Source organism: Streptomyces sp. HB132, assembly GCF_016909575.1.
Lineage (GTDB): Bacteria > Actinomycetota > Actinomycetes > Streptomycetales > Streptomycetaceae > Streptomyces.
Genome location: NZ_JAFBGA010000001.1, coordinates 1 through 55,836 on the forward strand (window position 1 = coordinate 1; position 55,836 = coordinate 55,836).

The 55,836-nt window shown below is 69.4% G+C and carries 56 protein-coding genes and 1 rRNA gene (1 of these 57 only partly in view); 20 read left to right on the forward strand and 37 right to left on the reverse strand.

Annotated features, from left to right (window positions below):
- The first annotated feature begins 152 nt into the window (after positions 1-152).
- From rrf to JOC24_RS00015, 3 genes are all read left to right on the forward strand, one after another.
- Positions 153-269 (forward strand): 5S ribosomal RNA (gene rrf, locus JOC24_RS00005).
- Between the two features lie 409 nt (positions 270-678).
- Positions 679-1,743, forward strand: coding sequence for a C40 family peptidase (locus tag JOC24_RS00010; protein ID WP_205017990.1), 1,065 nt, complete (start codon positions 679-681; stop codon positions 1,741-1,743).
- A gap of 185 nt (positions 1,744-1,928) precedes the next feature.
- Entirely contained in the window at positions 1,929-2,477 is a 549-nt protein-coding gene (locus JOC24_RS00015) for a GNAT family N-acetyltransferase (protein ID WP_205017991.1), read from the forward strand.
- A gap of 32 nt (positions 2,478-2,509) precedes the next feature.
- On the opposite strand, the gene JOC24_RS00020 is transcribed toward JOC24_RS00015, so the two are convergent.
- The 10 genes from JOC24_RS00020 to JOC24_RS00065 all read right to left on the reverse strand — a co-directional run bounded on the left by JOC24_RS00020 (position 2,510) and on the right by JOC24_RS00065 (position 15,003).
- A complete protein-coding gene (locus JOC24_RS00020; RefSeq protein ID WP_205017992.1) occupies positions 2,510-4,042 on the reverse strand; it encodes a type IV secretory system conjugative DNA transfer family protein in 1,533 nt (510 codons plus the stop codon).
- Position 4,043: 1 nt separating this feature from the next.
- A complete protein-coding gene (locus JOC24_RS00025; RefSeq protein WP_205017993.1) occupies positions 4,044-5,462 on the reverse strand; it encodes an ATP-binding protein in 1,419 nt (472 codons plus the stop codon).
- A gap of 18 nt (positions 5,463-5,480) precedes the next feature.
- Positions 5,481-7,031 (reverse strand): SCO6880 family protein, encoded by a 1,551-nt coding sequence (locus tag JOC24_RS00030; RefSeq protein ID WP_205017994.1) that lies wholly within the window; start codon positions 7,029-7,031, stop codon positions 5,481-5,483.
- Entirely contained in the window at positions 7,028-8,308 is a 1,281-nt protein-coding gene (locus tag JOC24_RS00035) for a hypothetical protein (RefSeq protein WP_374104471.1), read from the reverse strand. Before JOC24_RS00035 ends, JOC24_RS00030 begins: the two co-directional genes overlap by 4 nt.
- 43 nt (positions 8,309-8,351) lie before the next feature.
- Positions 8,352-9,221 (reverse strand): hypothetical protein, encoded by an 870-nt coding sequence (locus JOC24_RS00040; RefSeq protein WP_205017996.1) that lies wholly within the window; start codon positions 9,219-9,221, stop codon positions 8,352-8,354.
- A 185-nt stretch (positions 9,222-9,406) separates the two neighbouring features.
- Complete coding sequence (locus JOC24_RS00045) at positions 9,407-9,715, reverse strand: hypothetical protein (protein WP_015610155.1); 309 nt, start codon at positions 9,713-9,715, stop codon at positions 9,407-9,409.
- A gap of 371 nt (positions 9,716-10,086) precedes the next feature.
- The gene (locus JOC24_RS00050; RefSeq protein WP_239579318.1) at positions 10,087-10,746 is read right to left on the reverse strand and encodes a ribonuclease FAU-1 family protein; all 660 of its coding nucleotides are present in this window, start codon (positions 10,744-10,746) and stop codon (positions 10,087-10,089) included.
- Positions 10,743-11,645: an aldo/keto reductase gene (locus tag JOC24_RS00055; protein WP_205017997.1), complete on the reverse strand. Its 903-nt coding sequence runs from the start codon at positions 11,643-11,645 to the stop codon at positions 10,743-10,745. The genes JOC24_RS00050 and JOC24_RS00055 overlap by 4 nt, the downstream gene beginning before the upstream one ends.
- Before the next feature lie 151 nt (positions 11,646-11,796).
- Positions 11,797-12,372 (reverse strand): GNAT family N-acetyltransferase, encoded by a 576-nt coding sequence (locus JOC24_RS00060; protein WP_205017998.1) that lies wholly within the window; start codon positions 12,370-12,372, stop codon positions 11,797-11,799.
- 60 nt (positions 12,373-12,432) lie between these two features.
- On the reverse strand, positions 12,433-15,003 hold the full coding sequence (locus JOC24_RS00065; protein ID WP_205018729.1) for a polysaccharide lyase family 8 super-sandwich domain-containing protein: 2,571 nt from the start codon (positions 15,001-15,003) through the stop codon (positions 12,433-12,435).
- A gap of 203 nt (positions 15,004-15,206) precedes the next feature.
- On the opposite strand from JOC24_RS00065, the gene JOC24_RS00070 reads away from it, so the two are divergent.
- From JOC24_RS00070 to JOC24_RS00080, 3 genes are all read left to right on the forward strand, one after another.
- Positions 15,207-15,935, forward strand: a complete 729-nt coding sequence (locus JOC24_RS00070) for a DUF6333 family protein (protein WP_205017999.1) — start codon at positions 15,207-15,209, stop codon at positions 15,933-15,935.
- Between the two features lie 183 nt (positions 15,936-16,118).
- Positions 16,119-16,532 carry a hypothetical protein gene (locus JOC24_RS00075; RefSeq protein WP_205018000.1) on the forward strand — a complete coding sequence of 138 codons (414 nt, stop codon included), beginning with the start codon at positions 16,119-16,121 and terminating at the stop codon, positions 16,530-16,532.
- Positions 16,533-16,608: 76 nt separating this feature from the next.
- The gene (locus JOC24_RS00080) at positions 16,609-17,223 is read left to right on the forward strand and encodes a hypothetical protein (RefSeq protein ID WP_205018001.1); all 615 of its coding nucleotides are present in this window, start codon (positions 16,609-16,611) and stop codon (positions 17,221-17,223) included.
- A 21-nt stretch (positions 17,224-17,244) separates the two neighbouring features.
- Here the strand turns inward: JOC24_RS00080 and JOC24_RS00085 are convergent, their stop codons facing one another.
- From JOC24_RS00085 to JOC24_RS00095, 3 genes are read right to left on the reverse strand one after another with little or no spacing between them, the layout of a single operon-like run.
- A complete protein-coding gene (locus JOC24_RS00085; protein WP_205018002.1) occupies positions 17,245-17,484 on the reverse strand; it encodes a DUF397 domain-containing protein in 240 nt (79 codons plus the stop codon).
- Positions 17,477-17,665 carry a DUF397 domain-containing protein gene (locus tag JOC24_RS00090; RefSeq protein ID WP_205018003.1) on the reverse strand — a complete coding sequence of 63 codons (189 nt, stop codon included), beginning with the start codon at positions 17,663-17,665 and terminating at the stop codon, positions 17,477-17,479. The genes JOC24_RS00085 and JOC24_RS00090 overlap by 8 nt, the downstream gene beginning before the upstream one ends.
- A gap of 10 nt (positions 17,666-17,675) precedes the next feature.
- Positions 17,676-18,521 carry a helix-turn-helix domain-containing protein gene (locus JOC24_RS00095; protein ID WP_205018004.1) on the reverse strand — a complete coding sequence of 282 codons (846 nt, stop codon included), beginning with the start codon at positions 18,519-18,521 and terminating at the stop codon, positions 17,676-17,678.
- A gap of 201 nt (positions 18,522-18,722) precedes the next feature.
- On the opposite strand from JOC24_RS00095, the gene JOC24_RS00100 reads away from it, so the two are divergent.
- Positions 18,723-19,184, forward strand: coding sequence for an ATP-binding protein (locus tag JOC24_RS00100; RefSeq protein WP_205018005.1), 462 nt, complete (start codon positions 18,723-18,725; stop codon positions 19,182-19,184).
- Positions 19,185-19,267: 83 nt separating this feature from the next.
- On the opposite strand, the gene JOC24_RS00105 is transcribed toward JOC24_RS00100, so the two are convergent.
- On the reverse strand, positions 19,268-20,845 hold the full coding sequence (locus JOC24_RS00105) for an adenosine deaminase family protein (protein WP_205018006.1): 1,578 nt from the start codon (positions 20,843-20,845) through the stop codon (positions 19,268-19,270).
- 230 nt (positions 20,846-21,075) lie between these two features.
- Here JOC24_RS00105 and JOC24_RS00110 point away from each other — a divergent pair, with 230 nt between their 5' ends.
- From JOC24_RS00110 to JOC24_RS00130, 5 genes are all read left to right on the forward strand, one after another.
- Positions 21,076-21,453, forward strand: a complete 378-nt coding sequence (locus JOC24_RS00110) for a hypothetical protein (protein WP_205018007.1) — start codon at positions 21,076-21,078, stop codon at positions 21,451-21,453.
- Positions 21,454-21,575: 122 nt separating this feature from the next.
- Entirely contained in the window at positions 21,576-23,228 is a 1,653-nt protein-coding gene (locus JOC24_RS00115) for an alpha/beta hydrolase (RefSeq protein ID WP_239579319.1), read from the forward strand.
- A 296-nt stretch (positions 23,229-23,524) separates the two neighbouring features.
- Entirely contained in the window at positions 23,525-23,758 is a 234-nt protein-coding gene (locus tag JOC24_RS33935) for a hypothetical protein (RefSeq protein ID WP_307792605.1), read from the forward strand.
- A 115-nt stretch (positions 23,759-23,873) separates the two neighbouring features.
- Positions 23,874-24,863: a C40 family peptidase gene (locus JOC24_RS00125; RefSeq protein ID WP_307792624.1), complete on the forward strand. Its 990-nt coding sequence runs from the start codon at positions 23,874-23,876 to the stop codon at positions 24,861-24,863.
- A gap of 301 nt (positions 24,864-25,164) precedes the next feature.
- A complete protein-coding gene (locus JOC24_RS00130) occupies positions 25,165-25,896 on the forward strand; it encodes a phosphatase PAP2 family protein (protein WP_205018011.1) in 732 nt (243 codons plus the stop codon).
- Between the two features lie 169 nt (positions 25,897-26,065).
- Here the strand turns inward: JOC24_RS00130 and JOC24_RS00135 are convergent, their stop codons facing one another.
- Positions 26,066-26,248 (reverse strand): hypothetical protein, encoded by a 183-nt coding sequence (locus JOC24_RS00135; RefSeq protein ID WP_205018012.1) that lies wholly within the window; start codon positions 26,246-26,248, stop codon positions 26,066-26,068.
- 153 nt (positions 26,249-26,401) lie between these two features.
- Here JOC24_RS00135 and JOC24_RS00140 point away from each other — a divergent pair, with 153 nt between their 5' ends.
- Together JOC24_RS00140 and JOC24_RS00145 are read left to right on the forward strand one after the other, a co-directional pair.
- Positions 26,402-27,301, forward strand: a complete 900-nt coding sequence (locus JOC24_RS00140) for an SCO4651 family lipoprotein (RefSeq protein ID WP_205018013.1) — start codon at positions 26,402-26,404, stop codon at positions 27,299-27,301.
- A 99-nt stretch (positions 27,302-27,400) separates the two neighbouring features.
- On the forward strand, positions 27,401-27,610 hold the full coding sequence (locus JOC24_RS00145) for a hypothetical protein (protein ID WP_205018014.1): 210 nt from the start codon (positions 27,401-27,403) through the stop codon (positions 27,608-27,610).
- Positions 27,611-27,688: 78 nt separating this feature from the next.
- Here the strand turns inward: JOC24_RS00145 and JOC24_RS00150 are convergent, their stop codons facing one another.
- A complete protein-coding gene (locus tag JOC24_RS00150) occupies positions 27,689-28,036 on the reverse strand; it encodes a metal-sensitive transcriptional regulator (RefSeq protein ID WP_239579321.1) in 348 nt (115 codons plus the stop codon).
- Between the two features lie 221 nt (positions 28,037-28,257).
- Here JOC24_RS00150 and JOC24_RS00155 point away from each other — a divergent pair, with 221 nt between their 5' ends.
- A complete protein-coding gene (locus JOC24_RS00155) occupies positions 28,258-28,878 on the forward strand; it encodes a DUF47 domain-containing protein (RefSeq protein WP_205018015.1) in 621 nt (206 codons plus the stop codon).
- 5 nt (positions 28,879-28,883) lie between these two features.
- A complete protein-coding gene (locus JOC24_RS00160) occupies positions 28,884-29,882 on the forward strand; it encodes an inorganic phosphate transporter (RefSeq protein ID WP_205018016.1) in 999 nt (332 codons plus the stop codon).
- A gap of 243 nt (positions 29,883-30,125) precedes the next feature.
- Here JOC24_RS00160 and pstB read toward each other — a convergent pair whose 3' ends face one another.
- The 12 genes from pstB to JOC24_RS00220 all read right to left on the reverse strand — a co-directional run bounded on the left by pstB (position 30,126) and on the right by JOC24_RS00220 (position 42,922).
- On the reverse strand, positions 30,126-30,902 hold the full coding sequence (pstB, locus tag JOC24_RS00165) for a phosphate ABC transporter ATP-binding protein PstB (protein WP_031093589.1): 777 nt from the start codon (positions 30,900-30,902) through the stop codon (positions 30,126-30,128).
- Between the two features lie 27 nt (positions 30,903-30,929).
- A complete protein-coding gene (gene pstA / locus JOC24_RS00170) occupies positions 30,930-32,018 on the reverse strand; it encodes a phosphate ABC transporter permease PstA (protein WP_205018017.1) in 1,089 nt (362 codons plus the stop codon).
- On the reverse strand, positions 32,015-33,007 hold the full coding sequence (gene pstC, locus JOC24_RS00175) for a phosphate ABC transporter permease subunit PstC (RefSeq protein ID WP_205018018.1): 993 nt from the start codon (positions 33,005-33,007) through the stop codon (positions 32,015-32,017). Before pstC ends, pstA begins: the two co-directional genes overlap by 4 nt.
- 129 nt (positions 33,008-33,136) lie before the next feature.
- The gene (gene pstS / locus JOC24_RS00180; protein ID WP_205018019.1) at positions 33,137-34,270 is read right to left on the reverse strand and encodes a phosphate ABC transporter substrate-binding protein PstS; all 1,134 of its coding nucleotides are present in this window, start codon (positions 34,268-34,270) and stop codon (positions 33,137-33,139) included.
- 272 nt (positions 34,271-34,542) lie between these two features.
- Positions 34,543-34,971, reverse strand: coding sequence for an NUDIX hydrolase (locus JOC24_RS00185; protein WP_205018020.1), 429 nt, complete (start codon positions 34,969-34,971; stop codon positions 34,543-34,545).
- Positions 34,968-35,957, reverse strand: coding sequence for a CHAD domain-containing protein (locus JOC24_RS00190; protein ID WP_205018021.1), 990 nt, complete (start codon positions 35,955-35,957; stop codon positions 34,968-34,970). Before JOC24_RS00190 ends, JOC24_RS00185 begins: the two co-directional genes overlap by 4 nt.
- Complete coding sequence (locus tag JOC24_RS00195; RefSeq protein ID WP_205018022.1) at positions 35,944-38,190, reverse strand: RNA degradosome polyphosphate kinase; 2,247 nt, start codon at positions 38,188-38,190, stop codon at positions 35,944-35,946. Before JOC24_RS00195 ends, JOC24_RS00190 begins: the two co-directional genes overlap by 14 nt.
- A gap of 279 nt (positions 38,191-38,469) precedes the next feature.
- Positions 38,470-39,453, reverse strand: coding sequence for a hypothetical protein (locus JOC24_RS00200; RefSeq protein ID WP_205018023.1), 984 nt, complete (start codon positions 39,451-39,453; stop codon positions 38,470-38,472).
- Positions 39,450-40,343, reverse strand: coding sequence for an ABC transporter ATP-binding protein (locus tag JOC24_RS00205; protein WP_205018024.1), 894 nt, complete (start codon positions 40,341-40,343; stop codon positions 39,450-39,452). The genes JOC24_RS00200 and JOC24_RS00205 overlap by 4 nt, the downstream gene beginning before the upstream one ends.
- The gene (locus tag JOC24_RS00210; RefSeq protein WP_205018025.1) at positions 40,340-40,750 is read right to left on the reverse strand and encodes a GntR family transcriptional regulator; all 411 of its coding nucleotides are present in this window, start codon (positions 40,748-40,750) and stop codon (positions 40,340-40,342) included. Before JOC24_RS00210 ends, JOC24_RS00205 begins: the two co-directional genes overlap by 4 nt.
- A gap of 92 nt (positions 40,751-40,842) precedes the next feature.
- The gene (gene mshD / locus JOC24_RS00215) at positions 40,843-41,766 is read right to left on the reverse strand and encodes a mycothiol synthase (RefSeq protein ID WP_205018026.1); all 924 of its coding nucleotides are present in this window, start codon (positions 41,764-41,766) and stop codon (positions 40,843-40,845) included.
- An 85-nt stretch (positions 41,767-41,851) separates the two neighbouring features.
- Entirely contained in the window at positions 41,852-42,922 is a 1,071-nt protein-coding gene (locus JOC24_RS00220) for a PDDEXK nuclease domain-containing protein (RefSeq protein ID WP_205018027.1), read from the reverse strand.
- Positions 42,923-43,103: 181 nt separating this feature from the next.
- Between JOC24_RS00220 and JOC24_RS00225 the strand changes: the two genes are divergently transcribed.
- Positions 43,104-44,909, forward strand: a complete 1,806-nt coding sequence (locus tag JOC24_RS00225) for a bifunctional metallophosphatase/5'-nucleotidase (RefSeq protein WP_205018028.1) — start codon at positions 43,104-43,106, stop codon at positions 44,907-44,909.
- Between the two features lie 425 nt (positions 44,910-45,334).
- Here JOC24_RS00225 and JOC24_RS00230 read toward each other — a convergent pair whose 3' ends face one another.
- The gene (locus tag JOC24_RS00230; RefSeq protein ID WP_307792606.1) at positions 45,335-45,619 is read right to left on the reverse strand and encodes an AbrB/MazE/SpoVT family DNA-binding domain-containing protein; all 285 of its coding nucleotides are present in this window, start codon (positions 45,617-45,619) and stop codon (positions 45,335-45,337) included.
- A gap of 258 nt (positions 45,620-45,877) precedes the next feature.
- Here JOC24_RS00230 and JOC24_RS00235 point away from each other — a divergent pair, with 258 nt between their 5' ends.
- Positions 45,878-46,771 (forward strand): phosphatidylinositol-specific phospholipase C, encoded by an 894-nt coding sequence (locus JOC24_RS00235; protein WP_205018030.1) that lies wholly within the window; start codon positions 45,878-45,880, stop codon positions 46,769-46,771.
- A 4-nt stretch (positions 46,772-46,775) separates the two neighbouring features.
- Here JOC24_RS00235 and JOC24_RS00240 read toward each other — a convergent pair whose 3' ends face one another.
- Together JOC24_RS00240 and JOC24_RS00245 are read right to left on the reverse strand one after the other, a co-directional pair.
- Entirely contained in the window at positions 46,776-47,861 is a 1,086-nt protein-coding gene (locus JOC24_RS00240; protein ID WP_205018031.1) for a cell wall protein, read from the reverse strand.
- 201 nt (positions 47,862-48,062) lie between these two features.
- On the reverse strand, positions 48,063-48,575 hold the full coding sequence (locus JOC24_RS00245; protein ID WP_205018032.1) for an ATP-binding protein: 513 nt from the start codon (positions 48,573-48,575) through the stop codon (positions 48,063-48,065).
- A gap of 245 nt (positions 48,576-48,820) precedes the next feature.
- Here JOC24_RS00245 and JOC24_RS00250 point away from each other — a divergent pair, with 245 nt between their 5' ends.
- Both JOC24_RS00250 and JOC24_RS00255 read left to right on the forward strand, forming a co-directional pair.
- Positions 48,821-49,678 carry a helix-turn-helix domain-containing protein gene (locus JOC24_RS00250; RefSeq protein ID WP_205018033.1) on the forward strand — a complete coding sequence of 286 codons (858 nt, stop codon included), beginning with the start codon at positions 48,821-48,823 and terminating at the stop codon, positions 49,676-49,678.
- A 5-nt stretch (positions 49,679-49,683) separates the two neighbouring features.
- A complete protein-coding gene (locus JOC24_RS00255) occupies positions 49,684-49,878 on the forward strand; it encodes a DUF397 domain-containing protein (protein WP_205018034.1) in 195 nt (64 codons plus the stop codon).
- Positions 49,879-50,051: 173 nt separating this feature from the next.
- Here JOC24_RS00255 and JOC24_RS00260 read toward each other — a convergent pair whose 3' ends face one another.
- The 6 genes from JOC24_RS00260 to JOC24_RS00285 all read right to left on the reverse strand — a co-directional run.
- Complete coding sequence (locus JOC24_RS00260; RefSeq protein WP_205018035.1) at positions 50,052-51,107, reverse strand: FUSC family protein; 1,056 nt, start codon at positions 51,105-51,107, stop codon at positions 50,052-50,054.
- An 81-nt stretch (positions 51,108-51,188) separates the two neighbouring features.
- On the reverse strand, positions 51,189-52,598 hold the full coding sequence (locus JOC24_RS00265; protein WP_205018036.1) for a sensor histidine kinase: 1,410 nt from the start codon (positions 52,596-52,598) through the stop codon (positions 51,189-51,191).
- Positions 52,595-53,326, reverse strand: coding sequence for a response regulator transcription factor (locus JOC24_RS00270; RefSeq protein WP_033297079.1), 732 nt, complete (start codon positions 53,324-53,326; stop codon positions 52,595-52,597). The genes JOC24_RS00265 and JOC24_RS00270 overlap by 4 nt, the downstream gene beginning before the upstream one ends.
- 47 nt (positions 53,327-53,373) lie before the next feature.
- Complete coding sequence (locus tag JOC24_RS00275; RefSeq protein ID WP_205018037.1) at positions 53,374-53,559, reverse strand: hypothetical protein; 186 nt, start codon at positions 53,557-53,559, stop codon at positions 53,374-53,376.
- Between the two features lie 13 nt (positions 53,560-53,572).
- Positions 53,573-54,733 (reverse strand): S1C family serine protease, encoded by a 1,161-nt coding sequence (locus JOC24_RS00280; protein ID WP_205018038.1) that lies wholly within the window; start codon positions 54,731-54,733, stop codon positions 53,573-53,575.
- A 94-nt stretch (positions 54,734-54,827) separates the two neighbouring features.
- Positions 54,828-55,836: the 3' portion of a LacI family DNA-binding transcriptional regulator gene (locus tag JOC24_RS00285; protein WP_205018039.1), read on the reverse strand. The gene runs 35 nt beyond the window's last position; 1,009 of the gene's 1,044 nt are visible here — the last part of the coding sequence; its start codon lies beyond the right edge, outside the window; the stop codon is at positions 54,828-54,830.

Genomic DNA, 55,836 nt, shown 5'->3' on the forward strand with positions numbered 1-55,836 from the left:
GTTGATAGGCCAGATGTGGAAGCCCGGTAACGGGTGGAGCTGACTGGTACTAATAGGCCGAGGGCTTGTCCTCAGTTGCTCGCGTCCACTGTGTTAGTTCTGAAATAACGAACGGCCGTGTTTTGTTCCGGTGTTGGTTAATTTCATAGTGTTTCGGTGGTCATTGCGTTAGGGAAACGCCCGGTTACATTCCGAACCCGGAAGCTAAGCCTTTCAGCGCCGATGGTACTGCAGGGGGGACCCTGTGGGAGAGTAGGACGCCGCCGAACAATTATTCCGGGAAAGCCCCGTGCCCTTGTGGCACGGGGCTTTTCTGCGTTCACGGCACGACCGACCGGCCGGCCGCGCAAGTCCGAACAGGTTGCGTCTCCAGGTGCAGGGCAGTGTCGCCGGCTCGGTGATAGGGCAGGCCCTCGCACGTGCCGACAGACCGTCAGATCCCCGCTACGCGCCGTGTGTCGTGAGTAAAAGAAGTGTCTTGTGTGTCGACATTCATCCTGTGAAGATTGAACTCTTCACAGGATGGTCACTAGGGTCGGCCTTCGAACCTTCGCGCGATAGTTCACTCATCAGGGGTGGCAGCGAAGGAACCGCCGAGTCCGTGACATGCACGGAGCCGGGGATCGGTTCATGTCTCCCGACCCGGTAGGCGGTTCGAGGAAGAAGGAGCTTTCCTTCGTGGCGTCCCACCGTCGTCCCAAGCAGCCGAGCCGTGCCCGCGTGACCGTGCTCACCGCGACCGCCGCCGCAGCCGTGGCCCTGACCTCCCAGGCCGCCCATGCCGACCCCAAGCCGACCAAGAGCGAGGTCAAGGCGAAGGTCGACAAGCTCTACCACGAGGCCGAGGTCGCCACGGAGAAGTACAACGGGGCCAAGGAGCAGCAGGACAAGCTCAAGAAGCAGGCCGACGCGCTCCAGGACAAGGTGGCCCGCGGTCAGGACGAGCTCAACACCCTGCGCGGCGAGCTCGGTTCGCTCGCCACCGCGCAGTACCGCTCCGGCGGACTCGACCCCTCCGTCCAGCTGCTGCTCTCCTCGGACCCGGACAGCTTCCTCGACCAGGCGTCCGCGCTCGACCAGCTGACGGCCAAGCAGTCCGAGTCGCTGCAGAAGATCCAGGCGAAGCAGCGCACCCTCGCACAGCAGCGCAAGGAGGCGCAGGGCAAGCTCAGCGACCTCGATGAGGTACGTAGGACGCTCGGCACGAACAAGCAGAAGTTCCAGGGCAGGCTCGCCGAAGCCCAGAAGCTGCTGAACACCCTCACTGCCGCCGAGCGGGCCAAGATGGCTGAGGAGGAGGAGCAGCGCGCCACCCGCGGCGCCGGTGACCGGGTGGAGCTCAGCAACGGTTCCGGTGGGAACGAGGCCGTGGACCTGGGCAAGGAGGTCCCCGCGTCCGCCCTGGGTGCCGCGGCTCTCCAGGCCGCCCACACACGGGTGGGCAAGCCCTATGTCCGAACCGCCACGGGTCCCGACTCCTTCGACTGTTCAGGGCTGACCATGTGGGCCTACGCCCAGGCCGGTGCCGACATCACCCGCACCACGTTCACCCAGATAAACCAGGGCACCCGCATCGCCCGCAGCCAGCTGAAGCCGGGAGACCTCGTCTTCTTCAGCAACACCTCGCACGTGGGTCTCTATGCGGGCAACAACACCGTGCTGCACGCCCCGTATCCGGGCACCAACGTCCGCTACGAGTCGATGAGCACCATCGGCAGCTACCAGGCCGCGGTGCGCATCTGATCACACCCCCGAATCGCCGGCCCCGTGGCTTCGTCGCTCCGGATCAATCCCCGGCGGCCGAGGATCCCGGTGGTCCCGCCGTCGAGGCATCCGATCGAGCACACCGAGAACGCTCTGCGGCTGGACGGCTGACAGCGCGGGGAATCTCGTTTGCCGCGGTGGAGGCGGCAGGGCACGATCGGCGGATGGACTACGTCGTGCGTGCGGTGCGGGCCGAGGAGTGGCGGCGGGCCAGGGAGATCCGGTTGGTGGCCCTGCGGGACCCGGTTGCCTCGATCGCCTTCCTCGAGACGTACGAGCACGCGCTGACCAAGCCGGACGTGTTCTGGCAGGAGCGGACGGCGGGCGCCGCGGCGGGGGAACACAGCCGCCAGTTCATCGCGGAGACGGCTGACGGCCGATGGGCGGGAACGGTGACGGTGCTCGTGGAGCGGCGTGGCGGAGAGCCGGGTTTCGGGGAGGCCGCCGAGGCCGATCAGGCCCATCTGGTGGGGGTGTTCGTCAGACCGGGCCACCGGGGGCGCGGGGTGGTGGACGCGCTGTTCCGTGAAGCGATCGACTGGTCCTGGTCGTTGGCCGGGCCGCCATTGCGGCGGGTACGGCTCTACGTCCACGAGAGGAACGGGCGGGCCGCGGCCTCGTACCGCAGGATCGGCTTCGTCCCGACCGGGAGAACGTTGCCGATGGAGGGTGATCCGAGCGCCTTGGAGCTCGAGTTCGAGATCCGCCGTTAGGGAGTCGAAGCGGACAGGCCCAAGGCGCGCGGTCAGGTCGCGAGCAGGCTTTCCTGCCAACGTGCGCGGGCCTGTTCCTCGGAGCGGAGCAGGACCAGGGTGGTCATCCCCTGCTCCTGGCCGGCGGAGAGCAGGCGGGGGAGCTCGGGAAGTGGTGCGACCGCTGCGACGTCGTCGAGGACGAGAGTCATTGGTGGGTCGAGCCGACCGTCGGTTGACCGTACGGCCATGCGGCGGCCGTGCTCGACCACGTGCGAGGCGAGTGCGGTGAGCAGGGGCATCGCACCGGGGTGGTGGCGGGGATCCTCGATGGGTTCACCGACCACATAGAGCGTTCCCCCTTCACGTGCAAAAGAATCCAGTACGAGCGCATCGGCTCGGTTGGGTGTGCACGCTTCGCGGATGTGGACCGAGGAGAGGGCCGCGAAGGCCCGTACGGTCAGTTCCTGTGCCATTTCCCGGCGTTCGGGATAGGCGGTGAGCGCGGACTCCAGCAGTCCGGCGTGCCCGGAGGCCGCCTTGGGGTGGGTCCGGAGCAGGCGCACCGGTTCGTGCCCGCCGGCGCCGGAGGCCCAGCGGTGGACCTGGCGGAAGGGGCGGCCGTCCACGGCGGCGGCGTGGAGCCAGCACTGGAGCAGGGTCTGTGCGGTGTCGGCGACGGCGGCGTCGATCCTGGCCCGGGGGCGCACGGGCGTCAGGAGCGCGGTTGCCCGGGAGGCCGCGGTGGCCGGGTCCTCGCAGCCCGCGACGGGCGACCAGTGAAGGCGGGCCGGGGTGTCGCACAGGTGACCCGGGTCGTAGACGAGGACCGGGCCGAGCTTGCTGCGGGCGTCTTTCGTCTCGGCCCAGACAGTGGGGTCCGAGGTGACGACGAGGGCGGAGCCCTCCGCCTCGCGGATGGCCTGGACCACCGCCGGCCGGCGGGTGGCCGAGGCGCCGAAGAGAACGCGCGGGGTGCGAGGGGTGGGGACCAGCGGTGAGGTCTCCTGCGTGTACGCGGCAAGGGGCGCGGGACCGGCCTGCTGCGCGTACGGGGCGGCGGAGGCCAGGGGCTGTGCTGCCTCGACGGGTGCCGGAGCGGGTGCCCGGGGGGCTTCGGCGGGCAGCGCTTCGCGCGCGGGTGGCCCGGCCGCCGTGCGGGAGCGTGGAGGGTGCTGCTCCGACTCGTACGGCCCCGGGGCGTCACCCCGCTGCTTCCTGACCAGCCGCCAGCGGGCCACCACACCCACCGCGAAGACCGTCAGGACCAGCAGCACCATCAGTTCGCCGATGAACAGGCCCCAGAACAGCCCGTATCCGGAGAGGTCTCCTGGCGGGGTGTCCGGCCAGGCGGCCGGGAGGTCCGCCGGCTCGACGGCCAGGGCGCGCAGGGCCAGCGGCGTCCGCATGAACGTGACGCCGTCGGGCCAGCCCCCGTGCGCGAGGAGTCCGGCGAGGCCCGTCGCAGTCCAGGCCAGGACCGTCAGCCCGAAGAGGAAGGACAGGAGGCCGATCAGCAGGCCGTCGGGGATGCCGCCCTGCCCCTCGCCACCGCGCCCCGGTCCTGATGGTGCCTGGCGTGCCATGTCATGCCACCGTTGACTCGGACGACTCGTTCAGGCGTTGCTGGTGCTCGATCCGCGCCGCCCGCTGCTCCGCCTCCAGCTCCGCGGCCCGTACGTCCTCGGGGAGCAGATCCGCCGCCGAGCCCTCGGTCATCGCGCGGTCGGTGAAGACCAAGGGGCGTTCGGCTTCGGTGATCAGGTGCTTGACGACCTGGACGTTGCCGTTGACGTCCCACACCGCGATGCCCGGGGTCAGCGTGGGGATGATCTCCACCGCCCATCTGGGCAGGCCGATGACCTTGCCCGTCGCTCTGGCCTCGTCGGCCTTCTGGGCGTAGATCGTGCGGGTGGACGCCATCTTCAGGATGGCCGCCGCCTCCTTCGCCGCAGCTCCGTCGACGACGTCGCTGAGGTGGTGGACGACCGCCACGAAGGACAGCCCGAGGCGCCGTCCGAATTTCAGCAGGCGCTGGAAGAGCTGGGCGACGAACGGCGAGTTGATGATGTGCCAGGCCTCCTCGACGAGGAAGATGCGTTTCTTCCGGTCGGGCCTGATCCAGGTGTGCTCCAGCCACACGCCGACGATCGCCATGAGGATCGGCATGGCGATGGAGTTCCGGTCGATGTGTGAGAGGTCGAAAACGATCAGCGGTGCGTCGAGGTCGATGCCGATCGTGGTCGGGCCGTCGAACATGCCGCGCAGGTCACCGTCGACGAGCCGGTCCAGGACGAGGGCGACGTCCAGGCCCCAGGCCCGTACGTCGTCTATGTCGACGTTCATCGCCTCGGCGGACTCGGGCTTGGGGTGCCGCAGTTGCTCCACGATGTCCATCAGGACCGGCTGGCGCTCGGTGATGGTGTCGTTGACGAATGCGTGTGCGACCTTGAGGGCGAAGCCGGACCGCTCGTCGAGGCCATGGCCCATGGCGACCTCGATGATCGTGCGGAGCAGGGCGAGCTGGCCCGTCGTCGTGATCGACGGGTCGAGGGGGTTGAGCCGGATCCCGTCGTTCAGTGCGGCGGTCGGGTCCAGCCGGATGGGCGTGATGCCCAGCTCCTCGGCGATGAGGTTCCACTCGCCGACGCCGTCCTCGCCCTGGGCGTCCAGGACGACGACCTGGCGGTCGCGGAAGCGGAGCTGGCGCAGCACATACGTCTTCTCCAGGGCTGACTTGCCGTTCCCTGACTCGCCGAGCACCAGCCAGTGCGGGGCGGGGAGCTGCTGCCCGTACAGCTGGAACGGGTCGTAGATGTAGCCCTTGCCCGAGTACACCTCACGCCCGATGATCACGCCGGAGTCGCCGAGGCCGGGCGCGGCGGTCGGCAGGTAGACGGCCTGGGCCTGCCCCGTCGAGGTGCGCACCGGGAGCCGGGTGGTCTCCACGTTTCCGAAGAGGAAGCCGGTGAAGGCATCCGACAACGCGGACAGCGGATCTCGCATGGCGTGACTGCCCTCTCGTTAGCGACGGATGCCGGTGGCGAACGGCAAGGTGTTCACAAAGGCGCGGTGGTGCTCCCGGTCGCACCACTCCAGCTTGAGGTACGACTTGCCGGCCGACGCGCGGATCGTCCGCTTGTCGCGGGCGAGCGCCTCGGGGGACCGGGACGACACGGTGATGTACCCCACGAGATTCACGCCGGCCGCGCCGCTCGCCAGATCTTCACCCCGCTGGTCGAGCCTGCCGTGGGCCGCGATGTCGCGCGGGTCGACCGTACGGTTCATCTTGGCCTGGCGGCTCGCCTCGGCGTCGTCGTTGGTCTTCTCCGTCAGCATCCGCTCGATGGCGATCTCGGTGGGTTCGAGGTCCATGCATACCGCGACCGTGCGGATCACGTCGGGCGTGTGGACGAGGAGAGGGGCCAGGAAGTTGACGCCGACGGGGGTCATCGGCCATTCCTTCACCCAGGCCGTGGAGTGGCACCAGGGGGCGCGCGTCGTCGACTCGCGGGTCTTGGCCTGGAGGAACGTCGGCTCGACCGCGTCCAGTTCGGCCGGCCAGGCGTTGCGCTTCGTCATCGCCTGGATGTGGTCGATGGGGTGGTCCGGGTCGTACATGGAGTGCACGAGTGATGCGAGCCGGCTCTGGCCGAGCGGCTGGCGGACCCGGATGTCGGCCTCGGCGAGCCGGGCGCAGATGTCGGTCAGCTCGCGCGCCATGACGACGGCGAGCCCCGCGTCCCGGTCGACCCTGCGGCCGCCCTGGGGGCGCATGGCCCGGGCCATGGCGTTGGCCTCGGCGGCCAGGTCGCGGCTGTAGTGCATGCAGGCGACGAGGTAGGCCCGGTGCTGCTCGCTGGAGGTGGAGACCATCGACTGGAGCTGGTCGTAGGAGTCCTGGAGCCAGCCGGGCGCGGACCTGTCACCGCGCTGGGCGACGTCCTTGGCGTGTGCGTCCGGGTCGGCGGGCAGTGTGCGGGCCAGCATCTGCAGGCGCGTCACGAAGCCGTCGCCGTTGGCCACGTGCTTGAGCAGCGTGCCGAAGCGGTCGACCAGGGCTTCCTGGTCCTCGCTGTCGCGCAGGCCGACCCCGGGGCCCTCGATCTCGATGGCGGCGGTGACCGTACGCCGGTCGGCGTGCAGCAGTACGGCGATCTCGTCGGGGCCGAACGGCGCGGCCAGCCAGCTGATCCGGCCGATGCCGGGCGGCGGCCCGATCTCCACCTCGCGCCCGTCGGCGCTGACGCCGGCTTCGACGGCGGCGGAGCGGTAGGCCGTGCCCCGGCGCAGGGTGCGCTTGAAGCTGCGGTTGATCTCGAACCACTTGTAGAAGGTGCGGCCCTTGTAGGGGACGTACACGACGGCCAGGGCCAGCATGGGGAAGCCCATGAGCGTCACGATCCGCAGGGAGAGGACCGGGACGAGGAGCCCGCTCATCATGCCGAGGAACGCACCGGCGATGATCAGCGCGATCTCGCCCGTCTCACGGTTCTTGCCGATGATCGCGTTCGGCCGGGCGCGGCCGATGAGATACGTACGGCGGGGCGCGATCGTGTGGGACTGGGTCGTCAACGCCCCCCACCTCCTGTGTTCGTGCTACCTGTGCTGCCTGGACCGCTTCGTGGGGAGCGGGTGCCGTGGGGGGTGCCGGAGGTGGGCCCGGACCCGCTGCGGGGTGGGGGCGCGGAGCCGCCACCGGGGGTACGGGAGCTGTGGGCGGCGACACCTCCGCTGGCCGGGTTGGCCGGCCGGGCGCCACCGCCGCCTCCTCCGCCTTCGCCGCCGCCGCGGCCGCTGTGGGTCTTGATGCCCTGCGAGACGAGAGCGGCGGGCGAGCTGATCATCGCGGCGGCCTGGGAGCCGTCGGTGGCCTGCTTGCGGTTGGTGCGGGCGCCCTGGATCTCGTCGCCGAAGCCGGGGACGAAGCGGTAGATCATGGCGGAGGCGAAGATGGCCAGCAGGATGATGGCGAGGCCGGAGACGACGGCCGAGAAGGCGTTCGGCCCGTCGTCCGCGGAGAGTGCCCCGGCGAGCCCGAGCACGATGACGATGACCGGCTTCACCATGATCACGGCGATCATGATGCCCGCCCAGCGGCGGACGTGGCCCCACATGTTCTTGTCGACGAGCCCGGAGTACACGACGACCCCCAGCAGGGCGCCCACGTAGAGCAGGGCGGCCCGGATCACGAGCTCCAGCCACAGGATGCCGGCGGCGAGGATCGACACGAGCGAGACGACGATCAGCATGATGGGCCCGCCGCCGATGTCCGTGCCCTTCTTGAGCGCCTCGGCGAACGATCCGAAGAACACGTCGGTCTGTCCGCCGGTCGCGGCGGAGATGACTTCCGTGACGCCGTCGGTGGCGGATACGACCACGTACAGGATGAGCGGTGTGAAGGCCGAGGCCAGGACCGTGAGCCAGAGGAAGCCGATGGCCTCGGAGATCGCGGTGGTGAACGGCACGCCCCTGATGGCGCGCTTGGCCACGGCGAAGAGCCAGAGGACGAGGGTGAGGATGGTGGACGCGGCGAAGACGACGGCGTACTGGGTGCGGAAGGTGGAGTTCGTGAAGTCGACGGTCGCCGTGCTCTCCACGGCCTCGCTGAGCTTGCCCACGAGGTAGGCGGCGGCGTCGGCGCAGCCGCGGGCGAGGGAGGTGAGGGGGTCCATGGCGTCGTCGGTGACGGTGGGCGTGCTGCGGGCGGCGCCGCCGTCTTCGCCGTCCTCGCAGTAGTCGCGAGCAGCGCCGTAGATGAGGTCGCAAGGATTGTTGCTGGTACTTGGGCTGGGCGTGGGGGTCGGGGCAGCCACAGCCCTTGCAGCGAACACGATGATCGAGGCTTGCATCGTGGCCAGGAGGGCCACGACAGACCTTGGGCGGGGCCAGGGCTTAACGGGCATAGGTGAAGCCTCCGAACCCGTCGACCGCGCCGGCGATCTCCTCGGCGCTGGATGCTCTGTTGTCGCCGCCCACGGGCGCAGGACCGTCCTTCTGAGAGTGGGTGACGGCCTTCCAGTCGCCGTCGACCCATTGCAGTTCCATGGTGATGGTGAACCAGCCGTCCGTGACGGGCTTGGTCGATCCTTCGCCTGCCAAGCCGATCAGACCGGAGCACCAGACTTCGACGGTCGCTCGGTCTGCCTCCGACGTTGTCGCTTTGGTGCCGATGGGTGTCGTCCGGGAGACAAAGGCGAAGCCGGTGGGGGCGGTGCCGTCATCGTTGAGACCGACGTTTCTGAAGAAGTCGGTCGAGTACGCCTCATCGAGCGTGGTCCGGAACTTGGCAATGGAAGTTGGTGCAATGACTGCGTCGAGGATGCCGTCACGCTTCGACTTGTCGAACATCTCCGCTGACCCCAGCGCCACCGCGTAATTCGCCGCCGCGCTCTGCGCCCCCTGCTCGTCGTGCGCGAACCCTGAGGCGATCGTGCCGTTCTTGCCCGTGACCGGCTTCGTGCCGGTCGCGGCGGTGGGGCCCGCCCCTGCTGCGGCGGGGTCCTTCTCCTTGCCACCGTCCGAGGCGCCGCCTCCGCTCTGGTTCGCGAACGCGATCGCTGCGATGAGCAGCACCACCACGCCCACCACCATGATCAGTGAGCGGGAGTTCCGGGCGGGTCGGCGGCCGTATCCGTCGACGTCGTCGCCACCGCCGGGCAGACGCGTGCGCGTCTGGCGTGTCCCGCCGAGGGTGCTGTACGCGTCGTCCGAGCGGTCTCCCGGCTCGTTGCCGCCGTAACCCCGCTCATCGCCCTGACTCATGCCGCGTACGCCCCCTCAGCCGTGTGCGGATCCGCGTAGTACGACGGTAGCGCTGCTGGTTTCCGCGTGGGCGCGGTGTGGTGACTCGACATCAGGGGACGCAACCTCTGCCGGTGGGCACGACGGACGGATGGTGTGGGTGGACGGGGGCGACCCCCGGGGGCAGTGGTGGCCTGACGGCCGGGTCAGACAGCCATTCCGTACACAATGGTGAACAGTGTGCCCAGCGATCCGATGATGAAGACGCCGGTCAGCCCTGCCACGATCAGCCCTTTGCCCTGCTCCGCGCTGAAGGTGTCCCGCAGCGCCGTCGCGCCGATGCGCTGTTTCGCCGCACCCCAGATCGCGATGCCGAGGCAGAGCAGGATGGCGATCGCCATCACCACCTCGATCATGATGCGTGCCTCGTTGCCCAGAGTCCCGAACGGCCCCCAGTTCGGGGCGATTCCGCCGATGATGGTGGTGATGTCGCCCTTTTCCGCTGCCAGGATCATGTAAGTCACCGCCCCTGTTGGGTAGTTCGCAGCCCGCGCCGTGCGACACGGGTCGGTCTCTATCTTCGCTGATGAAACCGGCATCGCACGACGCCTTCCCGGGTCTCTTTACCCGGATCTCGCACGTTTGACCGGGGAAGCCGCCCTGACCTGCGGCTTGCGCCGGAATCTGCCCGCATATGCATGGTTACTCTGTGTATCACGGGGTGTGACGGCTAGCAACGACGGTGGCCAGGGGTTCCGGGTGCGGTCGATGCGTTCACGGGACGCGGGGCATTCGTACGCGCTGTTCGAGAGCCGTGTGTGCGCCGGTGGCTTCAGGTCGACGTGTCGTCAGGCGCCGTGCGGGGAAGGCCCAGCGACCCTTTACGTCACAGCACGGTACGCAGGGGCGCCGGTCCCCTGGCGGGGGTCTCCCAGTGCGACGGTGGCTTGAAGTCGCACCAGGAGCCGTCGAAGGGGAACGCCCTCGCCTCGATGAGACGGACAACGCGTTCCCCCTCCGCGCGGATCTCCGACGCCTCTCGCGCGGACCAGTACGCGGGGTGCCCGGTCTTCTGGGCGAACGACCGCTCGTCCTTCCATCGTCGGCTTCGCTCCGGTGTCACGGTGATGTCGAGCTCGTGGTCGGCCACGTCGATGTCCTCGCCGCGATGGGTTCGGTGTTCGAGATTCACGTACCAGCCACGGAACTTCCGTCTCCGCCCGAAGAGCCAGAGCACCGCGTGACCGGCCCCGGCCGGCTGGTGGATGAGGGCGCTGCCCATCGGCCACCGTCCGGCCTTCGCCGGATAGCCCTGTGCGGGCCGGTCTTCGGGCGCGATGTCCCGGAGGTGGGCTCCACGAGGCAGTCCCGTACGCCACATGGGGGTGCCGGTCTCCAGCCACACCAACTGGCCCTCGTGCGTGCGTTCGACGAGCCGTACGGGTACGGAGTAGCTGAGGTGCCCCCCGATGAAGAGGTTCCAGCGGAGGATCTGCCCGGCCCCGGCCCCGCTCCCGGCCTCCATCCCCCGTGCGGCCCCGGTCATCGCGCGAGCAGCGTCAGGTCCTCGGCGGTGAGTCGCAGCGCGCCGGCGGACACGTTCTCGACGAGGTGGTCCGGGTTGCCGGTGCCGGGGATGGCCAGCACATGCGGTCCCTGGTGGAGCGTCCAGGCCAGTCGCACCTGCGCGGCCGTCACCGCGTGGCGGCGTGCGACGGTCAGCGTCGCCTCGTCCTGGTTGCTGGCCGCGCCTTCCTCGCGCCCCGAGCCGGCGATGGCGAAGAAGGGGACGAACGCGATGCCCTGTTCGCCGCAGGCGCGCAGGAAGGCGTGGTCGTCGGCCGGGGAGTCGAGGCCGTACGCGTTCTGTACGCAGACCACGGGTGCGATGCCCCGAGCCTCTGCCAGCTGTTCCGGTGTGGTGTTGGAGATGCCCAGGTGGCGGATGAGTCCGGCCGTGCGGAGTTCGGCCAGAGCGCCGAAGAGGTCGGCGACGGGAGCGGAGGCCCCGCTCGGCGCGAGGCGCAGGTTCACCACGTCCAGGTGGTCCCGGCCGAGCTGGCGCAGATTCTCCTCGACCTGGCCGCGCAGCTGCTCCGGACCGGCCCACACCCACGCGCCGGAGGGGTCCCGCCCGGGGCCGACCTTGGTCGTGATGACCAGGTCGTCGGCGTACGGGGCGAGCGCGCTGTTGATCAGCTCGTTGGCGGACCGCAGCGGCGAGAAGTAGAAGGCGGCGGTGTCGATGTGGTTCACGCCGAGCTCGACGGCGCGACGCAGGACGCGCAGCGCGCGGTCCCGGTCGCTGGAGGTTCCGCCGGCGAACGCCGTGCCGTCCTGGGCGAGGCGCATCGAGCCGAAGCCGAGGCGGTTGACCGTCAGGTCACCCAGCTTCCAGGTGCCGGAGGCCGCGGCGTTGATCGTTCCAAGTGATGAGGGCATCATCGGATTCTTTCACCCGCCCGGCTTCCGCGGGCGGCCGATGACGACACCGGCGGCGTGCGACGGTGGTGTGCCGGGTGGTGGTCGGGCCGCGACCTGGCGCCCTCGGGGAAAGGGGCCCGGGGGCCTGCCGAAGCCCCTCGGCCCTCGTGACTCACCTGTCCGCCCGTGCGGACGCTCCGGCCTTCCACTGATCGGCCGTGACCCGCCACACCACGGTGATTCCAAGCTCTCCGGGGGCGGCCGGTCCGTCGGGCGCGGGACCGCGTCCGGCCTCCGTGAATCCCATGCGGCGGGCCACCGCCCCACTGGCCGGGTTGGCGGCGTCGTGGTGGATCTCCAGGCGGTCGATGCCCGTCAGCCGGAATCCCTGGTCGACGAGTGCGGTCGCGGCCGCCGTCGCGTGGCCCCGCCCGGTCCATCGAGGGCGCAGCCAGTAGCCGATCTCGAGTCCGCCCGCACCGATGCGGCGGTGGAGGCCACAGCTGCCGATGACGGTGGAGTTCGAGGTGATCGCGTAGCCGAAGGTCTCCCCGCTCACCCACTCCTCCTGGTTGCGGGCGAGGAAGGCGGCGCCCTGCCGTCTGTCGTGGGTCGCCGCCCAGGGCATCCACGGCATCAGGTGGTCCAGGGAATCCGAGATCGCCTCGTGCAGGGCGTCGAGGTCGCTCGGGTGCCACCGGCGGAGTTCCACCCGGCCGTGGCGCAGCAGTGCAGGGGGCTCTTCCATGGCCCGGATGCTCTCGCGGTCGGGGGGCGCCCGACAAGCGCATTGTTCGGGCCTGCTCCCTCAGGCCCTCCGCGTCAGAGTCGCCGTGAAGCTGCCGCCGTAGGCACGGTCGGTCGTGATGTCGAGGCGGGTTCCGCCGGGGACGTGGCGGACGCGGACTCCGGCGTCCGCCGAGACACGCCGCAGGGGCCGGCCGTGGAAGGTGATCGATACCGTGCTCCGCGTCGTCGTGGGGTCGGACACCGCGACGGAATACGTGCCGCCCGCCGTCCGGCGCAGCATGACCGATGCCGGCCCGTCGATCGAGAGGCGCCCCACGCGGTGCGTCCCGGGGGTGAAGGCGTTGGCGGCGGTGATGCCGAGTTGCGTGTGTGCTGCGGCCTGCAGACGGTCCGTGTTGGACAGCACGGAGAGCGGTCCATGGGCGTATGAAGCGAGTTGCCGCGCGGAGGCGTTCGGGACGAGGGCGTGTGCCATGGAGGTGGGCTCCGCTCCGGCGACCTGCTCGTAGGACAGTGTGAAGAGCTGCTTGGTCACTGCCGTGTCCGCGTTGGCGAGGCGCACGAGGCGCCTGCTCCGGGTGACCGTGTCGAGCGCGACCACCGGCGGCGGGCCGGACAGGAAGACGTACCCGACGGAGGTCCTCTGTCCTTCGTCGGCGTACCGCAGCCAGGCCGGTGGGGCGGTCGCGGTCCTGCGCCAGGGGGATCCGTCGCGCAGGCCGCCCGTGACGGCGACGGGAGAGGAGGGATCGGCGATGCGGCTGTCGACCGTCGTGGTCACCGCGCGGCCCGACAGGCCGGTCACGCCGGCGGACAGCACGAGGATCTCGTCGTCGAACATGAACCAGGACCTGGTGGCAGCCGCCGCGCGGTAGGCCACGAAGTCCTCGGGCAGGGTGCCTGCCTGCTGCGCCGCGTACGCGGCGTCGTCGGACTGCACGAGACCGGCCACGCCGTAGGCGCCGAGGCGGGTGCCGCCGGAGAAACCCTGAGTGGCGCGCGGGAAGTAGACGTACGTGTTCTGCGACTCGGAGGACGAGGTGAAGCCGCGCTCGGGGTTGTCGTACCAGAGGGTGCCGTACAGCTCGGGGACGGTGCGCCGCGTCTCGGAGGGAGCGGTGACGCCCGCGAGGCGGTGGGGCGGGACAGCGGTGAAGTAGTCGACGCCGTACGCCTGCCGCTGGTCCGCACCGGACAGGTACAGGTAGTGGGCGCCCGAGCCCTGGAACCACGGCATCAGGTTCTCGCCGCTCATGTACTCGTACATGCTGACGCGGGCGGAGCTGCGGGCGAGCGCGAACGCGTAGCCGGGCCGGCGGTGGACGGTCCGGTCCATCGCGTTGTACGCGGCGTGGGCGGCCGTCGGGACGAGATCCCGGGCGGGCGCGGGGGAGTCCAGGATGTCTGCGTAGCGGGCGATGCTGACGGGGGAGACGAAGGCGGTCGGGTCGAGGCCGGTCCTGGAGGTCTGCCGGACGTGTTTGACGTAGCCCGCGAGGGCCTCCGCATCGTTGCCGGACGTATGCGCGGACAGGTCGACGACTGCCTCCACGACGGCGGTGACGTCCGCGTATCCCGTGCCGGTCCGTGAGACCGCTCGCCCCTTGACGATCTCCATCATCCAGCCCTCGAAGATCAGCGGGGCGAAGCCGTCGGCCACCCAGCCCCGTACGACACCGACCAGGCTGTCGTCGGGGACGTAGCCGGTGCCGTCGAGGATCTTGACGGTCTGGACGATCCGGGTGAGCAGTCCTCTGCCGTAGGAGCCGGTGTACGCGACGGAGCCGTGCTGGACGAAGGACCCGTCGGCGTAGAACCCGTCCGTTACCCCGTGGCGGGGGAGGTAGGGGTCGATCGTCGCGAAGACGGTCAGTTGGTCGGCGAGGGCCTTGGTGATGCGGGTCTCGTCGTCGAGCAGGGCGCCTTGGAGGATCCGGTTCGTCGTGATGTCGGCGAGATTGGCGCCGGTGTGGAAGCGCGAGTCGAGATCGACGTCGCCGTTCTTTCCGTTGCGCAGGTAGGCGTCCGTGGAGGTGACGTACGTCGCGGTGAGATCGGGCCGGTAGGCCGCGAGTTCGTCCCGGAGCAGGACCAGGGTCCTGGTCGCGTAGCCCGGGATCCCGATCTCCCAGTGGAACCAGTTGCCGTAGTAGCCCTTCGACTGATCCCCGAACCAGTCGTCGTGGAGCCGGGCCAGGGCGTCGACGACCCGGCGCCGGACCGTCGCGTTCCCGTACAGGCCGGAGGCTTCTGTGCCGGGGAGACAGGTGGCGAGAGCGATCTCGTAGAGGTACTGGTACGACGTGCTCAGGTTGGGGTCGCTGGTGCCGAGTGGTACGCCTTCGAAGATCTCGCCCGGCCCGGCGCCGTCCAGCGCGGTGAGCCGGGCGTGCGCCGCCGTCCGGAGCGCGTCGAGTTTGGGGGCGACCTCCGGGCGGGCGTTGGACTCCGTGGTGCCGGCGAAGACGGCGACGGTGTTGCGGAGGAGGGTGGCCGGAGGGTCCTGCGGAGATCCGTTGGACGGCCTGGGATTCGGGGAGGCGGCCGCCTCCGTGCGGAGTGTCCGGGACGCCGTCCAGAGGGCGGCGGCGGGGATCGCGGACAGTGCGGAACGACGTGAGAGCTCCATCAGCACGCTCCAGAGTGCGGCCCGTAAGCGCTTGTTGCCTCTGAGCCCAGCCAAGCAACGGGCGTACACCGGTGTCAACGGGCCGGTGCGATGTCGCGGGCCGTCGCGATGTCGGTGCCGTCGTCCACGGTCGGTCGTATGACGACTCGGGGCAGGGCTTTTCGGGCATCCAGTCCGGTGGGCGCGGCGTTACGGTGGCGGGCATGACGGAGAACGGTTCTTGGACGTGTCCGTCGCAGGCGCGGGTGCGGGGGGCGGGTCGGTACACGATCACGGTCGTGCTGCCGCCGTTCCCGGACCCCTCCGACGGCCTGCCGCCCAACGATCCGCACGCAGCGCGGGAGTTCGCCGGATCGTTCGGGACGGTGGACGGGGTTCTGGAGTATCAGGGGGAGCGGAACATCAGCGACGGCTTCTCCCCGGCGACCCGCGACGACCTTGACCGGATCCAGGTCGGGAGGTGGGGGAACGTCCTCGGCGTCTCGGATCCCGCTTTGGCCGACGGGGGCCACTCGTGGCCGGTGCTGGAACAGGTCAGGAACCTGGCGGAGCGGTTCCCCGGGGCGAAGGTCATCGGCGGGGCGGTCGTCGACCGAGGGGAGACCCACGAGGAGGCCGCGTGGGCGGTGCCCGGCTTCGAGCTGGTGCACTCCGAGGGCTGGCCGTCCGAGGCAGACACGTCGCGGTGGACGCTGACGGGTGATCCACAGGCCGTCCTGGAGGCCTGTGGGATCACGGCGCGGGAGGCGAAGGAAGCCGATGTCGCGTACGACCCGGACGATCCTGCCTCGACGTACTGGGGCGGCCTCGGGGAGCTGATCCTCGGCGCCCATCGCCCGTGGAGGCGCAGGAGGGTGAGGACCTCGGTGTTCACCGTCCGCCACACTCACTCCGCCACGGACCTGATGGAAGAGGTCTGGCTCTCCGACTAGCTCCTGGCCCCGGTGGTCCTCGTGGCCACCTCGGGTTGCACGCGAGCTTCCGCGCAGCAGTCAGACTGAGGCAGCGCGCGTGATCGTCGATCCAGTGCCGCCATGGCGGCAAGAGTGTCCACCTCGAGCGCTTCAAGCCGTCCGACGGGGAGCCGGCTTCTCGATCAGGAGAGAGTTTCGACCATGACCGATTTTGTCCGCACGGGGAGGTTGTTCCGCGTCGTCGAGTTCAATCCGTCCCACCGGCAGCTCTTCCTGCGGAGCGAAGCAACACTGGTCGACCAGACCACCACACGCGTCGAGATCTACATCGGCCATGTGGAACTGATGCTCCTCCAGCCCTACTACAGGAACGGGCTCCACATACGGCGCGCCAGTTCCGAGGAGTTCGCCGTGCTGAAGGAGCGGCACGGGTTGGAGTCATCCGATGCCGAGTACACCTGGATGCTGGACCCTGACGGAGACAGCTTCGTCATCGGGGGTATCCCGAGCTGGCGCGAGGCGGACTACGAGTCGATGGGCGACCGGGAATCGCTGTACGACTGGTCCAAGCCCTGGCCGCCGGACTTCCCGGTGGAGTCGGGCTGGGTCGGCTGACTCGTCTTTGTGCGGCGGACCCAGCCGGGCGCAATCCACCCGCTCCGCCCGGGCGGAGCGGCCATAGGGTGCACCGATGGAAACTGAACAGCGTTGGACCAGCAGCGTGGTGCGAAGATCCCCGTATCTCGCCGGAGCCACGATCTTGCTGCCCCTTGCAACCGCTGCGGGCTGGAGCAGTCTGATCCTGGTTGTCCTGGGGCATGTGATCCCGGCCTGGGTGGTGAGTACCTCGCTGCTCGTCATATCGATGATCCTGATAGGCGTTCATAGGGTCCGGCAGCTCTACGCAGCGGACGACCGGGCACCCGTGCCGCGTCTGGGCCTGCCACGCTTCGTCCTCGGCCTGCTGGTTGCCGCGGCCGGACTCGGCAGTGCGTTTGGCGCAGTCAGCGATCTCACGGGTGGTGCGGACTACCGGATACTTCAGCCCGCCGGTCCTGACGGCTGTGTGGCTGTGGTGCGGGAGACGTCTTTCCTGAAGATCAGCAACGGCGAGGTGTACGCGGTGGGCCGCACCGGAGTGGCTTGGCGGCCGTCAGGTTCCTGGGTGGCGGACGACATTTACCGGCCCGTGGCCGAAGGCACGTACGAACTGCGCTGGAGCGGGTCCAGCGGCATGCTCGCGGTCAGCGGGTCCGCCACCGACCCGATCGTCGCTTCGGAACTGAACCCGCTGGAGTGCGGCTGAACGATGGTCCTGCGCGGAGCGTCAGTCGTCCGTGGCGGTGACGTCCGTCTCGGCGAAGTGGTCGAATTCGCCGGCCACGACACCCTGGGCGAACGCCTCCCACTTCTGAGCCGTGGTGGTCACCACCGTTCCGGGGTCACCGGTCTCGCGGAGATGCACGAGCCCGCCGGGACCGAACGCGATCTCGATCCAGGGGCCGGGGCCCTCTGTGTCCTCGGGGGCGGCGCGGGTCCAGGTCAGGTCGGCGGGGTGGTCAGCCATGGGCGCGGGTTTCCTTCACGGCGCGGATGAGGGCGGCCCAGGCCAGCGCGCTGGTCCGGAGTATCGCGCCGCTGGGGTCGCTGCTCTCGGTGAGGGCGACGAAATTTTGGTCGTTGGCGACGTGTATGCAGGAGTTTCCCTGCGCGCAGTAGGAGGATTTCTGCCAATCGAGTGCTGACATCTTCGATCCCTCACAGATTCCGGGCGATGGTGTGGATGAAGTCGCGTGATGTCGCAGGGTCGAGCGCGCTTGCCTCGATCCGGCTCAGCAGTACGCGGTACCTCTGCAACTGTGGCTCTGCATCCAGGAAAACAGGTCCGTGCGACTGGTCCAGGTTCACGCTGTCGAGCTGCGGTACAGCTCCCCGGATGTAGTAGATCGACTGCCCCGATCCCGCAAAGGCTCCGGCTGCGAACGGGATGACCTGAAGCACGACGTGAGCGTGCTCGCTCAGATCCACCAGGTGTCCCAGCTGCTCGCGGGCTACTTTCCGTCCGCCGAACTGCATGCGCAGGGCTGCCTCGTGGATGACCACGCGCTGGGCAGTCGGCGGAGTGCGGAAGAGCACGGTTTGCCGCTTGATGCGGAACGAGACGCGGTGCTCGATATCGGGTGGCGAGAGTTCCGGCGCATCTTGGCGGAAGATTTCGCGGGCGTGTTCCGGAGTCTGCAGGAGCCCGGGGATGTGGACGGTGACCGCAGTGCGCAGTCCTCGGGAGTGGTGCTCGATTTCCGCGAGGTCCAGCAGAGGCGCAGGAAGAATCTCGCGGTATTCCTCCCACCAGCCGCGCGTACGGTCGGCGGTCATGTCGCAGAGCGCTGCGATGACCTCTTGGTCCGCGCACCTGTACTGCCGGGCCAACGTACGGACCCTCTCGGGGCTCACGCCTACGCGGCCGGCCTCCATATTGCTGATCTGGTTCTGCTTCACGCCCAGGAGCTGGCCTGCCTGTGTCGCGGTGAGTCCGGCCAGCTCCCGGAGTTTGCGCAGTTCACTGCCAAGACGCAGTTGACGACCCGTCGGGGTGTTTCTCACCGGCTGGTCCGCCTCCCTGAACGCCTCGTCACCCAGACGGGTGGTAGTTCACTCATTACTCATCTTTCGGTTAATACATTAGCCACCGTTGGCTATCTTGGCACTCAGGACACCCGCCCGGAAGTACCCCGCTCGACGGAGCGGCCTCGTCACCGGGCCTGCTACAGACACCTCAACGCTCCTCCGTGAACGGAGACTTCCATGGCTCTGGCCACCGTAACGCCGCCCTGGGCGTACACCCTCCAACTTCCGCAGGATCCCCGTGGGCCCGGTATCGCCCGGGCAACTCTGCGGACCGTGCTCCAGGTGCACGGGATGAGGGACCTCATCGACACCGCCGAACTGCTGGCGAGCGAGCTGGTCACCAACGCCTACCGGCACTCCGCGGGTCCGTACTCGCTCCGGCTGCGCGGAGCGGGGAGGGGCCGGGTGCGGGTCGGGGTGTGGGACAGCAATCCGGAGATCCCGGCCCCGTTCGGCGGCGGTGTCATGGCTGAATCGTGTGTGCTGGCCGAGCGGGGGCGCGGCCTGCAGCTCGTCCGGGAGTGGGCGGAGAGCTGGGGTGCGTACCCGATCAGGGGCGGGCTGCCGGGGCAGGGCGGGAAGGTGCTGTGGATCGAATGTGCAGGGAAACCTGCATGTCGGTGGGGTGATCCGACATGACGCGGGGCTGTGAAGCCTTCATCCCATCCCTGCGCACCTCCAAACGCCCCGTACAGTCCGGCCCCCGGCCGGGCCGGGCGGGATCAGCCGGTGTAACGGGCCTCGAAGGCGTGGAAGGACTGTTCCTGGCGCCACTCCAGGCGGGCCTTCGGGCTGTTCGCCAGCAGCCGGGCGCAGCGGGCCGACCGAGGTGCCCGGCACTCCTGGACCGGGCGGAAGCCCCGGCGTACGGGGTCCGGGCTCCACAGACTGCGGCCCGGCAGGAAGGAGTACTCCAGGGACGCCCGGGCCAGGTCCTTCAACTCCGGGTAGCCGAGTCCGTAGGTACGGGCGGCCCGGCGGTACTCCTGGCCGATGTCGCCGCGTGAGATGCCCGGGTCGTCGGTGGACAGCACGACGGGTACGCCGTACTTCCGGTAGACGGGGAACGGGTGCTCGTCGCCCTCGACCTGGAGGATCTGCGCGTTGCTGGTGAGTGGCACCTCGACGGCGATCTGCCGGCGCGCCATGTCGCGGGCGAGCCGACGCCAGTCGTCCTCCTGCACGAGGTCGACTCCGTGGCCGATGCGTTCGGCCTGCCCCGTGCGTACGGCGTCGTCGATGTGGAAGGTGAGGTCCTCGGGCTTCACCAGGCCGGGGACGAGTTCGCCGGCGTGCAGGGTGATGTGGGCACGGGGGTAGACGCCGTGGAGGTGGTTCAGCATGCGCATGTGCAGTCGGTAGTCCCGCAGGGAGATCTCACCGTCCTCCGGCTGGACCAGGTTCACCGCGACGAACCGGGGGTCGCGTTCCGCCAGGCGGAGGCCCAGGGCGATCTGGGTGAAGACGCGTTCCGGGGAGCTGTTGCGTGACACCTGGGAGACCCAGCGCACCGTGACCCGGCAGGCCGGGGCGGGGGTGGCGTCCGCGCAGTGCGCGGTCTGGCGGAACTCCGCGTCGGCGGTGTCGGCTTCCTGCTGCGCGGCCCTCACGAGTTGGTCGAGCCTGCCGCCGGCGAGGAGCTTTCGGTGCAGGGCTGCCGGATCCGCGTCCCAGCCGACGTCGGCGGCCAACTGCCGGGCCCCTGCCGAGGCGGGGCTGACCATGGTCTCCAGATAGGTCTGGTTCTGCGCCGCCGCGGTACCGGCCACGTCGGCGAGCATCTTCCCGCGGTGCGACGTCGCGGCGCCGAACTTCCCGAACGTGGCGAAGAAGTGGTCGTGGCCCGACTCGCCCTGCGGGAAGTCCTCCATGGACCAGGCCCGGACGACCTCCTGACGGAAACCGGTATCCGTGAGGGCGTCGGCAGCCGGTCGGGTTCCCGCGGCACACGGAGGTGCGACAGCGGTCGTCGTGGCGTCGATGCAGAGGCCGTCATCGGCCGCGAGCTGGATGAGGTACTCGGTCCGGACCGCGCCGGAGAGGTGATTGTGCAGGTCACCTCCCTTCGGTAGATCCCGGAAGAACTTCTGGGACTGCTGTGGGTGCGCCTCCAGCCAGGCGGCGGTGCGGGTCTCGGCGGCCGTGGCCGTCCGGGGCGGCGGTACGGCTGCGGGCGTCGCCGCCCGGGCCGACGCATCGGTGGGCAGGGACGCGGCGAGGGCCGCCGCAGCGAGTCCTGCGGCCGTCAACAACCGCCGGGAACGCGATGAGTTGTGCTGTACGGAAATCACGCTTTGCATGATCACGAAAGGCGGCGCACGTTACGCGGAGCGCGTGGACAGAACCTCGTAAACCATCCGTCCGGGGGAAATCGACCACCTCGGTCCGCCGGTCCCGTTCGGGTGATGCCGGGGGCGGCGCAGCCCTTGCGGAGGCGGGGGTGCGGGCTCTTGCCGCCGGTGAGCCCGGCGTGTCGGTAACTGGCGTTTGGCACAGTGCCGCTCCGTGATCTACGAGCGGGGTGAGCGCTGTGACTGTGGTGCGAGGGCTGAGTGATCCGGCCGGGCCGTCGGGTGGGGGTGACTGCGGCCGGCGGCTGAGGCACAGCGACGGTCCGTGGCTGAGGGCCGCAGGCGGGGCGGACGAACTGGTGACCCAGCTGGGCCCGGTGAGCGGTGAGTTGGATCTCGCGCATCAGGGCCTCATGGCGGGGGCGGGCCGGCTGACCGCTCTGGCTGAGCTGGCGGCCGTACGGGAGTCCTGGGTGCGGCGAATCCAGGCGGCGCGGGGCGAGTGCGGCAGCCTGGCGACCGGGCTGCGGGCTGTCGCACGTACACAGGGCGCGACGAACGAGTCCGTCCGGTCGTCCTTCACCGCGGTGATGCCGTGCGAGGGCGAAGCGCGGTGACGTCGACTCTGACCTGGGCCCAGTTACGGGATCTGAGATGCACCGAGCTGGAAGGTGCGGCCGACGGGTGGGGCAGGTCGAGTAACCGGGCCGACGCGGCGCGGGACCGCATCGAGCAGCACATGCTCACCGGGCTCCGCGACACGCAGGAGGGCGAGGCCGCGCGGGCGGCGGTCGCACGCCTGCGACAGCTCGGCCGGAACTTCCAGTACGTGTACACCGAGTGCGGCCTCCTCCGTACGACCCTGAACTCCCTGGCCCACGAGATGAAGACCCAGCAGCGGGTGCTGAGGGAGGCGCTGGACGACGCGGCCGCGCTGAGGTTCACGGTGCATGCGGACGGGACGGTGACGTATCCGACGGGTGGCGAGGGGCTGGTCGACGGCGCTCCGCTGCCGGGCGGCACGGCGACGTCGAGCGGACCCCCGGGGCTGGTGCCGCCCTCGGGCCTGGTCGCGCCGAACCCCAACGTGGCCAAGGCGCAGGACATCGCGGACCGGGTGACCGGGGCGGTGCGGGCGGCGGCCGAGATCGACTGGCGGTATGCGGGCATCCTGCGTCGGCTGAAGGCGGAGGAGGGTCTGAAGGTCCCCGACTCCACGTGGAAGGACGCGGCGGGCGATGCGGCGGAGGTCCGCGACGCGGCGGGGGCGTACCTCAAGGACGCCATCCCGCATGACGCGTCTCCGGCGGAGCGGCGGGACTGGTGGGCGGGGCTGACCCAGGAGCACCGCGAGGAGTACCTCGCGGTGTACCCGGACCAGATCGGGAATCTGGACGGCATCCCGGCACTGGTCCGCGACGCGGCCAACCGGGACAACCTGCAGCTGCTGATCGGCAAGCTGGAGGGGCGGGACGACGAGAAGTCGGCGACGCAGTTGGCGGGACTGCGGGAGATCGACCGGCAGTTGGGGGCGGGGGCGCAGCCCGGGGAGCCGCCGATGTTCCTCCTGGGCATCAGCGATGAGGGAAATGGTCGGGCGATTGTCTCCTATGGGAATCCGGATACGGCGAAGAATGTGGCTGCCTATGTGCCGGGGCTGAACACGTCGCTGGATGAGGGGTTCGCAAAGAATGACTTGAAGCATGCCCGAGACACGGCGATTGCGACCCGGGATATTGATTCGTCGAGTGCGATGGTCGCTTGGCTTGGGTACGACGCGCCGCAGCTTCTGGACGGAAAGGACAGTCTGGCAGTAATGGGAGATGAGAGAGCTGAGGCTGGTGGCCGATCCCTGAACGGATTTATGGAGGGCTTGGCGGCTTCGAACGAAAATGATGACCCGCATATGGTGGCCATTGGCCATTCGTATGGTTCACGCACGGTTGGTGCCGCAACCCAGCAAGACGGTGGTATTCCAGGTGTGGACGACATTGTTCTGGTGGGAAGCCCGGGTGTGGGAGTTGATCACGCTGAGGATTTAGGGGTAGGTCAGAGCCATGTATTTGTAGGTGCAGCCGAGAATGATTTGGTGACCAAGACTCCGTCCAAACTGCAGGGGAATATGGGGGTTGCTGCGGGGCCGATCGGATATATCGCGGGTGGCCTGATGGACCGTGGCGACGACGACCTCTGGTTTGGTAAGGACCCCGCGAGCGAGGCGTTCGGGGCGAGACGCTTCCAGGCAAGCCCGGGGCCCTCGGTGCTTACCGGAGGCTTTGAAGCGCACTCGCTCTATTTCGATCGCAATGGCGATAATTCTCTATCGTCGGACAGTGTTGCCCTCATTGTGGCCGGAAAAGCTGACAAGATCAATATGGAGGAGCCGCGTTGAGGGCGTCCTGGTGTTTGATGCTGACACTTCTTCTGGGTGTTGTAGTGGGCTGCGGCGGCGAAGGGAATCGCGAAATGAATATGCAGGAAGCGGCCGCGAGATCAGACCGGATGCTTGATGGTGTGCTGCTGTCAATCCAACCGCAAGTGAGGTGGACGCATGGGCCAACAACTACGGGCAGCTGTGATGTGTCGCGCAGGCGAACGATCATGACTGTGATTTCGGCAGAGCGGCGAGGTAATTTCCTCGGCCTCGTGGAAAGGTACTTGCAGAAGACGGGGTACCGGGTCGAGGCCATGAATAAGGATGTTGAATTCCCGGCGATCTACGCACGGAGTGCGGACGGGTACACCGTCAGCCTCCGCTTCGGTGGCGAGGGGCAAGCGTTCTTGCGTGCCGACACCCCCTGCGTCGAGGAGTCCGAGGTCGCGGAGTCCACCACCCAGGCGACCGCGCCCACCTATGAGGGTATGGAGCACATCCCCCGCCCCAACATCCGCTCACCCTTCTGGTCCGCCGGCGCCCCCTGACCCCCCGTAGCCGCCCCTGACGCCCCTTCATGCCTCCATCCACCCGTACACACCTGCGAATCGCGACGTGAACCCCGCTCGAATGGGGGATGGTTGGAGCGTGCGGAAATACTGGGTGTTCCTCGGCGGTGGGATCGGGCTGGGCCTGTGCTTCATCGCCCTGCTCGTCGTCGGTACGTACTCCGCCGCCGCCGGGATCTCCGGGGCGGGCGGTGCCGTCGGGCTGGCCAAGGGGGCCGTGCCGGCGCGGTATCAGCCTCTCGTGGAGAAGTGGGGCAACCTCTGTCCCGCCATCAACCCGGCCCTCCTGGCCGCGCAGTTGTACCAGGAAAGTGGCTGGAACCCGCGCGCCCAGAGTCATGCCGCCGCTCAGGGCATCGCCCAGTTCATCCCCGGTACCTGGGCCTCGCACGGTATCGACGGGGACAAGGACGGGGACCGCGACGTCTGGGACCCGGCCGACGCGATTCCGTCCGCCGCGTCCTACGACTGCGAGCTCGCCGGGTACGTGAAGAAGGTGCCGGGCGACTCGACCGACAACATGCTCGCCGCGTACAACGCGGGGGCTTACCGGGTGATCCAGTCGGACGGGGTCCCCTCGATCAGCGAGACGCAGAACTACGTCAAGATCATCCGTTCCCTGGAGAAGAGCTTCGCCAAGCCGGTCGGCCGGGTGCAGCCCTCACAACAGGCCGCCGGTGCCATCTACTTCGCGCAGAAGAAGCTCGGCACCCCGTATCTCTGGGGTGGGAACGGTACTGCCGACCAGGGCGGGAGGTTCGACTGTTCCGGGCTGACCCAGGCCGCCTACCGCACGGTCGACATCGAGCTGCCGCGGGTGGCCAATGACCAGTACAACGCCGGGCCGCACCCATCCCGGGACGAGCTCCTCCCCGGCGACCTGGTGTTCTTTTCGGACGATCTGAACAACTCGCGGGCCATCCGGCACGTGGGCCTCTACGTCGGTGGTGGGTACATGATCAACGCGCCGTACACCGGCGCCGTGATCCGGTTCGACAAGATCGACACCCCCGATTACTTCGGTGCGACAAGGGTCACGAAGGACGGGGCCGCAGCGCTCCCGACGGCGCTCCCGGAAAGCTGACGGGTAGTCGGCCGTGGCCGGAACTCTCCGTGAAGCCCGGGCCCTGAGCTGCGACGATGAGTCACTCTTCGATAACGTCATGGTGATCATTCGGTGGAGAACGGAACGTACGCAGCTGACACGTCGTTCCCTGGACTGGGACAGCATGCGCACATGACCATGCGTGTCTGCCCAGAGCAGTCCGACGTGACGGCATCATGGCGTGGCGCGGCACTGGATCCGCACCGACCACGGGGGTCAGACCAAGGCGACGCACGCCGTTGTGCGTCGCAGCAGCAGACAAGGCAAGGGGCCGCGGCAGATGGCTGGACTCGCACTCGATGGGTCGAACCCCGATGTCAGCCTGCTCTACGACATCAATGGGCTGGCGAAGGCCGCTCCGACCTGGTTCGACGAGGTCATGGGGTTCGTCGGTGAGTTCGGGATCATGTTCGCCATGGTCCTGGTGGCCCTGTGGTGCTGGTGGAGCGTGCGCCGACGCGGGACGACCGAGGACTCGGTGACGGCGGTTGCCGGGCTCGTGTGGGCGCCCTTGGCCGCCGGGATCGCGTTGCTCATCAACATCCCGATCCGCGGCTTCGTGGAGAGGCCCCGACCGTTCTTCGACCACAAGGGGCTCGAAGTCCTGGTCGAGGGCAAGACGGACTTCTCCTTCGTGAGTGACCACGCGACGATGGCGATGGCGATCGCGGTGGGGCTCTTCGTGGCCAACAGGAAGTTCGGCCTGGTGGCGATCGCGTTGGCCCTTCTGGAGGGCTTCTGCCGCGTCTACATGGGCGTCCACTATCCGACCGACGTGATCGGCGGCTTCGCTCTCGGTACTGCGGTGGCTCTGCTGCTCGCCCCGCTCGCGATGATGCTGCTGACGCCCCTGGTGGGCGCGGTGGCCCGTGTCGGAGCGGTCGGCTGGCTCGTCCGGGCGGGCGGGGCCGGCGCCGACGCCGACGGCCGGGGTGAGTCGCTCGGGATTCCCGAGCCGAGTTCGGGTTCCGGTCGTGGCAGTGCGCCGGGCGACAGGGATCTCGCCGCGTAGGAGCGTCGGGTTCGACGATGTGAGGGGTGTCCCACGAGGGGCACCCCTCACGCATGTCCGGGTACCGCCTGCGCCCGGTCGCGCATGCCCGGCCCAGCTCACGCGTCCCGCCCGCCGGATCCCTTACGCGAGCGGTGCCCGGAAGCCCTTCCGCGAGCGGTGCGGCGGCTCAGCGGTCCAGGGTGGTGCTGTGTTCCTGCGCGTCGGTGCGGGCCCGGTCGCGGGACCGTCGGGCGGCGCCGGACCAGCCGCAGCTGCACCGGGCCAGACAGAACGAGCCCCGTTCGACGGTCGTGGTGCTGTGTGCCGGGCCGGGGCTGTGGACGGGGGAGTCCGAGGGGTCCTGATGCACGTGTCCACGGTACCGGGCACGCCGTTCGGCGGTCGGGGAGTGGGCCGATCGGCGTCCGGAGTGGGCCGTGCGGCGTGACGAGGCGCCCCGGCCGTCGTTAGGCGAAGCAGGCCGGAACTCGTTCACGTGTACGTCGTTGGGGGTTGGCAGGCGATGGTGGTGCAGCAGCAGAGGTCCGGAGGCGGGGCACTGGCTGTGTGCGCCCTGGCCGTGGCGGGTGTGATGGCGCTGGGCACCGGATGCGCCGGTGCGGGCCCCGGAGGCGTGGGTGGCGGTGACGGGAGTGGCGGCCGGCAGACCGTGGCCGGCGCACACGGCGCCGGCTCCCCGGCCGCCGTGCTCCGGCGGGCGGCCGAGGAGCTGGTCGGCGCGGGCAGCGCCGAGGCGCGTACGTCGATGGAGACCGCGGCCGGAGGGACCCGGGTGACGATCCGGGGGCAGGGGGTGTACGACTTCCGGGAGCAGCTGGGCCGGATCAAGGTCGTCCTGCCGAAGGACGCCGCCGGGACCGACGAGCACCTGCCGATCACGGAACTGCTCGCCCCCGGTGCGCTCTACATGAAGAACCGTGGTGCCGGGGTGCCCGCGGACAAGTGGGTGCGTATCGACACATCGGCCCTGGAGGACGGCAATCTGGTCACCGGCGGTGTGACCGATCCGACTGCCGCCGCCGAATTGCTCAGGGGGGCGGGCGAGGTGACGTACGTCGGGCGGACGGAGCTGGCCGGTGTGGCGGTGCGGCACTACCGGGGAGTCGCGGACCTCGGGAGGGCGGCACGCGGGGCCTCGCCGTCCTCGCGCGGGGCGCTGGCCGCCGCAGCGAAGGGGTTCAGCACGGACGCCGTGCCCTTCGACGCCTATCTGGACGACGAGGGCCTGTTGCGGAAGGTGCGCCACCACTTCACGTTCGCGACCGAGGGGCCGGCGGTCGCGGTGGTGTCGACGATGCTGCTGTACGGCTTCGGGGTGCCGGTCTCCGTGGAGCTGCCCCGCGAGGCGGACATCTACACGGGGCGTGTCCAGCAGGGCCGGAGTGGCCCGGAAGCGCCGTAGGGAGGGGGTCGAAATGGTCCGTCCGTGCCATGCGCGGCGCGTACCGCGCTCCCTACGCTAGGGAGTCGGTGCGCCAGGAGTCGACGACAGCAGAGAGAGGTGACGCAGGTGGTGACGCTCAGCGCTCCGAACGCTCAGGACTGTGTGGCCCTCGCCGAGATCGAACTCTGCGGCGAGCTCATGATCGCGGCGGCGGACGCACGCGAGGACCGGCTGAGTCCCGACCGCATCGACGAGGTGCTCAACGTCGGATCGGATGCCGCCGAGCAGTCGCCGACGATCCCCCGGCAGGTCCGCCACCGGGGATGACCTGGACTTCCGCGCCCCTCCCCGGTGGTGCGGTGTGCGGTGCGGGTGGGCGAGGGCGGTCGCCGGTTCGTCCCGCTGTCAGGTGCGCAGCAGGCGGGCGATCGCCTTGGTGGCTTCCTCGACCTTCGCGTCGATCTCCTCACCGCCCTTGAGTGCCGCATCCGCGACACAGTGGCGCAAATGCTCTTCCAGCAGCTGGAGCGCGAAGGACTGCAGGGCCTTCGTGGACGCCGAGACCTGGGTGAGTATGTCGATGCAGTAGACGTCCTCGTCCACCATCCGCTGGAGGCCGCGGATCTGTCCCTCGATGCGGCGCAGGCGCTTGAGGTGCTCCTCCTTCTGGTGGTGGTAACCGTGGATGCCGCGGTCGTGGTCGGTGACGACCGCTTCCGTGCCGACTGCGTCGGTGGCCTCGGTGCTGGTCATGGGGTCCTCCCGTTGTCCTCTTGGCCTGCGGAAAGCGTGCCGTTCTGTACCGTCTGCATACCCCTGCCGGGTATATCGTAACGAATCCAGCCGAAACGTGACCGGGGGGCCGTGCTGATCACTGTGCCCGATGCGCGACACTGAAGAACGCCGGTTAGCCGTGGCCGGATGATGCGCCTAGCATCAGCCTGACCGAATCCAAAGCACCCCGAGGACCCCACGTGCGCTTTCGTCTGACCCCCAGGGAGACGAGCTTCTACGACATGTTTTCCGCCTCCGCGGACAACATCGTCACGGGCTCGAAGCTCCTCATGGAACTGCTCGGGGCGGATTCTGCCTCCCGAGTCGAGATCGCGGAGCGTATGCGGGCAGCGGAGCACGCGGGGGACGATGCCACCCACGCGATCTTCCACCAGCTGAACTCCTCCTTCATCACGCCGTTCGACCGCGAGGACATCTACAACCTCGCGTCGTCGCTCGACGACATCATGGACTTCATGGAGGAGGCCGTCGACCTGGTCGTGCTGTACCAGATCGACGAGCTCCCGAAGGGTGTCGAGCAGCAGATCGAGGTCCTGGCCCGGGCGGCGGAACTGACCGCCGAGGCCATGCCGAGTCTGCGGACCATGGACAACCTCACCGAGTACTGGATCGAGGTCAACCGCCTGGAGAACCAGGCCGACCAGATCCACCGCAAGCTGCTGGCCCAGCTCTTCAACGGCAAGTACGAAGCCATGGACGTGCTGAAGCTCAAGCAGATCGTGGACGTGCTGGAAGAGGCGGCTGATGCGTTCGAGCACGTCGCCAACACCGTGGAGACCATCGCGGTCAAGGAGTCCTGAACCTCGTGGACACCTTTGCGCTGATCGTGACCATCGGTGTCGCGCTCGGCTTCACGTATACGAACGGCTTCCACGACTCGGCGAACGCCATCGCCACCTCGGTCTCCACCCGGGCGCTGACCCCGCGTGCGGCTCTGGCGATGGCCGCTGTGATGAACCTCGCAGGTGCCTTCCTGGGCCAGGGGGTCGCCAAGACCGTCAGTGAAGGGCTGATCGCCACGCCCGAGGGCCAGAAGGGGATGGGAATCCTCTTCGCGGCGCTGGTCGGCGCGATCATCTGGAACCTCGTCACCTGGTACTACGGTCTGCCGTCCTCGTCCTCGCACGCCCTTTTCGGCGGCATGGTCGGTGCGGCGCTGGCCGGCGGGACGATGGTGCACTGGGACGGGGTGCTGTCCAAGATCGTCATCCCGATGTTCCTCTCTCCGGTCATCGGGCTGGTCGTCGGCTATCTGGTGATGGTCGGGATCATGTGGATATTCCGGAAGACCAACCCTCATAAGGCCAAGCGCGGCTTCCGCATCGCCCAGACGGTTTCGGCGGCGGGCATGGCACTCGGTCACGGTCTGCAGGACGCCCAGAAGACGATGGGCATCGTGGTGATGGCCCTGGTCATCGCCGATGTCGAGGGCCCGAACGACGAGATCCCGGTCTGGGTGAAGATCGCCTGTGCGGCGATGCTGTCCCTCGGGACGTACGCGGGTGGCTGGCGCATCATGCGCACGCTCGGCCGCAAGATCATCGAGCTGGACCCGCCGCAGGGCTTCGCCGCCGAGACGACCGGCGCCTCGATCATGTTCGGCTCGGCCTTCCTGTTCCACGCACCGATCTCCACGACTCACGTGATCACCTCGGCGATCATGGGTGTCGGCGCCACGAAGCGGGTGAACGCGGTCCGCTGGGGAGTGGCCAAGAACATCATCCTGGGGTGGTTCATCACGATGCCGGCCGCGGCACTGGTGGCCGCGCTCAGCTACGGGGTCGTCGTACTGCTCTTCGGCTGAGTCCTGCCGCCCCCGACGAGCCCTGCCGATCCACTGCCCGACCGGGCGACATCGTACGGAAAATGGGTCCGCCCCTGCTCTCCTGTGGAGAGCGGGGGCGGACCCTTTGCCTTGTGGTGGCACCGCCATGCAGCACCCCAAGGCCGTCTGTGGTTGTCCGGATCGTGCTCGCACGAGGCCCGCTCGTCCGGATCCTGCTTGTGAGGATCGTGCTCGCACGAAGCCGGTCCGTGCGGGTCCTGCTTATCCGAAGCGGCCGGAGATGTAGTCCTCGGTCGCCTGGACCGACGGGTTGGAGAAGATCCGTTCCGTCTCGTCGATCTCGATGAGCCGGCCGGGCTTGCCGACCGCGGAGAGGTTGAAGAAGGCCGTACGGTCCGAGACGCGTGCCGCCTGCTGCATGTTGTGCGTCACGATGACGATCGTGAAGCGCTCCTTCAGCTCGCCGATCAGGTCCTCGATGGCGAGGGTCGAGATCGGGTCGAGCGCGGAGCACGGCTCGTCCATCAGCAGCACGTCCGGCTCGACCGCGATCGCGCGGGCGATGCACAGACGCTGCTGCTGGCCGCCGGAGAGGCCGGAGCCCGGCTTGTTCAGGCGGTCCTTGACCTCGTTCCAGAGGTTGGCGCCCTTGAGGGACTTCTCGACGATGTCCGACAGCTGGCTCTTGCGGTAGGAGCCGTTCAGCCGCAGCCCGGCCGCGACGTTGTCGAAGATCGACATGGTCGGGAAGGGGTTAGGGCGCTGGAAGACCATGCCGACCGTGCGGCGCACGGTGACGGGGTCGACGCCGGAGCCGTACAGGTTCTCGTCGTCCAGCAGCACCTTGCCCTCGACACGGCCACCGGGGGTGACCTCGTGCATGCGGTTCAGGGTGCGGAGGAAGGTGGACTTGCCGCAGCCGGACGGGCCGATGAAGGCGGTGACGGAGCGGGGCTCCACGGTCATCGAGATGTCCTCGATGGCCTTGTGGGAGCCGTAGTAGGCGGTGAGGCCGCTGATGTCGATGCGCTTGGCCATGTGGAATCAACTGCTTTCTGCGTGGCCTCAGCGGCCGGACTTGGGGGCCTTCCAGCGGGCGATGCCGCGGGCCACCAGATTGAGGATCATGACGAAGGCGATCAGCACCAGGGCGGCGGCCCAGGCGCGGTCGTAGGACGCGGCCTCGCCGATCTTGTACTGCTCGTAGATGTAGAACGGCAGCGAGGACTGGGCGCCTTCGAAGGGGTTCGTGTTGATCAGCTGGCTGCCGAAGACCAGGAGGATGATCGGTGCCGTCTCTCCCGCGATGCGGGCGATGGCGAGCATGACGCCCGTCGTGATGCCGCCGATCGCGGTGGGCAGGACCACCTTCAGGATGGTGCGCCACTTCGGGATGCCGAGCGCGAGGGACGCCTCGCGGAGCTCGTTGGGGACGAGCTTGAGCATCTCCTCGGTGGAGCGGACCACCACGGGGATCATCAGGATCGTCAGGGCCAGGGCGCCCATCAGACCGGACGGCTCCAGCTTTGCGATCAGCATGATCGACAGGATGAACAGACCGGCCACGATGGACGGGATGCCCGTCATGACGTCCACGAAGAAGGTCACGGCCTTGGCGAGGGTGCCCTTGCCGTACTCGACCAGGTAGACCGCGGTCAGGAGCCCGAGCGGGGCGGAGATCACGGTGGCGATCCCGACCTGTTCCAGGGTGCCGATCAGGGCGTGGTAGACACCGCCGCTGTCCTCGGAGCCGAGTACCCCGGCCATCGAGTGGGTGAGGAAGTAGCCGTCGAGACGCTGGGAGCCGCGGCTGATCGTGGTCCAGAGCAGCGAGGCGAGCGGGACGACGGCGACCAGGAAGCACACCCAGACGATGCTGGTGGCGAGCCGGTCCTTGGCCTGGCGCTTGTTCTCGACCACGGTCGTCGCGACGTACGAGAGGACCAGGAAGAGCAGGGCCGAGATCATGCCCCACTGGACGCGGCTGTGCCAGCCGGCTGCCAGGGAGACGCCGACCCCGAGGGCGATCGACACGACGGCGAAGCCGAGGGGGGCCCAGCGGGGGAGGCTGCGGCTGCTGAGGCCGGGCTTGCCGGGTTCCGGCGAGGTCTGCGGACGCTTGTCCTGGACGTCGGTGGTGGTGGCGTGGGTCATGCGTTGGCCCCCGAGTACTCCTTGCGGCGGGCGATGATGAGCCGGGCCGCGCCGTTGACCAGCAGGGTGAGGACGAAGAGGACGAGGCCCGAGGCGATCAGGGCGTCGCGCCCGAATTCGTCCGCCTCACCGAACTTGGCCGCGATGTTCTGGGCGAAGGTCCCGCCGCCCGGATTGAGCACGTGCAGCGAGATGAGGAAGCTCGGCGAGAGCACCGTGGCGACCGCCATCGTCTCGCCGAGCGCGCGGCCGAGGCCGAGCATCGAGGCCGAGATGATGCCGGAGCGGCCGAAGGGCAGTACCGAGAGCCGGATGACCTCCCAGCGGGTGGCGCCGAGGGCGAGCGCGGCCTCCTCGTTCATCTTCGGAACCTGGAGGAAGACCTCGCGGCTGACGCTGGTCACGATCGGCAGGATCATGATCGCGAGCAGGACGCCGACGGTGAAGAGCGAGCGGGCGACGCCGACCTCGGTCTTCTCGAAGATGTACGTCCAGCCGAAGAACTGGTCGAGCCAGAGGTTCAGCCCCTCCAGGTACGGGACGAGGACGAGGGCGCCCCAGATGCCGTAGACGATGCTGGGCACCGCCGCGAGCAGGTCGATGACGTACGCGAGGGGGGCTGCCAGCTTGCGCGGCGCGTAGTGCGAGATGAACAGGGCGATGCCGACAGCGATCGGAACCGCGATGAGCATCGCGATGATCGAGCTGACGACCGTGCCGAAGAGCAGGACCGCGATGCCGAAGACCGGGGGGTCGCCGGCCGGGTTCCAGTCGAAGGTGGTGAGGAAGTTGCCCTCGTCCTTCGATATGGCGATGACGGCGCGGTAGCTGAGGAACACGGCGATCGACGCCATGAGCACGAGCAGCAGGATGCCCGAGCCCCGCGAGAGACCCAGGAAGATCTTGTCGCCGGCGCGCCCGGTGGACTTGGGGCGGCCGCGCGTGACCGGCGGAGCCGGTGGGATGTCGAGCGGTGTGGTGGAAGCCATGGTCTTTCCGGTCTGTGTGGGGGAGCGGAGGCTCCCCTGGCGGCGGTGCACCGGATGGTCGGGTGGTGGGGCCGGTCCGGAGGAGTGCGCCGGACCGGCCCGCACCTGTGTGCGTGTCGCGGTGGAGGGTTACGAGAGGCCGGCGACGGTCTCGCGGACCTTGGCGTTGATCGCCTCGGGGATCGGGGCGTAGCCGGCCTCGGTCAGGACCTTCTGGCCGTCCGCGGAGGAGGTGTAGTTCAGGAAGGACTTGACCGTTCCGAGGGTCTCGGCCTTGTTGCCGGTGTCGCAGACGACCTCGTAGGTCACCAGGACCAGCGGGTAGGCGCCCTCGGCCTTGGTGGTGTAGTCGAGGTCGAGCGCCAGGTCCTTGCCGGTGCCCTTGACCTTGGCGGCGGCGATGGCCTTGGAGGCGTTCTCCGAGGTGGCCTCGACCGGAGCGGCGCCACCGGTGTCGATGCCGACGGTGGTGATGTCCTGCGAGGCGGCGTAGGAGAGCTCGAAGTAACCGATGGAGCCGTCGACGGCCTTCACCTGGGAGGCGATGCCGGAGGAGCCGGACGCGGCCTGGCCACCGGGGGCCGGCCACTTCTTCTCGGCCTCGTACTTCCAGTCGCTCGGGGCCGCGGCGTTCAGGTACTTGCCGAGGTTCTGCGTGGTGCCGGAGTCCTCGGAGCGGTGGAAGGCCTGAATGGCCTTGTCCGGCAGCTTGACGCCCTCGTTGAGCGCGGCGATCGCCGGGTCGTTCCACTTCTTGATCTTGGTGTCGAAGATCTTGGCGAGCGTGGAGGCGTCCAGGGTGAGCTTGTCGACGCCCTCCAGGTGGAAGCCGACCGCGATCGGGCCGCCGACCATCGGGAGGTTGATGCCCTGGCCGGTCTTGCAGATCTTCTTCGACGCGGCGACCTCTTCGGGCTTCAGGGCGGAGTCGGAGCCGGCGAAGCCCACGGTGCCCTGGTTGAACGCGACGATGCCCTCACCGGAGGAGGAGGAGCTGTAGTTGACCTCCACGCCGGAACAGGCGGCCATGTAGTTCTTGACCCACAGGTCCATGGCGTTCTTCTGGGCGCTGGACCCGGAAGCACGCAGCTGGCCCTTGGCGCCGTCGCACTTGATGTCCGACGCGGCGGCACTCGTCGTGCCGCCGTCCGCGCCGGTGCCGGTGTTGTCGTCCGAACCGCACGCCGTGAGGACCAGGGCGCCGGAGACGGCGAGGGCACCGAGCGCGGTGGCACGAAGCCGGTTCTTGCGCTGAAGCTTCACTTTCGGGGTGTTCCTTCCAGGAGCCGCCGCGGCTGGTGGGGTGGGCGGCGTGCGATGAGAGGTGGTGCGGTGGCTTGGCGCCGTGCACCGTGTACGTCCGAAATTAGGCAGAACAGGTGAAGCGGCCTACGGGGCAGAGTGAACGGCAGGTGAACCGTGTAGGGCGGGCTGGTTCTGCGTGCTACGCGGCGTGGCGAGGGCGCGCCGAGGCCGCGGCCGGGCGCAGACGCAGCATGTGTCGCACCCCGGCCAGGGACTGCGTGGTTCCGCCCTCAGTCGCGGGAAGGGCCTGAATCCGCCGGGCCGGTGCGCAGGAAGGCGTCCAGCTGGATGCGGTCGCCGGGGCGGCTCAGGCGGGCCCGGGCCACGGCGGGGGAGAGCCACTCCAGCCGGTCGACCTCGTCGTTGGCGACGAACATGCCGTCCGTCGCCTCCGCCGCCCAGTAGCTGACCTCCTTGGGCCGCCCGTTCGCCGTGTACAGGGCGGTCGGCAGGGCGGCGCCCGGCACACAGCGGTGGCCCGTCTCCTCCAGGACCTCACGCAGGGCGGCCTCCAGCGCCGTCTCGCCACGCTTCAGCTTGCCTTTCGGAAACGACCAGTCGTCGTAGCGGGGTCTGTGGACCAGACAGATCTCCATGCCGTCGCCGTCCGGGGACCTGCGCCAGAGCACGCAGCCCGCCGCCAGGACGAGGTCGCTCATGGCACGGTCACGGCCGTCGCGTACGGCCAGGTCTCGCGGAACACGCTGCGCGCGGCCTCCACCTCGTGCCGCTGGTCGGCGTGGAGCACTCCCAGGGCGTACGCCGTCGCGGGGGCGATGCGCGGGGTGCGCGCCGCCGCCGCCGCTGCCGCCGCTGCCTCCGCCGCGTCACGGTGCAGGTCCAGCGCGTGACCGGGGCCGCCGAGGGCCGGGTCGGGGGAGCCCCGCAGCATCTCGTGGGCGTACCGGTGCAGCCGCAGCAGACGCCGGGCCTGGTGCCAGAGCGCGTCGTGGGCCTCGTTGTACGGCTCCACCGCCTCGTCGGGCGGCAGCGCGGCCACCGCGTCCAGCATCCGCTGCTCGGCCAGCCCTGCCGGGTCGTGCAGCACCCCTTCCGCCGGTTCGGCGGCCGTGGACGTCAGGGGGACCTCGGAGGCGAGCAGCGCGACGGCGTCGGCGACGGCGTGGAAGCGGGAGGAGCCGAGCGCCTGGAGAGCCGCCGAGTGGGCGCGGGTCCTGGCGAGGGTAAGCCGGCGTTCCAGCAGCGCTCCGGCCCGGGCGGCGCCGACGCCGAGTGCGGCCCGCTCCTTGTCGCTCTCGGTCGCACCGGCCTCCGTGGATGCCCGGGCCGAGGGGAGCGAGGTGCCGGAGAGCTGGTGCAGTGCCTCCAGGAGCCGGGCGAGCCTGGTGGCGTAGGCGTGTTCGCGGGCGAGGGTTCCGGAGAGCCAGGCCAGCTCGGCGCGGAGTTGGTCGGCCCAGGCCGGTTCGAGTGTTCCCCGGAAGGTGTGCAGCGTGCCGCTGATCCGGCGTGCCGCTCGGCGCAGCGCGCGGACGGCCTCGTCGGCGCGCTGCGTGCCCGCGTCCCCCGGGGCGCTGTGTTCGCGGTGCAGTCGCAGGCCCCGTAGGAAGCAGGAGGCCTGTTCGCGCAGGTAGGGCGCGAGGACCGCTTCCGCGGAGAGGGTCGTCTGGTGGTCAGGGCGTCGCACGCCGGCGCCTCCGGGCTTCGATGAGCATCTCTTGTACGTGCCGCAGCGGCTGCCCGTCCGCGTCCGTGGAGTGCCGGGTCCAGTTTCCGTCGGGGCCCAGGTGCCAGGAGGTGGTGGTGTCGGACATGCCTGTTTCCAGGAGCCTGCTGAGGGCGGCGCGATGCGCGGGGTCGGTGACGCGGACCAGTGCTTCGATCCGGCGGTCGAGGTTACGGTGCATCATGTCGGCGCTCCCGAACCACACTTCGGGCTCGCCGCCGTTGCCGAAGGCGAAGACCCGGGAGTGTTCGAGGAAGCGGCCCAGTATGGAGCGGACCCGGATGTTCTCGGAGAGGCCGTTGACCCCGGGGCGGATGGCGCAGATGCCTCGTACCCAGATGTCGACCGGTACCCCGGCCTGGCCCGCCCGGTAGCAGGCGTCGATGACCGCTTCGTCGACCATGGAGTTGACCTTGAAGCGTACGTACGCCGGCCGGCCCGCGCGGTGGTGGGTGATCTCCTTGTTGATGCGGGCGACCAGCCCGTCGCGCAGGGACTTCGGGGCGACCAGCAGCCGGCGATAGGTCTCGCGGCGGGAGTAGCCGGAGAGCCGGTTGAAGAGGTCGGAGAGGTCGGCCCCGACCTGCGGGTCGGCGGTCAGCAGGCCGAGGTCCTCGTAGAGCCGCGCCGTCTTGGGGTGGTAGTTGCCGGTGCCGACGTGGGAGTAGCGGCGCAGTGTGTCGCCCTCCTGGCGGACGACGAGCGACAGCTTGCAGTGGGTCTTGAGCCCGACGAGGCCGTAGACGACGTGGCAGCCGGACTCCTCCAGCTTCCGGGCCCACTTGATGTTGGCCTGCTCGTCGAAGCGGGCCTTGATCTCGACGAGGACGAGGACCTGCTTGCCGGATTCCGCCGCGTCGATCAGGGCGTCGACTATCGGGGAGTCGCCCGAGGTCCGGTACAGGGTCTGCTTGATCGCGAGGACGTCCGGGTCGCCCGCCGCCTGTTCCAGGAAGGCCTGGACGGAGGTGGAGAAGGAGTCGTACGGGTGGTGCAGCAGCACGTCGCGCTCGCGCAGGGCGGCGAAGATGTCGGGCGCGGAGGCCGATTCGACCTCGGCGAGGTCGCGGTGGGTGCCGGCGACGAACTTCGGGTACTTCAGCTCGGGCCGGTCCAGCGACGCGATGCCGAACAGCCCGGTGAGGTCGAGCGGGCCCGGCAGCGGGTAGAGCTCGGTCTCGGAGATCTTCAGCTCGCGCACCAGCAGGTCCAGGACGTACGGGTCGATGGACTCCTCGACCTCCAGGCGGACCGGCGGGCCGAAGCGGCGCCGCATGAGCTCCTTCTCCAGTGCCTGGAGCAGGTTCTCGGTGTCGTCCTCCTCGACCTCCAGGTCCTCGTTCCTGGTGACCCGGAACATGTGGTGGGCGAGGACCTCCATGCCCGGGAAGAGCTCCTCGAGGTGTGCCGCGATGATGTCCTCTATCGGGACGTACCGCTGCGGGGAGGCCTCCAGGAAGCGGGTGAGCAGCGGCGGCACCTTGACGCGGGCGAAGTGCCGGTGGCCGCTGACGGGGTTGCGCACGACGACGGCGAGGTTGAGCGACAGCCCGGAGATGTACGGGAACGGGTGCGCCGGGTCGACGGCCAGCGGGGTCAGCACGGGGAAGACCCGCTGGCGGAAGAAGGTGAAGAGGCGGGCCTGTTCCTTCTCGGTCAGATCGGGCCAGCGGACCAGCTGGATGCCCTCGTCGGACAGTGCGGGAGCGACGTCCTGCTGGTAGCAGGCGGCGTGGCGGGCCATGAGCTCGCGGGAGCGGGTCCAGATCAGGTCGAGGACCTCGCGGGGCTGGAGCCCGGACGCGGAGCGGGTGGCGACGCCGGTCGCGATGCGGCGCTTGAGTCCGGCGACCCGGACCATGAAGAACTCGTCCAGGTTCGAGGCGAAGATGGCGAGGAAATTAGCCCGTTCGAGTAGCGGTGTGGTGGGGTCCTCGGCCAGCTCCAGGACGCGTTCGTTGAACGCGAGCCAACTGCGCTCCCGGTCGAGGAAGCGGCCCTGCGGCAGCTCGTCGTCCGGCGAACCGGGCTCGTAGGCGTCCGGGTCGTTGTCCAGGTCGGGGTCCAGGTCGGCGGCTGTGGACAGGCCTGAGGGCACGGAGCCCGCGACGGCGTGCGGCCGGTGGGCGGCGAGGGAGCCGACCGACGGCTGGGCGGGCTGGACCGGAACCTCGGAGCTGGGCTGCTGGCTCATGGACCTATTCTTCCGCGTCTTCGGCTCCTCAGGCGCGTCGGAGCCCGTAAAGATCGCGGAAGACGCGGAAGTGTGCCCCGGACCGGGGCCGCTCCCGTTGCGGGGGGTGGGCAGAGCTGGCTGCATCCCGTGAGGGTCGCAAGCCCGTCTGAATGGCCGGTAACGGCGACATGACGTACAGGAAGCGTTGTGACTGCGGGCCCGTCCCCGTCCTGCTCGTCCTCACCGTAGGTGAACCCCCTGTCCGGACTCCCCCCGGGGCCCGGACAGGGGTGGCTCTCAGGCGGTGCGGCGGCGCAGGACGCGGAAGGCGGCGGCGACGGCCAGGGCGGCGAGGGCGAGCAGGATGCCGGTCTCGACGAGCTGGATGGGCCAGAAATGCGAGGCGGGGTGATAGTCGAGGTAGTGGCTGGTGACGTCGTGGTCCGCCAGGCACCGGTCCGTGCCGATGAACGTGGGCCGTGAGCACACGTCCTGGGACAACCGTTCGCCGCTGCTGGTGAGGTGTCCCGTCTCCACCCACCACATGCCCTCTTCGGCGTTCAGGGGCGCGCCGGACAGCGTGCGCGGGGGCCACAGCTCAGCGCGCCCGTAGGCGAAGACAGAGACGGCCGTGCCGGTGACGAGCGCGGAGACGGTCAGCGCCGGGAAGGTTCGGCGTACCAGCAGCCCGGTGACCGCTCCGACGGCCATCCCGAGCACGGTGTAGGCGAGGGGGAGGACTCCCGAAGTGCCGAACACGAAGGCGTCATGCCACTGGGGGGCGTAGAGCGTGTCCGCACGGGACCGTGCCCAGGCGATTACGGCCGTCAGCACGGACACACCTGCCAGCAGCAGCACGGTGGGCACCGCCAGCTTCGCGGCCAGCCAGCGTGCCGGGGACACGGACTGGGCCCAGGACAGCTTGAAGGTGCCGTTCTCCAGCTCCCGGGCTATCAACGGGCCGGCGACGAACGCGCTGAAGAGCGCGGGCAGGACCGTCAGGGCAAAGGTGAAGCAACCGAAGGCGGTGCGGTACTTCACCATGCTGTCCAGATAGCTGCGGGCCGTCACGTCGCAGGCCCGGCCCGATCCTCCGTTCACCGGGCAGCCGCTCGCCGCGAAGACCTCGGCGACGTGGGACGAGCGAAGGGCGACCGCGATCAGGCCGACGACCGCGAGGAGGACGAGCCCTCCTGCGAGCCTCAGCGTCCACCGGTGCTGGCGCACCACGACGCGGACGGGGCCGCGCAGGGAGGGGCGGGGCGGGGTGAGGGTGCTCATATCGCGGCCACCTCGTTGCGGGCGTGCGCGCTCGGGGTGAGCAGGGCAGGGGCTTCGGGGGAGCGGAGGTGGGCCAGGAGCAGCTCCTCCAGGGAGGGTTCCTTGACGTCCCAGGCGGTGTCGTCCACCGGGCCTTCCCTTCTGACGAGCGCGGTGAGCTGACGTCCCGTCGTACTGGATTCGACGACCGTGTGCGGGGCGAGGTCGCGGGCCTGGCCGGTGAGGACGGAGTGCGCGGCGACGATGTCGTCGCTCTCGCCGCCGAGCCGGACCCGGCCGCCGTCGACGAGCAGGAGGTAGTCGCAGGCGCCTTCCAGCTCGGTCAGGATGTGCGAGGACATCACGATGGTGGTGCCGTGTTCGGCGGCCTCGGCCATCAGGACGCCCATCAGCTGGTGACGGACGAGCGGGTCGAGGTCGGCCATCGGCTCGTCCAGCAGCATCAGTTCGGGCCGCTTGCCGAGGGCGAGGGACAGGGCGAGCCGGGTGCGCTGGCCGCCGGAGAGCGTCCGGACCTTGGCGTCCTGGGGAAGCACGCCGGCGATCCGGTCCGCGGCCGCGCGGTCCCAGGTGGCGGGGTTGAGCTGGGCCCCGGCCCACAGGGTGTCGGCGACGGTGAGCTGCGGGTACAGCGGCTTGTCCTGCGAGACGTACGCGATGCGGGGACGGGCCTCGGCGGGTGTCGAGCCGAGCACCCGCACCGACCCCTCGGCGGGCCGGAGCAGCCCGGCTGCGAGGGAGAGCAGGGTGGATTTCCCGGCGCCGTTGGGCCCGACGAGAGCGCATATCCGTCCCGTGGGCAGCCGGAACGAGCAGTCGCGCAGTGCCCACCCGCGCTTTCGTCCGTAGGTCATACCGAGGCCGTTCGCCTCGATCGCGGCACCTGTCATGAGTGCGGGTCCCCCTTGAATGTGCTGTCCAGTACGTCGGTGAAGAGCGCGCTCACGTCGTCCCTGTCGAGGCCGGCGGCACGGGCCCTGCGGGTCCATTCGGACAGTTCGGCGCGCAGGGGCGGGTCGGTGGTGACCGCCGCGCTGCCGAGGGTCCGGCGGACGAAGGTGCCGAGACCGCGGCGGGCCTCGACGAGGCCTTCGCGTTCCAGTTCGCGGTAGGCCTTGAGCACGGTGTTCGGATTGATCGCCGTCGCTTCGACGACCTCGCGGGCCGTGGGCAGCCGGTCGCCCGGCTCCAGCACACCGAGGCGGAGCGCCTGCTTGGTCTGCTGCACGATCTGGAGGTAGGTGGCGACGCCGCTGCGCCGGTCGATGCGGAACTCGACCGCTGCGGACTCTGCCATGTGCACCACCCTTTCACTAGTTGAGTAGTGAAAGGGTGGTGCAAAACAGGGGCGGCGTCAAGTGACGCCGCCCCTCGGGGGATTGAGCGTGTTCAGGACTCCGTGCGGTACATCAGGTCGACCTCGTGCGTGGCGAAGCCCATCCGCTCGTAGACGGACAGGGCCGGGAGGTTGTCGGCGTCGACATAGAGCATGGCCGTCGGCAGCCCCCGGGAGGCCAGGTACCGCAGTCCGATCGCGGTGAGCGCCTTGCCGAGGCCGCCGCCCTGGGCGTCGGGCCTGATGCCGACGACGTAGACCTCGCCCAGCTCCTCCTCGGCGTGCACCTTCGTCCAGTGGAAGCCGATGATCTCGCCGTCGCGTTCGGCGAGGAAGAAGCCCTTCGGGTCGAACCAGGGCTCGGACTTGCGGTCGTCCAGGTCCCGCTGGGTGAGTGAGCCCTGCTCGGGATGGTGGGCGAAGGCGGCGCTGTTGACGGTGAGCCAGGCCGCGTCGTCCTGTCCGGGCACGAAGGTGCGGATGGTGACGCCGGGCGGCAGGGCCGGCTCGGCGATGTCGAGGGTGTCCAGCGGGCGGCGCAGCTGGCGCAGTTCGCGGAAGAGGGAGAGGCCGAGCACCTGCGCGAGGTGCCGGGCGGCCGACTTGCCGCCGTGTGCCCAGACGCGCAGCCGCTTCCCGGTCGCGGCGAGGAGTGCGGCGCCCAGCGCCCTGCCGTGTCCACGGCCGCGGTGGGAGGGGGACACGACCAGCTCGGCGGCGGGGGCCTCGACGGGGTCGACGTCCTCCAGCTGCGCGTAACCGGCCAGTACGCCGTCGACGGTGAGCAGGAAATGCCGGACGCCCTCACGGTGTCCGCCCCTCAACTGCAGCCGCCCCTGCTCGGAGACGGCCTGCCGGCCATCGGTCCCGGCGGCCTCGCCGAGGAGGGCGAGGACGGCGTCGGCCTGCTCGGAGGTGAGCGCGTCGAGGGTCTCGATCTCGCGCCCGGGTGAGGGGAGGGGTGCGTCAGTCGTCATGGGTACGAGCGTACGGCGCGGAGGTGGGGCGCCGGGGCAGGCTGTCGCACGGTCCGCGAGGGTGCCGTCATGTCAGCCCGCCCTGTCATTCCGGGGCCGCCCCGCCGTGGAGGACTTCGTGGGCGATGCGGGAGAGGTCGTCCGTGGTGGGCATCAGTTCCCGTACGCCCGGGGGAAGGTCTGTGTACGTGCTGACCGCGAGCGGCTGGCTCTGCGACTGGAGGGCGAATTCGACGGTCGTCGCGTCCTGGCTCTCCGCGATGAGGATGCCGAGTGTCCGGTCGTCCCGCTCCGGGTCGCGCAGGAGGCGGTCCACCGCGGTGACGTAGAAGCTGAGCTGCCCGAGGTGCGAAGGGTGGGCCTTGGTGGTCTTCAGCTCGACCACCACGAAGCGGTGCAGCCTGAAGTGGTAGAAGAGCAGGTCGATACGGAACTCCGTATCGCCCACGGTGAGGGGGTACTGGCGGCCGACGAAGGCGAACCCGAAGCCGAGCTCGGTGAGGAACTGGATGATCTTGTCCGTCAGCGCGTCCTCGAGCTCGCGCTCGGCGGCGGTGTCCGACAGCTGGGTGAACTCCAGGCGGTACGGATCCTTGAAGATCTGCGTCGCGGCCTCGGACTGCTCCGGGATGGTGACGTCGAAGTTGTTGGCTGCCGCGCCCTGGGCCAGATGGAGCTCGCTGCGGATGTGCGTGGTGAGGCGGTCGCGGGACCAGCCGTGGTACACGGCGTGCTGCGCGTAGAAGTCCAGCTCGAAGCGTGTTCTGCACTTGTCCATGAGGAGCTGGAGGTGGCCCCAGGGCAATTGCGCAGCAGCCTGCTGCGCAAACTGTTCGCTCCACGTTCGAGCCATCTGCTGCATGTACTGCAGATTGCGCGCACTGAACCCCCGCTGGTTCGGGAACTCGGTTCGCAGCTCCGTGGCGATGCGGTCGACGACCTTCGTCCCCCACTTCTCGCCGCCCTGCCTCTCCAGGATCGTCCGCCCGATCTGCCAGTACATGAGGAGCATCTCGGTGTTCACCTTGAGCTGTGCGCGCACATGCGCGCCCCGCACGATCGACTTGAGGTCGTCGAGCATGTCGTGGAAGCCAGGGGGAAGTTCGCCCCGGTGCTGGGCCGGCACCACTGCCTCGCCCGTGAGTTCGTTGTTCACGAGTGCAGGATTTCGGTACGTATGACTGCGGTGACGTTTCTGCTCTTAAATGTACGTCCTACGGGTGATCAGCCCGTTTCCGAGTACGAAGCAACCAGTTCGTAACCCCGGACACCTGTCGCGCTACGCGCGTTGACTCTAGGCTGCCGCACGCAGGATCCAGACACTCACAAGGGGACCGATGTCAGCGACTCCGCAGAAGAACCGTGTGCCCCGGCGAGTGCTCGCCGCCACCGCCGGGCTCGTCACCGTCGGCGCGCTCGTCGCCGCGATGCCGGCCGGCGCGCACGACAAGGGCCACGGCCACCGCCCGTCGTCCCGCACGGTAGACGTGCAGTTGCTCTCCTTCAACGACCTGCACGGCAACCTGGAGCCGCCGGCCGGTTCCGCGGGGACGGTCAGTGAGAAGCAGGCCGACGGCACGGTGAAGTCGGTCCCGGCCGGGGGCGTCGAGTACCTCGCGAGCTCGCTGCGCACCGCGCGCAAGGGCAACCCGTACTCCGTCACGGCGGCCGGCGGCGACATGGTGGGCGCGAGCCCACTGCTGTCGGGGCTGTTCCACGACGAGCCCACCATCGAGGCGCTCAACGGGCTCGACCTCGACGTGACGGCCGTGGGCAACCACGAGTTCGACGAGGGGGCCACGGAGCTGGCCCGTCTGCAGAACGGCGGCTGCCACCCGGTCGAGGGCTGCTACGAGAAGGGCAAGAAGTTCGAAGGCGCGGACTTCCCGTACCTCGCGGCCAACGTGACGAGCGAGAAGACCGGCAAGCCGGTCCTCAAGCCGTACACGGTCTGGAAGAAGAACGGCGTCAAGATCGGCTTCATCGGGGTGACCCTGGAGGGCACGCCGAACATCGTCACGGCCAACGGCGTCAAGGGGCTGAAGTTCCACGACGAGATCGAGACGGTCAACAAGTACGCCAAGGAGCTGGACCGCCAGGGCGTCAAGTCCATCGTCGCGCTGATCCACGAGGGCGGGGCCCCGGCTTCCTCCTCGTACAACTACGACTGCGACAGCCCGGGCGCCGGTGACGGCATCTCCGGGCCGATCGTGGACATCGCCAAGGGCATCACGCCGAAGGTCGACGCGCTGGTCACGGGCCACACCCACCAGGCGTACGTCTGCACGGTCCCGGACCCCTCCGGCAAGCCGCGCATGGTCACCTCGGCGTCGTCGTTCGGCAAGCTCTACACGGACACGACCCTCACCTACGACCGCCGCACCAAGGACATCGTGCGCACGTCGGTGGAGTCGGCCAACCACATCGTCAGCCGTGACCAGGCCAAGGCCACCGACATGACGGCGCTGATCGCCCGCTGGAACACGCTCGCCGCCCCCATCGCGGGCCGGCCGCAGGGCTTCATCTCCGCCGACATCAACGGCCGCGGTTCCACGGCCCCCGAGAAGCCGCTCGGCAACCTCATCGCCGACGCCCAGCTCGAGGGCCTGGCCCCCGCGGACAAGGGCGGCGCCGTCGTCGCGTTCATGAACCCGGGCGGTATCCGCTCCGACCTGGTGTACAAGGCGTCCGGCAGTGAGGGCGACGGGGTGGTGACCTACGGCGAGGCGTTCACGGTCCAGCCGTTCACCAACATGATGAACGTCGTCGACCTGACCGGCGCGCAGCTGGTCGCCGCTCTCCAGCAGCAGGTCAGCGGCTCGAACGAGGCGTCGCCGAAGATCCTCCAGGTCTCGAAGGGCCTCACTTACACGCTGGACATGACGAAGTCGGGCGCCGACCGCGTGGTCGCCTCCTCGATCCTGCTCAACGGTGAGGCGATCGACCCGGCGAAGTCGTACCGCGTCGCGATGAACGAGTTCCTCGCGGGTGGCGGCGACGGCTTCGCGGCCCTCGGCCAGGGCACGAACAAGCTGGTCGGCGCTTCCGACCTGGACCTGTTCAACGCCTACCTGGCGGCCCACTCCACGGCTTCCGCGCCGCTGGCCCCGCCGGCCACGGACCGGATCACGATCGTGCAGTAACGCCGTCACACGGGAGCGTCCGGCTGCTCCCGTCCGGCCCGGAGACCGATGGTCCGACACGCCACGTGGCGGACCATCGGCCTGTTCAGGCCGGCCCGGGGACGAAGATGTCGTGGCCCCCCACTCGGCGCCACAGGATGTGCGTCACCCCTGGGCGGACTTCGTCTCCGTACTGCCAGGTGGCACGACCGTCCGGTGCCCAAGTCATCTCCATGACAGGGCGTGCGCCCTGCGGCAACGAGATGCCCTGAACCGGCCTGACCCGGAGTCCGGGTCGGAACTGCCCCAATTCCACATCCGGAACGAACCTCTTCCGGATGACGTCCTCGGAGCGCTTCCGCTCCTCGGGCTTCAAAGTCTTGAAGTCGCCCTTGAAGTGGGCAGTCGTCTCAAAAGTGGGCAATCGGGCCTCCCGGTGTCAGGGGTCAGTCTTCGTCGAGGTGCGCGAACATGCTGTCCGTGTCCTCGTGCACGGCGGTGCGACCGGCAGCGATGTCCTCGCTGGTTCTGCGCTCGCCCTCCTGCCACTCCGGAGTCCAGAACCAGGCCTGGTCGGAGCGGATCTTGGTGAGTCCGTGCACCGTCACTTCACCGGCGCCGGTGATCTCGAACTCGATTTCGTCGCCCTGGTTCACCCCGAGGGCTGCCCGAATGGCCTTGGGTAGTGTGATCTGCCCGTTCGTTCGCAGTATGGCTGTGGCTCCAGTCACGCAATGACCTCCTGCCTCTGTCGCCAACCTTGCCAAAGTGGCACGAAATACGAGTATTGCAAGTTTGAGAAATTCGCAATCTTGCATTCTGCTGCTTGGCGCCAAGGTTTTCGTCTGTGCGTGTGGTGGGGGTGGGGCGGTCGGACGGTGGTCGGCGGGTTCCGGCCACGCGGGCGTCGATGGCGAGACGACCCTGTTCCGTCATTGAGGTGTGCCCGACATAATTCGAGCCCCCACGGCCCCCGGAGGCACACCCCCATGAGTCCGTACACCGCCACCCGCCGGAGCTTCCTCACCGGCTCGCTCGCAGTCACCGCCGGGGTACTCCTCGGCGGGACGCCCGCCGTCGCGGCATCCGACCGCGCCCTGGGCACGCAGGACTGGATGGGCGGCATAGCCGACTCCACCCCGCTGCGACGCCTCACGATCCCGGGGACGCACAATGCCGGTGCGCGCTTCGGCGGCCCCTGGACGGCGTGCCAGAACACGACGGTGGCCCAGCAACTGGACAGCGGCATACGTTTCCTCGACGTCCGGTGCCGGATCAGCGGTGACGCGTACGCGATCCACCACGGGGCCTACTACCAGAACCTGAATTTCGACGACGTGCTGGGTGCCTGCCGGGACTTTCTGGCCAGGCACCCTTCGGAGACCGTGCTGATGCGCGTCAAGCAGGAGTACTCGGAGGAGAGCGACGCCGCGTTCCGGCGGATCTTCGACATCTACCTCGACGGCAAGGGCTGGCGTCCGCTCCTGCGCCTCGACTCCACCCTCCCGGACCTCGGCGGTGCCCGCGGCAAGGTCGTCGTCCTCGCCGACAACGGCGGCCTGCCCGGGGTCCGGTACGCCGACCCGGCGGTCTTCGACATCCAGGACGACTACATGGCCGAGCCCTTCGGCAAGTACCCGAAGATCGAGGCGCAGTTCCGCAAGGCGGCGCAGCAGCCCGGAAAGTTCTTCATGAACTACGTGAGCACCGCGGCCCTGCTCCCCCCGCGCTCGAACTCGGACCGGCTCAACCCGCAGGTGCACTCGTTCCTCGACGGATCGGAGGCATCGGGCTGGACCGGCCTCGGGATCGTCCCGCTCGACTTCCCCGCCACCCGAGCCGGGCTGGTGGAGTCGCTGATCCGGCACAACCCGGCCGGCTGAGGAGTCACCACGCCGAGGGCGCGGCCCTTTTGACTGCGTAGGCGCACAGCCGGGCTCCGTAGAGGTCCAGTGCGTCGTCGGGGTCCTCGTCGTAGTGGGCCGCCACCTCGCGCCACCGGTCCCAGGCGTAGAGCCGGGCGTGGCGGCGGTCCTCGTCCGTGCGCGGCGGGTCGTCGACCTGGCGGCTGCGCAGCCACTGCTGCCACTCCTGGTGGGCGGCAGGGTCGGCCGCGAGGTCCTCGCCCGCCCGGCGGGCAGCCTCGGCCCGCTGGTCCCGGGTGAGGGCCGCGGTGATGTACGCGGCCGGCCGGGCGGGGCGCCAGTCGACCGCCAGGCCGACGAGTTCTGCGGCGACGTCATGCGGCTCCAGGCCCCGGTCGATCAACGGGCGGAGGGCGAACGCCAGGCGGCGGAGCCCTTCTCGCTGGGTCCAGCCGACGAGCGGCCGGACCTGCCGGGCGACCTCGATGTCGTGGGCCACCTGCCATGGGCTGCGACGCGACGCACCGCAGCCGTTCCTGGCCTTCCGGGGAGTTGTCGCTCTCGCGCGCGCCGCGCGGGTGCGCGAGGTGTAGTTCAACCACCTATCCGGATCAGCAACGGATGAGTCGGGGTACGGCCCAGGAGAATGGGGTGCACGCCCTGCCTGACCGTGTGCGCCCGGCCGCTCGTCGTCCACAGGGCGCTGCTTCCTGTGGACGGTTTTCTGCACGAGTGCCCGTCCCTCGTCCGTCACCCCGACCACGCGGGCGCCGTACCCGGTACCGTCGAGCCGGTGCCCCTTCGTACGGTCGTACGCTGCCGGAATCGTCGCCGCGTAGATGGTGGCGGTGGCCGTGTACGGGCGGCCCGGGAGCTGAAGGTTCCTCTTCGTACCGTGTCTCCGCCACGCCAGCGCACCCAGCTCCCGCAGCACCCGGACATGCCGCTTCACCGTCGCCGTCGACGTTCCGCACCGGGCGGCCGTGCCTTCGAGGTCGTACAGCACGAAGCCCAGCCGGTAGTCCATCCGCGCCGCGAGGTCCCGGGCCACGGTCAGCGTCGTCTCCCCCGCGCGCGCGTGCAGGCCCGAGCCGATCAGCCATGTCACGGCAGACAGCCATGGACGCGGACGGGCGTGCCGGGCAGGGGTCGAGTCCACCTCCTGGAGGGCGCGGGGAACGGGGTCCCATACCGGATCAGGGCATGGCGAAGGAGCGCAGCGCGAAGCCGCGCCGGTGGTACGACGCATCAGGGTCCGTGGGGGTAGGGCAGGCCGACGGCCGGGCCTGCCGGTGGATCTCGCGGGTGGTCAGGCCTGAATCGCCGTGTGGGGGCGCGCAGAAGGCTGTGGGGTGGCCTCCGCATCCACGGCGAGCGTGAACCACACCGCCTTGTGGCTGGGAGAGCAGCACCCGCAGACGTCCGACCCCCAGGCCAGGGCGAGTTCCTCCAGGAGGAAGAGTCCCCGCCCGCACTCCTGCGCGTGACCCGCGCGGATCGACCCGTCGGACGGGGCGCCTGCCGAAGGCGCGGTCCAGGGCGTGTCGTCGGCGACGGACACGGTCACCTGCTCCCGGCTGATCGTCACATGCACACGGATCAGTGAAGTGCGGGTATGACGATGGGCGTTGGCCACGACCTCGGTCACGCAGAGGCGGGCGTCGTCGACGATGCCGCTGTGCGGGGTGCCGGTGAGCAGTGAGGCGACGAAGTGCCGGGCGATCCCGGCGGAACGCGCGGTGTTGGGCAGGGAGAGCCGGTAGCTCTCGCCGTCCTGACAGTGCGGCGATGCGGAGGGTGCGGTGGCGTTGACGCTGGTCATGTCGTTCTCCCCACGTGGTGCGATCCGAACGCGCACGCGGCTCGTTGACCGGGGTGACGGTCGTGCGGGCATGCCTGTCCCAAAGGGCTTTGGGGCGGCTGCACTTCGGCTTCATCGCTGCGGCGCTGTGATGGGGCAACCGTAGCGAGAGCACCTCAAGTGTGAGGTGCTAATGGGTAACGTGATGGGTAAAGTGAACCCCGTCGGGTGACGGGTCACACTGGGGCCCGATAAAAGGGAGTCCGATGGCATCGAGGAAGGCGCCCACTGCGCGCCAGCGCCGGTTGGGCACGGAGCTGCGCAGGCTTCGGGAGCGCACCGGTTTGTCGCTCACTGCGGCGGCAGCGGTACTGGGGACGGACCGCACCACTGTCAGCAACAGTGAAGCGGGGCGATTCGGCGTGAGTGCGCAACGAGTGCGCACGTGGGCCGGTCACTATGAGTGCCCGGACACCGCATACGTCGACGCCCTGGCCGACATGGCTGAGGAGCGCACGAACGGGTGGTGGGAGGACTACCGGGCTGACCTGTCCAGCAGCGCGCTCGATCTGGCGGAACTGGAGCACCATGCCGTAGGCATTCGGTCGGTCCAGATCATGTATATGCCGGGGCTGTTGCAGAACGAGTATTACGCGCGTGCCGTGTTCGCGGAAGTTGTGCCGCCCCTGAGCCCGGAGCGCCTCCGGCGTCAGCTTTCGCACAGGCTGCGCCGCCGCGACGTACTGGACGGAGAGGGTGCGCCCGCCTGCACGTTCCTCATCCATGAGGCCGTGTTGCGGATGACGTACGGCGGCTCAGGCGTGGCGCGCGGTCAACTCGGGCATCTGCTCACGGAGTCGGGGCGGGACAACGTCACGGTCCGGGTCATCCCCTTCTCGGCGGGCGGCTTCCCGGAGATCGGCAGTTCGACACAATACGTCTACGGGCCCGTCCCGCAGCTCGACACCGTGCAGACGGACACTGCGACCGGACCGGCGTTCATCGACGCAGAAACGCGCCTCGTGAACTACCGAGCCGTGCTGGACAGGATCGAGAGCCGGGCTCTAGACCCCGAGAGCTCGCAGGATTTCATCCGCGGAATCGCAGAGAGCATGAAGGAGTGACAAGCATGGACATCCAGTGGCGCAAGTCCTCGAAGTCCTCAGGAGCGGAGGGCAACAACTGCCTCGAACTCGCCGAACACGAAGGCGAGATACTGCTGCGTGAGAGCGACAACCCGGACGTGGTCGTCCGCACCACCCGGGCCAAGCTCCGTGCCTTCCTCGGGGGTGCGAAGGAGGGTGAGTTCGACGACTTGGCCTAGCCGCTCATGGAGTTGGGCCCAGCAGATGCTCTGTACATGGGGTGGCTCGCCGGGGCCGGCCAGGAGGGTTACCGAGTAGTCCTGCTGGGGTCACACCTGCTGTGTTCGGTGGTCACTGCCTTCCGGCGAAGCCGGGACCGGCCTGTCCTCGGTGGGGCTGGCGCGGCGCGCGTTCAGGCTGGTTGTGACGATACTTCGGCGGTGTGCTTGCTCAGTAGGCCCGCGAGGAGCATGACGAGCAGCCCGGCCCCGACACCGCACAGGGTCCACAGCACGCGGTACCCCTCGGCCGTGTAGTCGGAGGGCTGGGGCAGGTCGACCAGGATCAGCGCGCCCGCGGCGACGGCAGCACAGTAGAGCGCGTAGTTCCAGAAGCGAATCCCCGCCCCGTGCATGAACAGGACGAGCGCGACCACTTCCAGTGCACGCTCGATCGCGAACAGCCTCAGTCCATCTTCGCTGGTCGGGATCAGCAACAGCAAGGCGGCCGTGACGGCGCCGATGAGCGCGCCTGCGAGGCGCTGCACGGCGATCAGGGTGCTCTGTTCCAGGCTTGGTTTCATCGCGACCATGGCCGCGATGGGCATCCAGTAGCCGTGAGGGAGGTTCAGGCCGAACGCCAGTGCCACGGTGCCGGCGATGACCAGCGCGCGCAGGAGCGCGAACATGACCAGGGGCCGGGTGAGTGGCTTTCGTGCGGTGTCGCCGGGGAGTTCCGCGAACGGCTGGGGTCGCTCGCCGCGTCCGCGGATAAGCCACGCGATGGACGTCGCAGCCATCCACAGCGCCGCTCCACCGGCCCAGGCGAGGACCTGGGCCCAGGTGTAGCTGGTGATGCGGGCGTGGTGGTGGAAACTGGACGCGAGCCCGAGGGCGATGATGAACCAGAGGTTCAGCAGCATGCCGGTCACGAACCTGCGCACACCGAACGCGGCCCCCAGCCCGGCCACCATTGTGACTGCGAAGGCCGCGAGGACCAGCCAGCCCCAGGCATCCCCGCCGATACCGAAGCCCAGCGCGGTGATCCCGGCACCGACCAGGGCGAAGACCGCGATGTGCCGGGCGCGGTTCGCGAAGCTGCCTCCCGGGTCGTCCAGCCAGGCGAAGAGCAGTCCGAACAGCGCGCTGAGCAGGTACAGCTCGTGCCCGATCGCCCAGAAGACCACCAGCGGCACCAAGGCGATGTCCAGGAACAGTACGGCCCGTGGCAAGAGCCTCGTGACCTGCATGGTCTGTTGGACAGGCTGGACGCAGGCGGGGCCCCGCAGTTCGCGGCCGAGTTCCGTCGTCGGTTCTGAGTCCGGCCCGGCTCACACCTCCGGCGGCGGCGTCGGCGCCCCGGGCAGCCGGATCGACGCCACCGTGCCGCCGCCCTCCGCCGGGGTCAGCGCGATCTCGCCGCCCGCCTGCTGGACCGTGCGGGCGACGATGGACAGGCCGAGGCCCGAGCCGGGCAGCTGGCGGGCGGACGGGGAGCGCCAGAAGCGGTCGAAGACGTGCGGGAGGTCCTCGGCGGGGATGCCGGGTCCGTGGTCCCGCACGGTCAGCTCGCCGCGGTGCAGGGCGACCTCGATCGTCCCGCCCGCAGGGCTGAACTTCACCGCGTTGTCCAGGACGTTGACGACCGCCCGCTCCAGCGCGGCGGGTTCGGCGCGTACGTACCAGGGGGCCAGCTCGGCGGTGATGGTCAGCTCCGGGCCGCGCAGCCGGGCGCGCTGCAGGGCGGCGCGGGTGATGTCGTGCAACGCGACCACCTGGAGGGGCCCGGGCTGGGCGGCGTCGGGGCGGGAGAGCTCCTGGAGGTCGCCGATGAGCGCGGCCAGCTCCGTCATCTGGGCCTTGACCGAGGACATCAGCGCCTTGCGGTCCTCGGGCGGGATGGCACGGCCCGTGTCGTCGCTCCGGGCGAGCAGCTCGATGTTCGTACGGAGCGAGGTGAGCGGGGTACGCAGCTCGTGACCCGCGTCGGCGATGAGCTGCGACTGGCGGTCGCGGGACGTGGCCAGGGACTCCGTCATGGCGTTGAACGAGCGGGACAGGCGGGCGATCTCGTCCTCGCCCTCGACCGGGATGCGGACGGTGAGGTCCTCGGTCTCGGCCACGTGTGCGACGGCGTGCGCGAGGTCGTCCACCGGGCGCAGGCCGGTGCGGGCGATCCACAGGCCGGCCGCGCCGGCGCCGACGACGCCCACCCCGGAGACCAGGAGGAGGACCAGCGCGAGTTCCTTGAGCGGATCGGTGACCTGGTCCATCGGCATCGCCACGGAGACGGCGACTCCGGCCTGCCCCCCGGGCGTCGGGGTCGAGGTGTAGACGCGCATCTCGGTGCCGTCCTCGGCCTCGGTGGTGTGGACAGCACTCTGGCGCAGTCCGGCCGCGACGGCGCGGTCCTCGGTCTGCACGGGGATGGCGGTCTTGTCCGGCTGGGTGCAGGGGTCCGTGCCGGTCGCCGAGACCAACTGGATCGTGTACGGGGTCGGCAGCAGGCGAAGGTCGTCCGGCAGTTGTCCGGAGCAGCCCAACTGGAGCAGCCGGATCGTGTCTCCGTTGGGCTTGACCTGGCTGAGTGTCGTGTCGAGTTGCTCGGTGAGCCGGTCCTTGGTGGTCAGCCAGCACGCCGCGGCCACCGCCGCCACCGCCACCGCGACGGCCATGGCGACCAGCAGGGCGAGCCGCGAGCGGAGCGGGAGGGCGCGGAGCCGGCGGGGGAGGCCGGTCACCCGTCACCGCCGCCGGAGCGCAGGGCGTAACCGACGCCCCGCACGGTGTGCACGAGGCGCGGCTCGCCGCCCGCCTCCGTCTTGCGGCGCAGGTACATCACGTAGACGTCCAGGGAGTTGGAGCTGGGTTCGAAGTCGAAGCCCCAGACGGCCTTGAGGATCTGCTCCCGGGTCAGCACCTGCCGGGGATGGGCCAGGAACATCTCGAGCAGGGTGAATTCGGTGCGGGTGAGCTCCACCCGGCGCGTCCCACGGGTGACCTCGCGGGTGTTCAGGTCCATGCGGAGGTCCGCGAAGGACAGCACGTCGTCGTCGGGAAGGGGCCCGCCCGCCGCGACCGCGTAGGAGCTGCGGCGCAGCAGGGCGCGGATGCGGGCGAAGAGCTCGTCCAGCTCGAAGGGCTTGACGAGGTAGTCGTCGGCACCGGCGTCGAGGCCGGTGACCCGGTCGCCGACGGTGTCTCGGGCGGTGAGCATCAGGATGGGCGTGGTGGACCCGGTGGACCGGATGCGACGGGCGGCAGTGAGGCCGTCCATGCGGGGCATCTGGATGTCCAGGACGATCAGGTCGGGGGCGTACGACTCGGCCTTGGCGAGGGCGTCGTAGCCGTCCACGGCCACCTCCGTCCCGTAACCCTCGAACGCGAGACTGCGCTGCAGGGCCTCGCGCACGGCGGGCTCGTCGTCGACGATCAGAACGCGCTGCGGATCGTCTTCGGCGGGGCTCATCGCTTCGTCCTCTTCCTTCGGCGTGACGGGTCCTGTCTGCTGCGCTCTCAGCCTCGCACGGCCGCCGCACGGCGTCGCGCGGCGCGTCGGCCACGGCCGGTGGCACTGCGGATCTCGGGCGGACGGGCGGAAGTGGGGGCGGACGCGGCCGAGGCGGCCAGTTCGGTGGCCAGCGCGAGCGGCAGGGCCAGATCGGACGGGCCGGCGGCCACGGGGGTGGTGTCGGGGTTCATGGAGACCTCCTCGTCAGGAGCCGTCGCCGGCGCGCAGGGCGTCCAGGTCGGCCTTGAGGGTGTTGACCGGGATGGCGAAGCCGAGGCCCACGCTGCCCGCCGCCGAGCTTCCCGAGGTGCTGGACGAACTGGGCGAGTACATCGCGGAGTTGATGCCGATGATCTCGCCGTTCATGTTGATCAGGGCGCCGCCGGAGTTGCCGGGGTTGAGCGAGGCGTCGGTCTGCAGGGCCTTGTACGTCGTCTTGGACGAACCGGTGTCACCGTTGAACTGCTGGCCGCCGAACTCGAACGGCCAGTCCTGACCGCCCTGTTGCTGTTGCTGGCCCTGGCCCTCGTCCTTGGCGACCGTGACGTCGCGGTCGAGCGCGGACACGATGCCGCTGGTGACCGTGCCGGTCAGGCCCTCGGGCGAGCCGATCGCGACGACCTGGTCGCCCACCTTCACCGAGGAGGAGTCGCCGAGCGAGGCCGTCTTCAGTCCGCTCGCACCCTGGAGCTTGATGAGCGCCAGGTCCTTGTCGGCGTCCGTGCCGACGACATCGGCGGTGTACGTCTTGCCGGTGCTGAGGGCCACCTCGATCTTGGAGGCGCCGGAGATGACGTGGTTGTTGGTGACGATCTCGCCGCCCCCCGTGATGACCACGCCGGAACCGGTGGCCTCGCCGGACGAGGAGGTGGCGCTGATCTCGACTATGGCCGGCGACACGGCCGCCGCCACACCGGAGACGGTACCGGCACTGCTCTGCGAGACGGTGGTCCCGTTGACGACACCGCCGGAGCCTGTGCTGCCGGAGCCACCGCCGGCGAGCTCGCCGATGAGGGTGGCGGTGCCACCGCCGACCGCCGCCGCGGCGATCGCCACGGCAGCCAGCAGGGCGAGCGGGCGCTTGACCCGACGCTCGGACTTCGGGGCGTCCGGGGCGGGCCGGGGCGCCGGTGCGGGCCAGGCGTGGGCGGCGGCGGGCACCTCGGCGGTCGGCCGCTCGGGCGCGTAGGCCGGGGGCGGCGGGTAGGCCGCCTCGCCACCGGCGTACGGGTCGCCGCTGTGCGAGCCCGTGCCGTACGGGTCGCCGCCGTACGAACCGTTGTCGTACGAGCCTGTGCCGTACGAACCGTTGTCGTGCGAGGGAGGCATCGGGTACTCGCCGCTCGGGCGGTGGCTGTCGGTCATGTCTACGAGAGTGGCCAGCGAACATGAGAGCAGCCTGAGTACGTCCTGAGAAGCCCGGCAGAACCGTGTATGCCCTATATAAGAAAGCGTTCCGCTACCGTTCGGTGACCGTCGGTTCGCCGCAGCCGCACGAGCGGCGCACCACCAGTGCGGAGGGGAACTGCTTCAGCCGCTCGCGCCGTGACCCCGAGACCCGCAGGGAGTCGTCGAGGACCAGGTCCACGGCCGCACGGGCCATCGCGGGGCGGTCGGAGAAGACCGTCGTCAGCGGCGGATCGGTCAGCCCCGCCTCCTTCACGTCGTCGAAGCCCGCGACCGCGAGTTCACCCGGTACGTCGATCCGCAGCTCGCGCGCGGCCCGCAGCACACCGATGGCCTGGTCGTCCGTCGAGCAGAAGATCGCCGGGGGCCTGTCGGGCCCGGAGAGCAGCTTCAGGGCCACCTGGTAGGCGTCGTAGCGGTTGTACGGGGCGTGGAAGAGGCGGCCCTCCGTCGGCCGCCCCGCCTCCTGCATCGCCCGGCGCCAGCCCTCGATGTGGTCGGCGACCGGGTCGCCGACGACCGGGGTCGACTCCGTCCCGCCGAGGCACGCCACGTAGGCGTTGCCGTGTTCCAGCAGGTGGCGGGTGGCGAGCTGGGCGCCGCCGACGTCGTCGGTGACGACCGCGACGTCGTCGATCGCCTCGGGGCGTTCGTGGAGCAGGACGACGCGGGCGTCCCATGCCTCTATCTCGGCCGCCGCCCGTTCGCTGGGGCCCTGGCTGACCAGGATCAGCCCGGAGACCCGCATTCCGAGGAAGGCCCGCAGGTAGTGGACCTCGCGCTCGTCGCGGTAGTCCGAATTGCCGACGAGCACCATTTTCCCGCGCTCGGCAGCCGCCTGTTCCACCGCGTGCGCCATCTCGGCGAAGAACGGCTGCCGGGCGTCCGGCACGATCATCCCTATGAGATCGGTGCGCCGCGAGGCCATCGCCTGTGCGACCCGGTCGGGCCGGTAGCCCAACTCCGCGATCGCGGCGAGCACCCGCTCGCGCGTGGCCGGGGCGACCGGCCTGGGTCCGTTGTTGATGACGTAGCTGACGACCGCTGTCGAGGTCCCCGCC

Coding starts and splice junctions, on each gene's coding strand:
- JOC24_RS00150 (WP_239579321.1), bottom strand. CDS start 28,036: ATGACCAGCACCGAGGCCACCGACGCAGTCGGCACGGAAGCGGTCGTC.
- JOC24_RS33935 (WP_307792605.1), top strand. CDS start 23,525: ATGAATAAGGATGTTGAATTCCCGGCGATCTACGCACGGAGTGCGGAC.
- JOC24_RS00250 (WP_205018033.1), top strand. CDS start 48,821: ATGGCATCGAGGAAGGCGCCCACTGCGCGCCAGCGCCGGTTGGGCACG.
- JOC24_RS00055 (WP_205017997.1), bottom strand. CDS start 11,645: ATGATGCCCTCATCACTTGGAACGATCAACGCCGCGGCCTCCGGCACC.
- JOC24_RS00280 (WP_205018038.1), bottom strand. CDS start 54,733: ATGACCGACAGCCACCGCCCGAGCGGCGAGTACCCGATGCCTCCCTCG.
- JOC24_RS00210 (WP_205018025.1), bottom strand. CDS start 40,750: ATGGCAGAGTCCGCAGCGGTCGAGTTCCGCATCGACCGGCGCAGCGGC.
- JOC24_RS00035 (WP_374104471.1), bottom strand. CDS start 8,308: ATGCAAGCCTCGATCATCGTGTTCGCTGCAAGGGCTGTGGCTGCCCCG.
- mshD (WP_205018026.1), bottom strand. CDS start 41,766: ATGACGACTGACGCACCCCTCCCCTCACCCGGGCGCGAGATCGAGACC.
- JOC24_RS00235 (WP_205018030.1), top strand. CDS start 45,878: ATGAGTCCGTACACCGCCACCCGCCGGAGCTTCCTCACCGGCTCGCTC.
- JOC24_RS00050 (WP_239579318.1), bottom strand. CDS start 10,746: ATGACCGGGGCCGCACGGGGGATGGAGGCCGGGAGCGGGGCCGGGGCC.
- JOC24_RS00255 (WP_205018034.1), top strand. CDS start 49,684: ATGGACATCCAGTGGCGCAAGTCCTCGAAGTCCTCAGGAGCGGAGGGC.
- JOC24_RS00070 (WP_205017999.1), top strand. CDS start 15,207: ATGACGGAGAACGGTTCTTGGACGTGTCCGTCGCAGGCGCGGGTGCGG.
- JOC24_RS00025 (WP_205017993.1), bottom strand. CDS start 5,462: ATGCGAGATCCGCTGTCCGCGTTGTCGGATGCCTTCACCGGCTTCCTC.
- JOC24_RS00245 (WP_205018032.1), bottom strand. CDS start 48,575: ATGACCAGCGTCAACGCCACCGCACCCTCCGCATCGCCGCACTGTCAG.
- JOC24_RS00065 (WP_205018729.1), bottom strand. CDS start 15,003: ATGGAGCTCTCACGTCGTTCCGCACTGTCCGCGATCCCCGCCGCCGCC.
- JOC24_RS00100 (WP_205018005.1), top strand. CDS start 18,723: ATGGCTCTGGCCACCGTAACGCCGCCCTGGGCGTACACCCTCCAACTT.
- JOC24_RS00275 (WP_205018037.1), bottom strand. CDS start 53,559: ATGAACCCCGACACCACCCCCGTGGCCGCCGGCCCGTCCGATCTGGCC.
- pstC (WP_205018018.1), bottom strand. CDS start 33,007: ATGGCTTCCACCACACCGCTCGACATCCCACCGGCTCCGCCGGTCACG.
- pstA (WP_205018017.1), bottom strand. CDS start 32,018: ATGACCCACGCCACCACCACCGACGTCCAGGACAAGCGTCCGCAGACC.
- JOC24_RS00225 (WP_205018028.1), top strand. CDS start 43,104: ATGTCAGCGACTCCGCAGAAGAACCGTGTGCCCCGGCGAGTGCTCGCC.
- JOC24_RS00045 (WP_015610155.1), bottom strand. CDS start 9,715: ATGATCCTGGCAGCGGAAAAGGGCGACATCACCACCATCATCGGCGGA.
- JOC24_RS00075 (WP_205018000.1), top strand. CDS start 16,119: ATGACCGATTTTGTCCGCACGGGGAGGTTGTTCCGCGTCGTCGAGTTC.
- JOC24_RS00080 (WP_205018001.1), top strand. CDS start 16,609: ATGGAAACTGAACAGCGTTGGACCAGCAGCGTGGTGCGAAGATCCCCG.
- JOC24_RS00140 (WP_205018013.1), top strand. CDS start 26,402: ATGGTGGTGCAGCAGCAGAGGTCCGGAGGCGGGGCACTGGCTGTGTGC.
- JOC24_RS00090 (WP_205018003.1), bottom strand. CDS start 17,665: ATGTCAGCACTCGATTGGCAGAAATCCTCCTACTGCGCGCAGGGAAAC.
- JOC24_RS00270 (WP_033297079.1), bottom strand. CDS start 53,326: ATGAGCCCCGCCGAAGACGATCCGCAGCGCGTTCTGATCGTCGACGAC.
- JOC24_RS00020 (WP_205017992.1), bottom strand. CDS start 4,042: ATGGCACGCCAGGCACCATCAGGACCGGGGCGCGGTGGCGAGGGGCAG.
- JOC24_RS00195 (WP_205018022.1), bottom strand. CDS start 38,190: ATGAGCCAGCAGCCCAGCTCCGAGGTTCCGGTCCAGCCCGCCCAGCCG.
- JOC24_RS00015 (WP_205017991.1), top strand. CDS start 1,929: ATGGACTACGTCGTGCGTGCGGTGCGGGCCGAGGAGTGGCGGCGGGCC.
- JOC24_RS00185 (WP_205018020.1), bottom strand. CDS start 34,971: ATGAGCGACCTCGTCCTGGCGGCGGGCTGCGTGCTCTGGCGCAGGTCC.
- JOC24_RS00130 (WP_205018011.1), top strand. CDS start 25,165: ATGGCTGGACTCGCACTCGATGGGTCGAACCCCGATGTCAGCCTGCTC.
- JOC24_RS00040 (WP_205017996.1), bottom strand. CDS start 9,221: ATGAGTCAGGGCGATGAGCGGGGTTACGGCGGCAACGAGCCGGGAGAC.
- JOC24_RS00200 (WP_205018023.1), bottom strand. CDS start 39,453: ATGAGCACCCTCACCCCGCCCCGCCCCTCCCTGCGCGGCCCCGTCCGC.
- JOC24_RS00085 (WP_205018002.1), bottom strand. CDS start 17,484: ATGGCTGACCACCCCGCCGACCTGACCTGGACCCGCGCCGCCCCCGAG.
- JOC24_RS00205 (WP_205018024.1), bottom strand. CDS start 40,343: ATGACAGGTGCCGCGATCGAGGCGAACGGCCTCGGTATGACCTACGGA.
- pstB (WP_031093589.1), bottom strand. CDS start 30,902: ATGGCCAAGCGCATCGACATCAGCGGCCTCACCGCCTACTACGGCTCC.
- JOC24_RS00260 (WP_205018035.1), bottom strand. CDS start 51,107: ATGCAGGTCACGAGGCTCTTGCCACGGGCCGTACTGTTCCTGGACATC.
- JOC24_RS00105 (WP_205018006.1), bottom strand. CDS start 20,845: ATGCAAAGCGTGATTTCCGTACAGCACAACTCATCGCGTTCCCGGCGG.
- JOC24_RS00115 (WP_239579319.1), top strand. CDS start 21,576: ATGCTCACCGGGCTCCGCGACACGCAGGAGGGCGAGGCCGCGCGGGCG.
- JOC24_RS00060 (WP_205017998.1), bottom strand. CDS start 12,372: ATGGAAGAGCCCCCTGCACTGCTGCGCCACGGCCGGGTGGAACTCCGC.